The sequence below is a fragment of the Aeromicrobium piscarium genome (genome assembly GCF_007421815.1).
Classification (GTDB): Bacteria; Actinomycetota; Actinomycetes; order Propionibacteriales; family Nocardioidaceae; genus Aeromicrobium; species Aeromicrobium piscarium.
Map to the genome: position 1 here is coordinate 1 of NZ_VLNT01000011.1, position 56,238 is coordinate 56,238.

Annotated in this window: 59 protein-coding genes and 1 riboswitch (1 of these 60 only partly in view); of the genes, 3 read left to right on the plus strand and 56 right to left on the minus strand. The window is 69.2% G+C overall.

The window, feature by feature from the left end; translation table 11 throughout:
* Nucleotides 1–414 precede the first annotated feature (414 nt).
* Both tyrS and FNM00_RS13040 read right to left on the minus strand, forming a co-directional pair.
* Entirely contained in the window at nucleotides 415–1,671 is a 1,257-nt protein-coding gene (gene tyrS, locus FNM00_RS13030; protein ID WP_185973144.1) for a tyrosine--tRNA ligase, read from the minus strand.
* Between the two features lie 286 nt (nucleotides 1,672–1,957).
* A complete protein-coding gene (locus tag FNM00_RS13040) occupies nucleotides 1,958–2,338 on the minus strand; it encodes a universal stress protein (RefSeq protein ID WP_143913987.1) in 381 nt (126 codons plus the stop codon).
* Between the two features lie 62 nt (nucleotides 2,339–2,400).
* Between FNM00_RS13040 and FNM00_RS13045 the strand changes: the two genes are divergently transcribed.
* The gene (locus FNM00_RS13045; protein WP_143913988.1) at nucleotides 2,401–3,042 is read left to right on the plus strand and encodes a DsbA family oxidoreductase; all 642 of its coding nucleotides are present in this window, start codon (nucleotides 2,401–2,403) and stop codon (nucleotides 3,040–3,042) included.
* Between the two features lie 73 nt (nucleotides 3,043–3,115).
* On the opposite strand, the gene FNM00_RS13050 is transcribed toward FNM00_RS13045, so the two are convergent.
* The 9 genes from FNM00_RS13050 to argG form a co-directional block, all read right to left on the minus strand.
* Nucleotides 3,116–3,685, minus strand: coding sequence for a DNA-3-methyladenine glycosylase (locus tag FNM00_RS13050; protein WP_143913989.1), 570 nt, complete (start codon nucleotides 3,683–3,685; stop codon nucleotides 3,116–3,118).
* A gap of 128 nt (nucleotides 3,686–3,813) precedes the next feature.
* Entirely contained in the window at nucleotides 3,814–5,223 is a 1,410-nt protein-coding gene (gene argH, locus FNM00_RS13055) for an argininosuccinate lyase (RefSeq protein WP_143913990.1), read from the minus strand.
* A gap of 25 nt (nucleotides 5,224–5,248) precedes the next feature.
* Nucleotides 5,249–5,752 carry an arginine repressor gene (locus FNM00_RS13060; protein ID WP_143913991.1) on the minus strand — a complete coding sequence of 168 codons (504 nt, stop codon included), beginning with the start codon at nucleotides 5,750–5,752 and terminating at the stop codon, nucleotides 5,249–5,251.
* Nucleotides 5,753–5,754: 2 nt separating this feature from the next.
* Entirely contained in the window at nucleotides 5,755–6,702 is a 948-nt protein-coding gene (gene argF, locus FNM00_RS13065; protein WP_143913992.1) for an ornithine carbamoyltransferase, read from the minus strand.
* A 79-nt stretch (nucleotides 6,703–6,781) separates the two neighbouring features.
* Nucleotides 6,782–7,993 carry an acetylornithine transaminase gene (locus FNM00_RS13070; RefSeq protein WP_143913993.1) on the minus strand — a complete coding sequence of 404 codons (1,212 nt, stop codon included), beginning with the start codon at nucleotides 7,991–7,993 and terminating at the stop codon, nucleotides 6,782–6,784.
* Nucleotides 7,990–8,982: an acetylglutamate kinase gene (gene argB, locus FNM00_RS13075; RefSeq protein WP_240191329.1), complete on the minus strand. Its 993-nt coding sequence runs from the start codon at nucleotides 8,980–8,982 to the stop codon at nucleotides 7,990–7,992. The genes FNM00_RS13070 and argB overlap by 4 nt, the downstream gene beginning before the upstream one ends.
* A 76-nt stretch (nucleotides 8,983–9,058) precedes the next feature.
* On the minus strand, nucleotides 9,059–10,210 hold the full coding sequence (gene argJ, locus FNM00_RS13080; protein WP_143913994.1) for a bifunctional glutamate N-acetyltransferase/amino-acid acetyltransferase ArgJ: 1,152 nt from the start codon (nucleotides 10,208–10,210) through the stop codon (nucleotides 9,059–9,061).
* 103 nt (nucleotides 10,211–10,313) lie between these two features.
* Nucleotides 10,314–11,360, minus strand: coding sequence for an N-acetyl-gamma-glutamyl-phosphate reductase (gene argC, locus FNM00_RS13085; protein ID WP_143913995.1), 1,047 nt, complete (start codon nucleotides 11,358–11,360; stop codon nucleotides 10,314–10,316).
* A complete protein-coding gene (argG, locus tag FNM00_RS13090) occupies nucleotides 11,360–12,790 on the minus strand; it encodes an argininosuccinate synthase (RefSeq protein WP_143913996.1) in 1,431 nt (476 codons plus the stop codon). Before argG ends, argC begins: the two co-directional genes overlap by 1 nt.
* 71 nt (nucleotides 12,791–12,861) lie before the next feature.
* Here argG and FNM00_RS13095 point away from each other — a divergent pair, with 71 nt between their 5' ends.
* Nucleotides 12,862–13,293, plus strand: a complete 432-nt coding sequence (locus tag FNM00_RS13095; protein WP_143913997.1) for a LemA family protein — start codon at nucleotides 12,862–12,864, stop codon at nucleotides 13,291–13,293.
* 354 nt (nucleotides 13,294–13,647) lie between these two features.
* Here the strand turns inward: FNM00_RS13095 and pheT are convergent, their stop codons facing one another.
* The 7 genes from pheT to infC all read right to left on the minus strand — a co-directional run bounded on the left by pheT (nucleotide 13,648) and on the right by infC (nucleotide 20,882).
* Complete coding sequence (gene pheT, locus FNM00_RS13100) at nucleotides 13,648–16,146, minus strand: phenylalanine--tRNA ligase subunit beta (protein WP_143913998.1); 2,499 nt, start codon at nucleotides 16,144–16,146, stop codon at nucleotides 13,648–13,650.
* A 23-nt stretch (nucleotides 16,147–16,169) separates the two neighbouring features.
* Nucleotides 16,170–17,273: a phenylalanine--tRNA ligase subunit alpha gene (gene pheS, locus FNM00_RS13105; protein WP_143913999.1), complete on the minus strand. Its 1,104-nt coding sequence runs from the start codon at nucleotides 17,271–17,273 to the stop codon at nucleotides 16,170–16,172.
* A gap of 130 nt (nucleotides 17,274–17,403) precedes the next feature.
* Nucleotides 17,404–18,426, minus strand: a complete 1,023-nt coding sequence (locus FNM00_RS13110) for a sensor histidine kinase (RefSeq protein WP_143914000.1) — start codon at nucleotides 18,424–18,426, stop codon at nucleotides 17,404–17,406.
* Between the two features lie 57 nt (nucleotides 18,427–18,483).
* The gene (locus FNM00_RS13115; RefSeq protein ID WP_246065178.1) at nucleotides 18,484–19,281 is read right to left on the minus strand and encodes a TrmH family RNA methyltransferase; all 798 of its coding nucleotides are present in this window, start codon (nucleotides 19,279–19,281) and stop codon (nucleotides 18,484–18,486) included.
* Nucleotides 19,282–19,300: 19 nt separating this feature from the next.
* Nucleotides 19,301–19,693, minus strand: coding sequence for a 50S ribosomal protein L20 (gene rplT, locus FNM00_RS13120; RefSeq protein ID WP_087623864.1), 393 nt, complete (start codon nucleotides 19,691–19,693; stop codon nucleotides 19,301–19,303).
* Nucleotides 19,694–19,894: 201 nt separating this feature from the next.
* On the minus strand, nucleotides 19,895–20,089 hold the full coding sequence (rpmI, locus tag FNM00_RS13125; protein WP_087623863.1) for a 50S ribosomal protein L35: 195 nt from the start codon (nucleotides 20,087–20,089) through the stop codon (nucleotides 19,895–19,897).
* Nucleotide 20,090: 1 nt separating this feature from the next.
* Entirely contained in the window at nucleotides 20,091–20,882 is a 792-nt protein-coding gene (gene infC / locus FNM00_RS13130) for a translation initiation factor IF-3 (protein ID WP_307837291.1), read from the minus strand.
* A gap of 150 nt (nucleotides 20,883–21,032) precedes the next feature.
* Here infC and FNM00_RS13135 point away from each other — a divergent pair, with 150 nt between their 5' ends.
* A complete protein-coding gene (locus tag FNM00_RS13135; RefSeq protein ID WP_143914002.1) occupies nucleotides 21,033–21,542 on the plus strand; it encodes a hypothetical protein in 510 nt (169 codons plus the stop codon).
* On the opposite strand, the gene FNM00_RS13140 is transcribed toward FNM00_RS13135, so the two are convergent.
* The 38 genes from FNM00_RS13140 to FNM00_RS13325 form a co-directional block, all read right to left on the minus strand.
* Nucleotides 21,543–22,034 carry an SseB family protein gene (locus FNM00_RS13140; protein ID WP_143914003.1) on the minus strand — a complete coding sequence of 164 codons (492 nt, stop codon included), beginning with the start codon at nucleotides 22,032–22,034 and terminating at the stop codon, nucleotides 21,543–21,545. It abuts the gene before it with no gap.
* A complete protein-coding gene (locus FNM00_RS13145) occupies nucleotides 22,031–22,435 on the minus strand; it encodes a PH domain-containing protein (protein ID WP_185973145.1) in 405 nt (134 codons plus the stop codon). Before FNM00_RS13145 ends, FNM00_RS13140 begins: the two co-directional genes overlap by 4 nt.
* Nucleotides 22,436–22,443: 8 nt before the next feature.
* The gene (gene hisG, locus FNM00_RS13150; protein ID WP_143914005.1) at nucleotides 22,444–23,289 is read right to left on the minus strand and encodes an ATP phosphoribosyltransferase; all 846 of its coding nucleotides are present in this window, start codon (nucleotides 23,287–23,289) and stop codon (nucleotides 22,444–22,446) included.
* Nucleotides 23,290–23,370: 81 nt separating this feature from the next.
* Nucleotides 23,371–23,634, minus strand: a complete 264-nt coding sequence (locus FNM00_RS13155) for a phosphoribosyl-ATP diphosphatase (RefSeq protein WP_143914006.1) — start codon at nucleotides 23,632–23,634, stop codon at nucleotides 23,371–23,373.
* 36 nt (nucleotides 23,635–23,670) lie between these two features.
* Complete coding sequence (gene ribH, locus FNM00_RS13160; RefSeq protein WP_143914007.1) at nucleotides 23,671–24,144, minus strand: 6,7-dimethyl-8-ribityllumazine synthase; 474 nt, start codon at nucleotides 24,142–24,144, stop codon at nucleotides 23,671–23,673.
* Entirely contained in the window at nucleotides 24,141–25,403 is a 1,263-nt protein-coding gene (locus FNM00_RS13165; RefSeq protein ID WP_143914008.1) for a bifunctional 3,4-dihydroxy-2-butanone-4-phosphate synthase/GTP cyclohydrolase II, read from the minus strand. Before FNM00_RS13165 ends, ribH begins: the two co-directional genes overlap by 4 nt.
* Nucleotides 25,396–26,007 carry a riboflavin synthase gene (locus FNM00_RS13170; RefSeq protein WP_143914009.1) on the minus strand — a complete coding sequence of 204 codons (612 nt, stop codon included), beginning with the start codon at nucleotides 26,005–26,007 and terminating at the stop codon, nucleotides 25,396–25,398. Before FNM00_RS13170 ends, FNM00_RS13165 begins: the two co-directional genes overlap by 8 nt.
* Nucleotides 26,007–27,035: a bifunctional diaminohydroxyphosphoribosylaminopyrimidine deaminase/5-amino-6-(5-phosphoribosylamino)uracil reductase RibD gene (ribD, locus tag FNM00_RS13175; protein ID WP_143914073.1), complete on the minus strand. Its 1,029-nt coding sequence runs from the start codon at nucleotides 27,033–27,035 to the stop codon at nucleotides 26,007–26,009. Before ribD ends, FNM00_RS13170 begins: the two co-directional genes overlap by 1 nt.
* 98 nt (nucleotides 27,036–27,133) lie before the next feature.
* A riboswitch (FMN riboswitch) is annotated at nucleotides 27,134–27,260 on the minus strand.
* 174 nt (nucleotides 27,261–27,434) lie between these two features.
* On the minus strand, nucleotides 27,435–28,100 hold the full coding sequence (gene rpe / locus FNM00_RS13180) for a ribulose-phosphate 3-epimerase (RefSeq protein WP_143914010.1): 666 nt from the start codon (nucleotides 28,098–28,100) through the stop codon (nucleotides 27,435–27,437).
* Between the two features lie 208 nt (nucleotides 28,101–28,308).
* Nucleotides 28,309–29,595, minus strand: coding sequence for an RsmB/NOP family class I SAM-dependent RNA methyltransferase (locus FNM00_RS13185; RefSeq protein WP_221933725.1), 1,287 nt, complete (start codon nucleotides 29,593–29,595; stop codon nucleotides 28,309–28,311).
* 94 nt (nucleotides 29,596–29,689) lie between these two features.
* Nucleotides 29,690–30,613 carry a methionyl-tRNA formyltransferase gene (fmt, locus tag FNM00_RS13190; RefSeq protein ID WP_143914011.1) on the minus strand — a complete coding sequence of 308 codons (924 nt, stop codon included), beginning with the start codon at nucleotides 30,611–30,613 and terminating at the stop codon, nucleotides 29,690–29,692.
* A 136-nt stretch (nucleotides 30,614–30,749) separates the two neighbouring features.
* Nucleotides 30,750–32,684: a primosomal protein N' family DNA-binding protein gene (locus FNM00_RS13195; RefSeq protein WP_246065180.1), complete on the minus strand. Its 1,935-nt coding sequence runs from the start codon at nucleotides 32,682–32,684 to the stop codon at nucleotides 30,750–30,752.
* 34 nt (nucleotides 32,685–32,718) lie between these two features.
* Nucleotides 32,719–33,297, minus strand: a complete 579-nt coding sequence (locus tag FNM00_RS13200; protein WP_143914012.1) for a hypothetical protein — start codon at nucleotides 33,295–33,297, stop codon at nucleotides 32,719–32,721.
* Between the two features lie 79 nt (nucleotides 33,298–33,376).
* Nucleotides 33,377–34,564, minus strand: coding sequence for a methionine adenosyltransferase (gene metK, locus FNM00_RS13205; RefSeq protein ID WP_143914013.1), 1,188 nt, complete (start codon nucleotides 34,562–34,564; stop codon nucleotides 33,377–33,379).
* 65 nt (nucleotides 34,565–34,629) lie between these two features.
* A complete protein-coding gene (gene coaBC / locus FNM00_RS13210) occupies nucleotides 34,630–35,838 on the minus strand; it encodes a bifunctional phosphopantothenoylcysteine decarboxylase/phosphopantothenate--cysteine ligase CoaBC (protein ID WP_143914014.1) in 1,209 nt (402 codons plus the stop codon).
* A gap of 259 nt (nucleotides 35,839–36,097) precedes the next feature.
* The gene (gene rpoZ / locus FNM00_RS13215) at nucleotides 36,098–36,412 is read right to left on the minus strand and encodes a DNA-directed RNA polymerase subunit omega (protein WP_143914015.1); all 315 of its coding nucleotides are present in this window, start codon (nucleotides 36,410–36,412) and stop codon (nucleotides 36,098–36,100) included.
* Nucleotides 36,413–36,491: 79 nt separating this feature from the next.
* Nucleotides 36,492–37,070, minus strand: a complete 579-nt coding sequence (gene gmk / locus FNM00_RS13220; protein ID WP_143914016.1) for a guanylate kinase — start codon at nucleotides 37,068–37,070, stop codon at nucleotides 36,492–36,494.
* Nucleotides 37,067–37,390 (minus strand): integration host factor, actinobacterial type, encoded by a 324-nt coding sequence (gene mihF, locus FNM00_RS13225; RefSeq protein ID WP_143914017.1) that lies wholly within the window; start codon nucleotides 37,388–37,390, stop codon nucleotides 37,067–37,069. Before mihF ends, gmk begins: the two co-directional genes overlap by 4 nt.
* 2 nt (nucleotides 37,391–37,392) lie before the next feature.
* Nucleotides 37,393–37,842, minus strand: coding sequence for a hypothetical protein (locus FNM00_RS13230; protein ID WP_143914018.1), 450 nt, complete (start codon nucleotides 37,840–37,842; stop codon nucleotides 37,393–37,395).
* A 53-nt stretch (nucleotides 37,843–37,895) separates the two neighbouring features.
* Nucleotides 37,896–38,246, minus strand: coding sequence for a HepT-like ribonuclease domain-containing protein (locus tag FNM00_RS13235; protein WP_143914019.1), 351 nt, complete (start codon nucleotides 38,244–38,246; stop codon nucleotides 37,896–37,898).
* Nucleotides 38,243–38,560, minus strand: a complete 318-nt coding sequence (locus FNM00_RS13240) for a nucleotidyltransferase family protein (protein WP_143914020.1) — start codon at nucleotides 38,558–38,560, stop codon at nucleotides 38,243–38,245. Before FNM00_RS13240 ends, FNM00_RS13235 begins: the two co-directional genes overlap by 4 nt.
* A gap of 73 nt (nucleotides 38,561–38,633) precedes the next feature.
* On the minus strand, nucleotides 38,634–39,455 hold the full coding sequence (pyrF, locus tag FNM00_RS13245) for an orotidine-5'-phosphate decarboxylase (RefSeq protein ID WP_143914021.1): 822 nt from the start codon (nucleotides 39,453–39,455) through the stop codon (nucleotides 38,634–38,636).
* Entirely contained in the window at nucleotides 39,452–42,853 is a 3,402-nt protein-coding gene (carB, locus tag FNM00_RS13250; protein WP_143914022.1) for a carbamoyl-phosphate synthase large subunit, read from the minus strand. The genes pyrF and carB overlap by 4 nt, the downstream gene beginning before the upstream one ends.
* A 1-nt stretch (nucleotide 42,854) precedes the next feature.
* Entirely contained in the window at nucleotides 42,855–43,991 is a 1,137-nt protein-coding gene (gene carA / locus FNM00_RS13255; protein WP_143914023.1) for a glutamine-hydrolyzing carbamoyl-phosphate synthase small subunit, read from the minus strand.
* Nucleotides 43,988–45,286, minus strand: coding sequence for a dihydroorotase (locus tag FNM00_RS13260; protein WP_143914024.1), 1,299 nt, complete (start codon nucleotides 45,284–45,286; stop codon nucleotides 43,988–43,990). Before FNM00_RS13260 ends, carA begins: the two co-directional genes overlap by 4 nt.
* Complete coding sequence (locus tag FNM00_RS13265) at nucleotides 45,283–46,218, minus strand: aspartate carbamoyltransferase catalytic subunit (protein ID WP_143914076.1); 936 nt, start codon at nucleotides 46,216–46,218, stop codon at nucleotides 45,283–45,285. Before FNM00_RS13265 ends, FNM00_RS13260 begins: the two co-directional genes overlap by 4 nt.
* 5 nt (nucleotides 46,219–46,223) lie before the next feature.
* The gene (gene pyrR / locus FNM00_RS13270) at nucleotides 46,224–46,799 is read right to left on the minus strand and encodes a bifunctional pyr operon transcriptional regulator/uracil phosphoribosyltransferase PyrR (protein ID WP_143914025.1); all 576 of its coding nucleotides are present in this window, start codon (nucleotides 46,797–46,799) and stop codon (nucleotides 46,224–46,226) included.
* Nucleotides 46,800–47,065: 266 nt separating this feature from the next.
* Complete coding sequence (locus FNM00_RS13275) at nucleotides 47,066–48,037, minus strand: glycine betaine ABC transporter substrate-binding protein (protein ID WP_221933727.1); 972 nt, start codon at nucleotides 48,035–48,037, stop codon at nucleotides 47,066–47,068.
* Between the two features lies 1 nt (nucleotide 48,038).
* Entirely contained in the window at nucleotides 48,039–48,815 is a 777-nt protein-coding gene (locus tag FNM00_RS13280; protein WP_143914027.1) for an ABC transporter permease, read from the minus strand.
* On the minus strand, nucleotides 48,812–49,972 hold the full coding sequence (locus tag FNM00_RS13285; RefSeq protein ID WP_143914028.1) for a betaine/proline/choline family ABC transporter ATP-binding protein: 1,161 nt from the start codon (nucleotides 49,970–49,972) through the stop codon (nucleotides 48,812–48,814). The genes FNM00_RS13280 and FNM00_RS13285 overlap by 4 nt, the downstream gene beginning before the upstream one ends.
* Nucleotides 49,965–50,627, minus strand: coding sequence for an ABC transporter permease (locus tag FNM00_RS13290; protein ID WP_143914029.1), 663 nt, complete (start codon nucleotides 50,625–50,627; stop codon nucleotides 49,965–49,967). The genes FNM00_RS13285 and FNM00_RS13290 overlap by 8 nt, the downstream gene beginning before the upstream one ends.
* Nucleotides 50,628–50,970: 343 nt before the next feature.
* Entirely contained in the window at nucleotides 50,971–51,381 is a 411-nt protein-coding gene (gene nusB, locus FNM00_RS13295) for a transcription antitermination factor NusB (RefSeq protein ID WP_143914030.1), read from the minus strand.
* Entirely contained in the window at nucleotides 51,381–51,947 is a 567-nt protein-coding gene (efp, locus tag FNM00_RS13300) for an elongation factor P (protein ID WP_143914031.1), read from the minus strand. Before efp ends, nusB begins: the two co-directional genes overlap by 1 nt.
* Nucleotides 51,944–52,990 (minus strand): M24 family metallopeptidase, encoded by a 1,047-nt coding sequence (locus FNM00_RS13305; RefSeq protein WP_143914032.1) that lies wholly within the window; start codon nucleotides 52,988–52,990, stop codon nucleotides 51,944–51,946. The genes efp and FNM00_RS13305 overlap by 4 nt, the downstream gene beginning before the upstream one ends.
* A 19-nt stretch (nucleotides 52,991–53,009) precedes the next feature.
* The gene (aroB, locus tag FNM00_RS13310; RefSeq protein WP_143914033.1) at nucleotides 53,010–54,089 is read right to left on the minus strand and encodes a 3-dehydroquinate synthase; all 1,080 of its coding nucleotides are present in this window, start codon (nucleotides 54,087–54,089) and stop codon (nucleotides 53,010–53,012) included.
* Nucleotides 54,086–54,592 (minus strand): shikimate kinase, encoded by a 507-nt coding sequence (locus FNM00_RS13315; RefSeq protein ID WP_143914034.1) that lies wholly within the window; start codon nucleotides 54,590–54,592, stop codon nucleotides 54,086–54,088. The genes aroB and FNM00_RS13315 overlap by 4 nt, the downstream gene beginning before the upstream one ends.
* Nucleotides 54,592–55,770, minus strand: coding sequence for a chorismate synthase (aroC, locus tag FNM00_RS13320; protein WP_143914035.1), 1,179 nt, complete (start codon nucleotides 55,768–55,770; stop codon nucleotides 54,592–54,594). The genes FNM00_RS13315 and aroC overlap by 1 nt, the downstream gene beginning before the upstream one ends.
* Nucleotides 55,771–55,815: 45 nt before the next feature.
* Nucleotides 55,816–56,238, minus strand: the 3' portion of a protein-coding gene (locus tag FNM00_RS13325) for a prepilin peptidase (protein WP_143914036.1). 243 nt of this gene lie beyond the right edge of the window; only the last 423 of its 666 coding nucleotides appear in the window; the start codon falls outside the window, past its right edge; it ends in the stop codon at nucleotides 55,816–55,818.

A 56,238-nucleotide genomic window follows, 5' to 3' on the forward strand; every position in this document is an offset into this window, starting at 1 on the left:
AACTGGCAGTAAACTGTCTCGGAATCGAGACACCCCACACGAATGCAGGATGCCTAATTAATTCAAAAAATCGTCGACTAAATGACACACTGTTGAGTTATCAAACATCAGACGCACACCAACGACCTCACCCTGAACGGGATCGTCTGCTGGAAGCTTGTCAAGGTTACACCCTGCGTTTTCACCGAGGCAAGCCCGGGTCGGTTCGGGTGTCGCCCGCCGTTGTCAGCGGCTAGTTTCCGGACCCCCACAGGGCTCCTGGCGTTAACCGTTTCGGTTCGGGCGGCTGCCTTCGGGCCTGATCTCTCAGCCCCTCTCGGCAACAAGAAGAACACTACACACCCCGTTCCAGAGGGGTCAAACCGGGGGTAGGGTGTTGGCCGTCACACCTGCGGTTCCAGTCCTTTTCGACTGTCACACCAGACGGACGCCCGACACCGAGCGCTTACCCTTGCGCAACACGATCCACTGGCCGTGCAGCGCCGCGTCGGTCTCGACGGTGGCCTCGGGATCGGCGACCCGATCGTTGTTGACATAGGCCCCGCCCTCGACCACCGCACGACGCGCGGCGGACTTCGAGTCGACCAACCCGGACGACACCAGCGCGTCCACCAGGGAGGTGCCTCGTGGCACCTCGACCGCGCCCGCCTCGGTGAGCGCCGCGGCGAGGGTCGGCTCGGGCAGCTCCGCGAGCTCGCCTCGTCCGAACAACGCCCCGGACGCGAGCTCGGCGGCCTCGGCCTCAGCCCGGCCGTGCACGAGGGAGGTCACCTCCCGGGCCAACAACCGCTGGGCGGTCCGCAGGCCTGGCCTCTCCTGGTGCTCGGCGTCGACCTCGTCGATCTCCTCGACATCGAGGAAGGTCAGCAGCTTGAGGTACTCCCCCACCTTCGCGTCCTCGGCATTGATCCAGAACTGGTAGAACGCGTAGGGACTCGTCAACTCGGGGTCCAGCCACACGGCTCCGCCCTCGGTCTTGCCGAACTTGGTGCCATCGGCCTTGGTGATGAGCGGGGTAACCAGGCCGTTCACCCGATCGCCGTCCGCGCGGCGCACCAGCTCCACGCCGGCGGAGACATTGCCCCACTGGTCTCCCCCACCCATCTGCAGACGGCAGTCGTAGCGGCGGGCGAGTTCGAGGTAGTCCATCGACTGCAGGAGCACGTAGCTGAACTCGGTGTAGCTGATCCCGGACTCCAGGCGGCTCGCCACCACATCGCGCGCCAGCATCCGGTTGACCGGGAAGTGCTTGCCCACATCGCGCAAGAAGTCGACCACGTTGAGCTCGCCGGTCCAGTCCAGATTGTTGACCAGCCGTGCGGCGTTCCGCCCCTCGAAGTCGAGGAAGGGCGCTGCCTGCGCGGCAATGGAGTCCACCCATCCCGAGACCACGTCCTTGGTGTTCATCTGGCGCTCACCGCTCTGCTTCGGATCGCCGATGAGTCCGGTCGCCCCTCCCACCAGCAGCAACGGCTGATGGCCCGCCAGCTGGAGGCGCCGCATCATCAACAGCTGCATGAGGTGGCCGATGTGCAGGCTGGGCGCCGTCGGGTCGAATCCCGTGTAGTACACCAGCGACCCCCGGTCCAGATCAGCGCGCAGGGCGTCCAGATCGGTGGACTGCGCGATGAGACCGCGCGCGAGAAGGTCGTCGAGAACGTGCTGAGTCACGGGGAAATCCTTTCGAATCGTCGTCCCGAGCCTAGATGGAGGTGCCTGCCGCGTGGACAAGGGTCCGGCGCATACCAGCCCCTGGGAGCGATACACCGCTACGCACCCCGGGGCGGTGAGTAGGCGTCCTTCCTCACGAAGGGGCGGTGACCTGGCGTCCTTCCGCAGCCATGAAAGGACGCCTACTCACCCGCCTGCATCCCAGAACGGACGCCTACTCACCGCCCGAGGGTGAGCGAGTCGGGCAAGCATGCCATCGCGCGGCGGCACCACGCTGCGGACCGACTCAGGGCTTCACGGCGATGACGGGCATGGGCGCGTCCAGCAGGATCATCTGCGTCACCCGGCCCATGAGCATCTTGCCGACGGGGGTGCGCTTGCGGATGCCGATCACCAGGCGCTCAGCCCCGGCCTCGGTGGCCTGCTCGATCACGACATCGGCGACATCGAGGGAGGCGGCACGACGGATCTCATAGTCGAGGTCCTCCAGGTCGAACCGCTCGGTGAACTCCGAGAGGTCGATCTCGTGCGGCTCCTCGAACTCCGGGTCGATCTCGTCGACCGTGATGATCACCAGATGCTGTCCCGTGGCCTGCGCCTCGGCGGCCGCCCAGCGCAGAGCGCCCTTGCCGAAGTCGTCAGGTCGGTAGGCCACTGCGATCGTCATGGGTCGAGGCTACCGCGTAGAGGCGAGGGAATACCGGGACACCACGGCGCGTTGCGGCAGCTGTGAGTGATCCGATCAAGATCGACGTCTGGTCCGATATCGCGTGCCCGTGGTGCTTCATCGGTAAGCGCAGGCTGGCGACGGCCGTCGCCGGCTTCGGCGGCGAGGTCGAGATCGAGTACCACAGCTTCGAGCTCGCCCCCGATACTCCGGTGGACTTCGAGGGCTCGGAGATCGACTTCCTCGCCGGGCACAAGCGGATGCCCGAGGAACAGGTGCGCTCGATGCTCGCCCAGATGACCGAGCTGGCCGCCTCCGAGGGCCTCTCCTACGACTTCGACGCTCTCCAGCACACCAACACCCGTCTCGCGCACGAGGCGCTCCACGCGGCCAAGGAACAGGGCCGGCAGGCGGACTTCAAGGAACGGCTGCTCACCGCGTACTTCGAGCAGGGCCGTCATGTCGGCCGGGTCGACGAGCTGGTCGAGCTGGGCGCGGAGATCGGTCTCGACGCCGCCTCGCTGCGTGCTGCGCTGGAGAACGGCACCTATCGCGAGGCCGTCCAGGCCGATATCGATCAGGCTCGCGAATACGGCATCGGCGGCGTCCCGTTCTACGTCATCGACGGCCGGTGGGCGGTCTCGGGTGCTCAGAGCCCCGAGGTCTTCGCCGGCGCCCTGGATCAGGCGAGGTCGGCGCGATGACCGGCCCGTTCGAGCTCGTCGAGGGCGACGAGAGCCTCGCCTGCGCCGACGGCGTCTGCGCGCTGCCCTCAGCTCAGCCGGCGGACTCCTCGGAGGACTCCGCCCGGGCGTGACGCCGGTACGCCGAGACCGTGGGGTCTCCGGTGGCCCAGAGGCGCCACGGACGGTCGGCGGCGCGGCGGACCCCCACGCGGGGGCCCTCGCTGACTGCGACATCGCTCTGCCGGTCTCCGAGGACGACCGCCGGGCCCATGCGCACATCGGTGTCGAGATCGGCCAGGGTGATGCCCAGCGCCCGGGCGAGATTGCCGGGGCCGCGTCCGAGAGCCTCGTGCGCCACCTCTCCGCGTCTCTCACGCGCCAGCTCGAGCCCGTCGATCACTTCGCCCGCGCGCAGCAGCACCGCCGCGGCCTGCTCGCTCGGCCCAGTGACGATATTGGCGCAGTGATGACCGTGGATGCGGTAGACGTACAGCCGCCACGGCGGCCCGTACATGATCTCCGAGCGCGCGGTCCGGGTGTAGGCGTGTGAGGCCGGATCGGTCACGCCGCCGTAGGCCTCGACCTCGGTGATCCGCACGGTCACTCCGTAGGCGGTGAGCTCCCGGCCGAGCAGGTCGCGGGCACGATCGAGGACCGACACCCCATCACGCTACCGACAGCGTCATCTCACACCCGCTAGCCCCACCTGCTGCGCCCGACTTTTGCCGGGTTGTGGCCCTCGAGACCGCTGCGAAAGGGCCACAACCCGGCAAAAGTCGAACAGGAAGGTCACGCCAGGCGCCCGCGGATCTCGGAGAGCTGATCGGTGACGCGCGAGGGCGCAGTGCCTCCGCGAGCGTCACGCGAGGCGAGTGAACCCTCGACCGACAGCACCCTCCGCACGCCGGGTCCGAGACGCGGGGAGATGTCGGCGAAGTCCTCGTCGGTGAGGTCCCACAGCTCGATCCCGCGCTGCTCGCACACCTGCACGCAGGCACCGGAGATCTCGTGGGCCTCACGGAAGGGCACCCCCTCACGCGCCAGCCACTCGGCGATATCGGTCGCGAGCGCGAACCCCTGCGGTGCCAGCTCGGCGAGCCGGGCCGTGTCGAACCGCAAGGTCGCGATCATGCCGGTGAACGCGGGCAACAGCACCTCGAGCGTGTCGATGGAGTCGAAGACCGGCTCCTTGTCCTCCTGCAGGTCCCGGTTGTACGCCAGCGGCAGCGCCTTGAGCGTCGCGAGCAGCCCGGTCAGGTTGCCGACGAGACGCCCGGACTTGCCCCGGGCCAGCTCGGCGATATCGGGATTCTTCTTCTGCGGCATGATGCTGGAGCCCGTGGAGTAGCCGTCATCGAGCGTGACGAAGCCGAACTCCTTGGTGTTCCAGATGATGATCTCCTCCGCCAGCCGGGACACGTCGATACCGATCTGCGCGGCGATGTACGCGAACTCCGCCACGAAGTCGCGCGCCGCGGTGCCGTCGATCGAGTTCGGTGCCGAACCGGTGAAGCCCAGATCACGGGCGATCGCCTCCGGGTCCAAGCCGAGGGACGATCCCGCCAGGGCCCCGCTGCCGTAGGGCGACTCTCCCGCGACCCGCTCGTCCCACTGCGCGAGGCGGTCCAGGTCCCGCACCAGCGGCCAGGCGTGGGCGAGCAGATGATGCGACAGCAGCACCGGCTGCGCGTGCTGCAGGTGCGTACGGCCCGGCATCGCGACACCGAGGTGGTTCTCCGCCTGGCTCGTGATCGCCAGCGCCAGCTCCCGGACCAGCTGGGCGATTTGACGGCCGTGATCGCGCAGGAAGGCACGGAACAGCGTCGCCACCTGATCGTTGCGCGACCGGCCGGCGCGCAGCCGACCGCCGAGCTCGGCCCCGGCACGCTCCATGAGCCCCCGCTCGAGCGCCGTGTGCACGTCCTCGTCATCGGGCTGCGGGGCGAAGGAGCCCGACCGCACATCCGCCTCGAGCCGGTCGAGCGCGGACAGCATGTCGTCGAGATCGTCCTCGTTGAGCAGCCCCGCGCCGTGCAGGACACGCGCATGCGCACGGGACCCCGCGAGGTCATAGGGCGCCAGCCGCCAGTCGAAATGCGTGGAGCGCGAGAGCTCGGTCAGCTCCGAGGACGGGCCCGAGGCGAACCGTCCGCCCCACAGACGGGTCGACTCCTCGGACTGCTGCTCGTGTTCGGGCACGTGGATCCTCTCGTACGGTGCTCGCTCAGGCCGGTTGACCGGCGAGCTGGGTGAAGTAGTCGGCGACCGCCGACCCGCCGTGCGGGTCGCGGCAGATCAGGAGCAAGGTGTCGTCGCCCGCGATGGTACCCATCGTGTCGACGCCGCCCGCGTGATCGATCGCGGACGCGAGATACTGAGCGGCCCCCGGGGGCGTCCGCAACACCACGAGATTGGCCGAGGCCTCGACCGTCACCATGAGCTCACGCACCAGGCGCTGCAGGCGCACGGTCGCGGCCGCGGTGTCCCCCACCCGCGGAGTCGGATCACCGCCCTCGGCCGGCACGGCATACACGAGGGCGCCATCGGCCTGACGGATCCGCACCGCGCCGAGTTCGACCAGGTCACGGGACACCGTGGAGACGGTCGCCGAGATGCCCGCCTCGGCGAGCAGACCGACCAGATCGGACTGCGATCGCACCTCCTCGCGCGTCAGCAGCTCGACGATGCGCTGCTGGCGCGCGGTCTTCGTCGCCGGGACCGTGGTCATGCTCACTCCCCCGCCCGTGCGAGCAGCCAGGTGAGCACCGCCTTCTGCGCATGCAACCGGTTCTCGGCCTCGTCCCACACGACACTCTGCGGGCCTTCCAGCACCTCGTCGGTGATCTCCAGGCCGCGATAGGCCGGCAGGCAGTGCAGCACGATCGCCTCCGGATCGGCGTGAGCGAGCAGTTCGCTGGTCAGCGAGTACTCACCGAAGATCGCGATCCGCTCGGCCTTCTCGTCCTCGTGCCCCATCGACACCCAGGTGTCGGTGATGACGACATCGGCTCCGTCGACCGCGGTGCGCGGATCATCGGTCACCAGCACCGATCCGCCGGTGGTCTCGGCGATCCGCCGGGCGTCCGCGACCACCGCGAGATCAGGCTGATACCCGAACGGCCCGCCCACGCGCACGTGCATCCCGGCCGTGGCGCCACCGAGCAGATAGGAGTGCGCCATGTTGCTCGCGCCATCGCCCACATAGGCCACCCGCAGCCCCGGCAGAGAGCCCTTGTGCTCGCGGACCGTCATCCAGTCCGCCAGGATCTGGCAGGGATGGAAGTCGTCGCTGAGCGCATTGACCACCGGCACCCCGGAGTGCTCGGCCATCAGCTCGAGTCCCGCCTGTGCGTAGGTACGCCAGACGATCGCACTGACCTGCCTCCCGAGCACCCGCGCGGTATCGGCCACCGACTCGCCGCGGCCGATCTGCGTCGTGTCCGCGTCCAGGATGAGGGGCTGACCACCCAGATCGGCGATGCCCACGGCGAAGGAGACCCGCGTGCGCGTCGACGACTTGTCGAACATCACCACGACCGTCTGCGGCCCTTCCAACGGACGGCGGCTGTAGGGCGCCGCCTTCAACTCGAGGGCGAGGTCGAGGATCTCGGTCTGCTCAGCCGGAGAGAGATCGTCATCGCGCAGGAAGTGCCGGAGTCCGGCACTCGCCTCGCTCATGCCGCCACCGCCTCAAAGAAAAGAACGATAGGCCGACGGCGGCATGAGATGAACCCCACCGTTCGCTCGCTCCGCTCGCTCATGGGAGCACCTCCGCGAGTACCGAGCGGATCGCCGCGACCGCATCGCGCGCCTGCTGGGAGGTGAGCACGAAAGGCGGCGCGATGCGCAGCCGGTCCGGGGTCGGGGCGTTGACGATGACGCCGGCGTCGAGCGCGGCCTTCATGACATCGGCGGCCACCGGACGTTCGAGCACCACGCCGAGCAGCAGCCCTCGTCCGGTCACCTCGACGACGCCCGGGATCGAGGAGAACTCCTCGACGAAGAGCCGATGAAGCTCGTCCACGGCCGTGAGCAGGTCATCGCGCTCAATCGTGTCGATGACCGCGAGCGCCGCGCGGGTGGCCACCGGGTTGCCGCCGAAGGTGGTGCCGTGATTGCCGGGACCGAAGAGGCTCCCCGCGTCCCCGACGCCGATGCAGGCGCCGATCGGCATACCGCCGCCGAGGCCCTTGGCCAGGGTCACCAGGTCAGGCGTCACTCCCGACGGGGTATGGGCGAACCAGTCACCCGTCCGTCCCACGCCGGTCTGGACCTCGTCGAACCACAGCAGGGCGCCGTGCTCGCGCGTGACATCGCGCGCCGCCCGCAGGTAGCCCTCCGGAGGGACGACGACTCCCGCCTCGCCCTGGATCGGCTCGAGGACCACCGCGGCGGTCTCGCCGTCGACCGCCGCCCGCAAGGCATCGGCATCGCCGTACGGCACCCACGTCACCTCACCGGGCAGCGGCTCGAACGGGGTCCGGTAGGCCTCCTTGGAGGTGAGCGCCAGCGCGCCCATCGTGCGCCCGTGGAAGCTGCCCTCGGCGACCACGAGCTTGGTCCGCCCGGTGCGCCGGGTGGCCTTCAGCGCGGCCTCGTTCGCCTCGGAACCGGAGTTCGCGAAGAACACCTTGCCCTCGGCCCCGAGCAGCGCCAACAGCTTCTCGGCCAGCTCGACCTGGGGCGGCGACGTGAAGAAATTGCTAATGTGACCGAGCGTGGCGATCTGCTCGCTCACGGCCTTCACGAGGGCCGGATGGGCGTGGCCGAGGGCGTTGACCGCGATACCGGCCAGCAGGTCGATATAGCGATTGCCGTCGGCATCCCACACCTGCGCGCCCTCACCGTGCACGAGCACTCGCTGCGGGTCCCCGAAGGTGTTCATCAGCGAGCCGCGATAGCGCTCGATCCACTCCGGGCCGCCGGGCCGGGGCTCCCGGCCGTGGATGGGCGTGGTGTCGCCTGTCATGGCCTCTCCTTGCTGCTGGTGGTGTACAGGGCGGTGCGCAGGCGGGTCTCCACCCCGGGCAGCACCTGGGTGCCGACACCCTCGTCGGTGAAGAGCTCCAGCAGCACCGCATGCGGCGTGCGGCCGTCGACGACCGTCGCCCGGTTCACGCCGCCGCGCACGGCATTCAGGCATGCGGTCATCTTCGGGATCATGCCGCTGGCCAGGCTCGGCAGCAGGCGCTCGAGGGACTCAGGACTGATCTCTCCGATGACATCGGTGCTGTTCGGCCAGTCGGCGTACAGTCCCTCGACATCGGTCAGCACGAGCATCTTCTCGGCCTTGAGCGCCGAGGCCAAGGCGCCCGCCGCGATATCGGCGTTGATGTTGTGCACCTGACCCGAGGCATCGGGCGCGACGGTGGACACGACCGGGATCCGTCCGGCCTCGATGAGATCGAGTACGGCCTCGGGACGCACACCGGTCACCTCGCCGACGAGACCGATATCGGTCGGCTCGCCGTCGACCACCGGCATCGTCTTCTGCGCGGTGAACAGTCCGCCGTCCTCACCGGACATCCCGACGGCGAAGTCGCCGTGGGCGTTCAGGAGGCCGACCAGCTCGCGACCGACCTGGCCGGTCAGCACCATCCGCACGATGTCCATCGCCTCGGGGGTGGTGACGCGGTAGCCGCCACGGAACTCCGACTCGATGCCGAGGCGGTCGAGCATCGCATTGATCTGCGGACCGCCGCCGTGCACCACGACGGGCTTGAACCCGGCGAGTCGCAGGAAGACGATGTCCTCGGCGAAGGCCCGCTTCAAGGTCTCGTCGGTCATCGCGTTGCCGCCGTACTTCACGACGATGACCTCGCCGTGGTACTTCTTCAGCCACGGGAGCGCGCCCGCGAGCGTGGCGGCCTTGTCGGTCGCCTCCCGCCAGGAATCGGGATTCCAGACGGTGTCGATGTCATTCGTGTCGTCGGTGTCGTTCATCTCTGACTCGCTCATGTCGTCGCCTGCCAGGAGAGCTCATGGTAGGCAGACGCCACCATGAGAATGCTGATTGTTCGCTCGCTCCGCTCGCTCACGTGGAATAGGCCGAGTTCTCGTGGACATAGGCGTGGGTGAGGTCATTGGTCCAGACGGTCGCCGAGGCGTCTCCGGACTTGAGATCGATCGTGACGGTCACGTGCCGCGGCTCCAGGTCGACGAGGTCGATCGACTCCCCCACGCCGCTGTCGCGACAGACCCAGACGCCGTTGACGGCGACATCGAGGTTCTGCGGATCGAAGCGGGCATCGCTGGTGCCCACCGACGCCAGGATGCGGCCCCAGTTCGGATCCTTGCCGAAGATCGCCGTCTTGAACAGATTGCTCCGGGCGACCTCGCGGCCGACCGACAGCGCATCGGCCTCGGTCGCGGCGTTCACCGTGGTGATCGCGATCTCGTGGTCGGCGCCCTCGGCATCGGCGAGCAGTTGCATCGCCAGATCCCCGCACACCTCGGTCAGCCGCGCCGTGAAGGCATCGGCATCGGGCGTCACACCCGATGCGCCGCTCGCCATCAGCAGCACGGTGTCGTTGGTGGACTGGCAGCCGTCGGAGTCGAGCCGGTCGAAGGTCCGGCTCGTCGCGGCGCGCAGCGCCTCGTCGAGCGTCTCAGCCGGCAGGTCCACGTCGGTGGTGATGACGACGAGCATGGTGGCCAGCGCCGGTGCGAGCATGCCCGCGCCCTTGGCCATGCCGCCGACCCTCCACCCGTCGCCCTCGCGGACGGACTGCTTGCTGACGTGATCGGTGGTCATGATGGCCGTGGCGGCGGCATCGCCACCGCCGGCGTCGAGAGCGTCGACCGCCGACCGTACACCGGCCATCAGCTTGTCCTCGTCCAGCAACCGGCCGATGAGCCCGGTGCTGCACACCTGGACGTCCACGGCCCCGCTGCCGATCAGCTCGGCGACCAGCTCGGCTGTGCGATGGGTCGTGGCGAAGCCCTCGGCCCCCGTGTAGCAGTTGGCGCCGCCGGAGTTGAGGATGACCGCGCGGGCGCTGCCGCCCTTGATCGCCTCCTTGCTCCAGAGCACCGGGTTCGCCTGGCAGCGGTTGGAGGTGAACACCGCCGCGGCGGCCGCGGACGGCCCTTCGTTGACCACGAGGGCGATATCGGGATTGCCACTGTCCTTGAGGCCCGCGGTCACACCCGCGGCCGTGAATCCCTGCGCTGCCGTGACACTCATGCCGCTCCTCCCTGGACCGAGATGTGCTGAGTATTCGTCGACCGGAAGCAGCTCCCGTTGACGACGGGGGAGCACGTCTCGGTACTCGGCCCGCTTCGCTCGCTCATGGGGCCACTCCGATCGTGGTCAGTCCGGTGGTCTCGGGCAGGCCGAGAGCGAGGTTCATCGACTGGATGGCCCCGCCTGCCGTTCCCTTGACCAGGTTGTCGATCGCGGTGACCGTGACCAGCCGTCCGGCCCTGTCGTCGACGGTGACACCGATGAGCGCCGTGTTGGCGCCGATCGCCGCTGCCGTGGTGGGCCACTGTCCCTCGGGCAGCACATGCACGAAGGGCTCGTCGGCGTAGACCGCATCGTACGCGTCGCGCACGACCTCGGAGGTCGCGTGCGAGGCGAGCCGAGCGGTGGCCGTGGCCAGGATGCCCCGGGCCATCGGCACGAGCGTGGGCGTGAACGAGATGGTCGCCTCGTCGGCCCCCGCATGGCGCAGGTTCTGCAGGATCTCCGGAATGTGCCGGTGGACCCCGCCCACGCCATAGGGCGATGCGGCGCCGAGCCCTTCGGCAGCGAGCAGGTGGGGTTTGAGCGCCTTGCCCGCACCGGAGAAGCCGTTCGCGAGCACCGCGACCAGGTCGGCGGACTCGACGATGCCGGCGGCGACGGCCGGTTGCAGGCCGAGGGTGACCGCGGTGACATTGCAGCCAGGCACGGCGATCCGCCGGACGCCCGGGAGCACCTCGCGCTGGCGTGACTCCTCCCCCACGATCAGCTCCGGCAGGCCGTACGGCCAGGTACCCGCGTGCTCACTGCCGTAGTACGTGGTCCAGTCCGCCGCCGACTCGAGCCGGTGATCGGCCCCGCAGTCGATGACGAGGACATCGTCGGGAAGCTGCGCGGCGACGGCACCCGAGGCACCGTGCGGCAACGCGAGGAAGACGACATCGTGTCCGGCCAGGTTCTCCGGGGTGGTCTCGGCGACGATCCGGTCGGCGAGCGGCAGCAGGTGCGGCTGGTGCTGTCCGAAGCGCGTGCCGGCAGTGGACGCACCGGTCAGCGCGCCGATCTCGACCTCCGGATGGGCGAGCAGCAGCCGCAACACCTCCCCGCCCGCGTAGCCGGTAGCTCCGGTGACGGCGACTTTGATACTCATCAGTCGGCTCCGAACTCCATCGCGGCGGCGTCGACGGCGACCTCTTCATCGCCCTCGACCGCCGGATTGGCCTCGATCTGCTCGGCGCCGCCGGCCGGCAGCGCGCCGAACAGGGTGCCGTTCTCGACGAGCACCTGCCCCTGATCGAGCGGCTGCTCGGCGTACATCTCGAGCTTGGCCCGGGAGTCGGCGATGTCGAAATTGCGCATGGTGAGCTGGCCGATGCGATCGGTCGGGCCGAAGACCGCGTTGTCGGTGCGCTCCATCGAGAGCTTCTCGGGGTGGTAGGAGAAGGCCGGCCCCTGGGTGTCGAGGATCGAGTAGTCCTCGCCCCGCCGCAGCCGCAACGTGACGTCGCCGGTGACCACGGAGGCGATCCACCGCTGGATCGACTCGCGCAGCATCATCGCCTGCGGGTCGAGCCACCGGCCCTCGTACATGAGTCGGCCGAGGCGGCGGCCGTGCTGGTGGTAGTTGGCGATCGTGTCCTCATTGTGGATCGCGTTGACCAACCGCTCGTAGGCGATCCACAGCAGCGCCATGCCCGGCGCCTCGTAGATACCGCGGCTCTTGGCCTCGATGATGCGGTTCTCGATCTGATCGGACATGCCGAGACCGTGCCGGCCGCCGATCGTGTTGGCCTCGTGGACCAGGGTGACCGGGTCGTCATACCGCACGCCGTTGATGGCGACGGGGAGCCCGGCCTCGAAGGAGATGGTGACGTCCTCGGTGTCGATGTCGACCGACGGGTCCCAGAACTTGACGCCCATGATCGGCTCGACGGTCTCGAGGGAGACGTCGAGGTGCTCGAGGGTCTTGGCCTCGTGGGTAGCGCCCCAGATATTGGCGTCGGTGGAATAGGCCTTTTCCGCGCTGTCGCGGTAGGGCAGGCCGTGGGCGACGAGCCACTCGCTCATCTCCTGGCGGCCGCCGAGCTCGCCGACGAAGGCGGCGTCGAGCCAGGGCTTGTAGATCCGCAGGTGCGGATTGGCGAGCAGCCCGTAGCGGTAGAAGCGCTCGATGTCATTGCCCTTGAAGGTCGAGCCGTCACCCCAGATGTTGACATCGTCCTCGTGCATCGCCCGCACGAGCAGCGTGCCGGTGACGGCACGGCCGAGCGGCGTGGTGTTGAAGTAGGTCCTGCCGGCGCTCGTGATGTGGAAGGCTCCGCAGGCGAGCGCGGCCAGGCCCTCGTCGACCAGCGGGCGCTTGCAGTCGAGGAGCCGCGCGATCTCGGCACCGTACTCGGTGGCGCGGCCGGGCACCGAGGCGATATCGGGCTCGTCGTACTGGCCGATGTCCGCGGTGTAGGTGCACGGGACAGCGCCCTTGTCGCGCATCCACGCCACCGCCACCGAGGTGTCGAGGCCGCCGGAGAACGCGATGCCGACGCGCTCGTTGATCGGGAGATCCGTCAAGACTTTGGACATGGATGCAATTGTTGCACACCTCTGCAACTACTTGCACTCGGGGGTCGGCGTGACAGTGGCAGACTCGGGTCATGGAGTTCGTGATCGTCGCCGTGATCGCCCTCGTCGGGCTGTTCTCTCTGGCATGGATCGCGGAACGACGGCGCCGGAGACGAGAGGCAGTTCGGGCCGAGGCGGCTCAGCTGACCGGCTCGCTGCGCCGTGCGGTGGCTCCCGTTCCCGAGCTCCTCGACCGCGTTGGCGACTACGCCGCCTATGAGCGGGCGGTATTCGCCGAGGTCCGCGCGGCGGCGGAGGACATACGGCGGATCTCCTCCGCCGACGAGGCGCTCGCTGCGCACGATCGGCTGTACACGGCACTCGGCGATCTGTTCGCGATCATCGAGGTGTATCCCGATCTCGTCGCCGATGACGCCACGGCGACCCGCATCCGCATCGTGGAGAACGCGCTGGAGGATGCCGCCCGCCGGCGCGCTGAGCTGACCTCGCTCGTGCGGCCCTGATGCGAGTCCCGCGGCGGGCGCTGTCCGTGGGCGGCGAGCTGTCAACCACCGCACGCCCCGCAAGCAGCCGGGCAGCTGAACCCAGTCGTTGACCACTCACCGCCATCTGGACCCGAGCCATCACGGTGAGCCACCAACCACCCAAGCGGCGGGATGGTTGACCACTCACCGACCTCGGGCTGTACCTCATCGCGGTGAGTCATCAACGACTCGATCGACCGCTCACACTCTGGCAGACCCGCCGCACCTGTCCGGCGGTCAATCAGCGTCCATCCCGCTGAAGGAACGGGCGCTCATCCACCGGCGAGGACCGAAGATGGACGCCTACTCACCGCCTGGGAGCGGCTGGAGTGGTCAGCGCAGGGTGGCACCGAAGCGGTCCGCCGCCACCTGCACGGCGGCCGCGCGCGCACCGGCGATCTCGTCCTCGCTGAGGGTGTGGTCCTCGGCGCGGAGCCGCACATTGAAGGCCAGCGACACATGCCCGGCCGGCACCGGTTCACCGGTGTAGAGGTCGAACAGCCGCACCGACTCGATCAGCGGACTCGCCTCGGCCAGCGCCTCCTGCAGAGCACCCGCCGGCACCCTCGACTCGACGATGAAGGCCAGATCCTCCTTGGCCACCGGGAAGGCCGAGAAGTCCGGTCGCGGACCGATCTCAGGCGCCGCGGCCAGCAGAGCGTCCAGGTCGACCTCGCCGGCCACGGCCCGAGGCGGAAGACCGTAGGCCTCCAGCACCTTCGGGTGCAGCTCCCCCGCATGTCCGACGACGCGTCCGTCCAGCACCAGCGCGGCGCAACGACCGGGGTGGAAGGGCGCGAGGGACGCTGCCTCCACGGAGACCTCCACATGGAGCACATCGGCGAGACGCCGAGCCACCGCGATGGCATCCGACCACGCGACGGGACGGCCGGGGCCGTCCCAGCCGCCACGCTCACGGTCGCCCAGCAACACCCAAGCCGCCGTCAGCGGCTGATCGGGCAGTGCGGCGTCGAGCACGGCGAGCTCATCGGGCGTCGGCCGGCGATCGACCCCGTAGATCGGGGCGGCGGGCGCGCCAGATCGCGGCCGGAACACGCGACCCACCTCGCTGATCGCGACATCGTCGTGGCCTCGGCCCACGTTGAGGCCGGCGCTGCGCAGCAGTCCCGTGAGCAGGGTGGTCGTGAGGCCGGGCTCCTCGGCGGACAGCGGATTCTCCAGCAGCACCTGTCGGCGTCGCGCGTCGTCCGCCCCGAGGCCCAGCCGGTCGAAGTCCGCCGGTCCCGCGAACGGGAAGGTCTTGACCTCGACGAGACCATCGCCGGCGAGTGCGTACCCGACCCGGCGCCGCAGCTCCTGCGCCCGTGTGAGCCCGCGACCGCCGGAGGCCTGCGGCAGCACCGAGGGCACCTGGTCGTAGCCCACGACGCGCAGCACCTCCTCGACGACGTCGTACGGATCGTTGATGTCGAAGCGCCACGGCGGCGGGACCACGACGAGTGACTCGCCGTCGATCCGCACCTCGCACGCATTGCCTTCGAGCGCTCGGACGGCGGCATCGGTGTCGATCGACTCGACGCCCGCGATCCGGCGTGGCAGGTCGACGGGCAGCGTCACCTCGTGTCTCGTGTCGACCTCACCGACCACGGTGAGACCCGGCTCGATATGCCCGCCACCATGCTCGACGAGGAGTTCGGCGACCCGCTGCGCGGCACGTGCCTGCAAGGTCGGGTCCACCCCGCGCTCGAAACGACGCGCCGCCTCCGAGGACAGCCGGTGCCGTCGCGACGCACGCGCGATGGTGGCGCGGTCGAAGTAGGCCGCCTCGATGACGATGTCGGTCGTGGCGGCATCGATCTCCACCCGCGCGGCACCCATGACACCCGCCAGTCCCACCGGCCCGTCGTCGTCGCAGATCAACAGGTCCTGCGGATCGAGCGCGCGATCCACATCGTCGAGGGTCGTGAGCCGCTCGCCCGCGACCGCCCGGCGCACCCGGATCGGACCGTTCAGCTTGGCGGCGTCATAAGCGTGGTTCGGCTGGCCCAGCTCCAGCATCACGTAGTTGCTGACGTCCACGGCGAGGGAGATCGAGCGCATCCCCGCCTGCACCAGCCGCCGCGCGATCATCGGAGGCGTCGGACGCGTCGGATCGAAGCCGCTCACCCGCAGCGTGGTGAACACCGGGCACGCGGTGGGATCCTCCACCACGACCGGGTACGCCTCGGCACCCGTCTCCGGGACGGCGATATCGGCCGGATCGCGGAACGGAAGACCGAAGGCCAGCGCGGTGTCCCGGGCGACCCCGCGCAGCGACCAGGCGTAACCGCGATCGGGGTTGACCTCGAGGTCGAGGGTCTCCTGGTTGAGCCCGAGCAGCTCGACCGCGCCAGTGCCGGGATCGGCCAGCCCCGGCTCCAGGACGAGGATGCCGTCCGCGTCGCCGGGCAGGCCGAGCTCCGCCGTCGAGCAGATCATGCCGTCGGAGACGTGACCATAGGTCTTGCGCGAGCCGATCTCGAAGCCCATCGCCGGCAGGAAGGTCCCCGGCAACGACACGACCACGAGGTCCCCGGGGCCGAAATTGTGCGCACCGCACACGATCCCGCGTCCGGCGGGCACATCCTCGGTGGCGGGCTCGTTGTGCTCGGGGCCGACGTCGACCCGGCACCAGTTGATGGTCTTGCCGTTCTTCTGCGGCTCGGGCTCCGCGGTCAGGACGCGACCGACCACCAGCGGGCCGGTGATCTGCCCGCCGATGATCTCCTCGAGCTTGAGGTCGAAGGCGGTGAGCCGAGCGGCCAGGTCCTCGGTGGAGACCGAGGAGGGCAACGAGGTGAGCTCACGCAGCCAGGAGACAGGGACCTTCATGGGGTGGGGTTACCTCTCGACTGTCACAGACCGATGCCGAAGGGCTCGGTGAAGCGGATGTCGCCGTCCCAGAGATCGCGCAGGTCGGCGATGTCGTAACGGCTGGTGATGGTGCGGTCCAGGCCCATGCCGAAGGCGAAGCCCGAGTACCGCTCGGGGTCGACCCCGCAGGCGATCAGCACGCGCGGGTTGACGACGCCGCAGCCGCCCCACTCGACCCATCCCTCGCCGCGGCAAGTCGGGCAGTCGGCCACATGCGCGGGGTCGTTGTGGCACACATAGCAGAGCAGGTCGACCTCGGCGCTCGGCTCGGTGAACGGGAAGTACGACGGACGGAAACGCGTGGTGATGTCCGCTCCGTAGATCGCCCGGGCGAGGTGGTCCAGCGTGCCCTTGAGGTGGGCCATCGACAGGCCCTCGTCGATGGCGAGTCCCTCGACCTGGTGGAACACGGGGGCGTGGGTCGCGTCCGGCTCGTCGGTGCGGAAGACCCGGCCCGGGCAGGCGATGTAGATGGGTGGGGTGCGGGTCAGCATCGTGCGCGCCTGGACCGGCGAGGTGTGGGTGCGCAGCACCATCGCGGCAGACTCCGGGGTCACCCAGAAGGTGTCCATCATGGTGCGAGCCGGATGATCGGGGCCGAGGTTGAGGGCATCGAAGTTGAGCCACTCGGCCTCGACCTCGGGGCCCTCGCCGATCTCCCAGCCCATCGCGACGAAGATATCGCTGACGTGATCCTGGATCGTCGTCAGCGGATGGCGAGCGCCGACCGGCTCCCGGTCGGTCGGCAGGGTGACGTCGACCGCCTCGGCGGCCAGCCTGCGCTCGAACTCCTGCGCCTCGACCTCGTCGGTGCGGCGAGCGAGGGCCTGGCTGACGGCACCGCGCGCCTGGCCGACTCGCTGCCCGGCCTCCTTGCGCGCCTGCGGGGGCAGTGCCCCGATCTCGCGGTTGGCCAGCGCGAGGGGCGAGCGGTCGCCGACGTGCTCGATCTTGACCTGCTTGAGCGCCTCGATCGAGTCGGCCGCGGCGATCGCCGCGAGCGCCTCGTCGCGCATGCGCTCGACCTCGTCGGCACGCAGGGGGGTGACCTCGACGGGGTCGTAGTCGGAGTTGGGCGCGGACATGAGAACGAGTCTATCGACGGGGCGTCCACCCGGTGGACAGGGCCGCAGGGCGTGCGACTTTTGCCGGGTTGTGGCCCGTTCCCGATGTCTCACAGGGCCACAACCCGGCAAAAGTCGGGCCCGGAGGGCGCTAGTCGGTCAGACCGGCGGGCTCGTTGATCGGCAGCCTCACGGTGATGCGTGCGCCGCCGACCTCGGTCGAGCCGATGTCGATCGTGCCGTGATGCTGTTCCACGACGCCGCGCACGATGAACATGCCCAGGCCGCTCCCGGCACCGGGGCCGGACTTCCAGAACCGGCTGAACACGCGCTGCCGCAGCTCGGCGGGGATGCCGCTGCCGTGGTCGCTGACCTCCAGCTCGATCCCGTCCCCGACCGCGCGCACCACGACATCGCGCAGGCCCTCGCCGTGCCGTATCGCGTTCTCCACGAGATTGGTGAGCACCTGCGTCAACCGGTCTTCATCGCCCCACACGACGGGGATCTCCCCCTCGATCACCGGCTCAGGTCGCTCCTCGGAGGCGGCGAAGACGCTGGCCAGCACGCGGCCCGCCAGCGCATCGACGGTGACCGGCCCGGTGCGCAAGGTGAGCCGCCCCGAATCGATCCGCGCGGCATCGAGCAGCTCGGCGATGAGCCGGCTCAGCCGGTCGGCGTCCGCGTCGACCGTCGTGAGCATGAACTTGCGCTGGTCCTCGCTGAACTGGTCCCAGCGACTCAGCAGCGTGGCGGTGAACCCCTTGATACCGGTCAGCGGCGATCGCAGCTCGTGCGCCACGGTCGCCACCATGTCGGAGCGCTCACGGTCACGCTGGTTGCGGATCCGGGCGTTGCGGATCGACACCACCACCCGTACAACCCGTCCGGCCGGACGCTCACGCTCCAGGGAAGCGGTGATGAGGTACTCACTGCCGCGCGGCGACCACCAGGAATGCTCCGAGATCCGGGTGCGCAGCTCGAAGCCGTCGTAGGGACGCACCACGTCGTACCAGGAGTGACCGCTGAGATCGTCGAAGGGGATGGCGTCCTTGATGTGCATGCCGAGCATCTCGTCGCCGACGGCCCTCGCCATCTCGCGCGTCCGCGCGTTGACGAAGGTGACGCGGCCCTCGGCATCGGCGATCACGATCCCGTCGGGAAAGTTCTCGAGCACACCATCGAGGATAGTCCGAGCGGACGGTACCGTCCCACTCGGGAGGGCTATCGCGGATCAGCCCCGCAGCGCGTGGGCCGAGGCATACGCGCAGACCGCGGCGGCCGTGGCCAGGTTGAGGCTCTCAGCCCGCCCGTAGATCGGAACACCCACGACCTGGTCGCAGCGCTCACGGACCGCCATGGGCAGGCCGTGAGCCTCATTGCCCATCAGCCAGGCGGTGGGACGGGCGAGATCGACCGCGTCATCGAAGAGCTGCGCCTCTCCCCCGCCGTCGGCAGCGAGCAGTTGAACATCACGCCGTCCGATGAGGGTCAATGCCCGATCGGCATCGCGCTCGACGACGATCGGCAGATGGAACAGCGAACCGGCCGTCGAACGGACGACTTTCGGATTGAGGGGATCGACGCTGTCGCCGATCACGAGAACCGCGTCGGCACCCGCCGCATCGGCCACCCGGATGACCGCACCGAGGTTGCCGGGATCGCGGATCTCGAAGCACACGATCACCAGGCGCCAGGCGATCGCCTCGATCGAGGCGATCGTGCGGGTGAGGTCACGACACCGGGCCACGATCCCCTGCGGCTGGACCGAGTCGGCGATCTCGACGAGCACGTCGTCGTCGACGACGTGCCACGTCAGGCCGTCCGCCTGCCAGGCCTTGTGTCGCCGCGAGGCCTCGGCGGTCGCGAAGACCTCGATGACGGTGCCGGCGAGGGTCAGCGCCTCACGGACCGCCTGCGGTCCCTCGGCGAGGAACTCGCCGGTCTTGACCCGGAACGACCGCGTGGCGAGCCGCCGAGCGTGCTTGACGCGTGCGGAACGCACACTCAGCACACCGGGCGAGCTCGCCACGTGAGTCGTCGGGTCCGGCTCAGGCCGCGGAATCGGCCTTGGGCGCGTTGACATCCTCGGGCAGGTTGGCCTTGGCCACCTCGACGAGGGCGTTGAACGCGTCGATGTCGTTGACGGCCAGATCGGCGAGGATCTTGCGGTCGACCTCGACCTCGGCGGCCTTGAGGCCCTGGATGAAGCGGTTGTACGTCAGACCCTGCGCACGCGCGGCGGCGTTGATGCGCTGGATCCAGAGCCGACGGAAGTCGCCCTTCTTGGCGCGGCGGTCGTTGTAGGAGTAGACCAGCGAGTGGGTGACCTGCTCCTTGGCCTTGCGGTACAGGCGCGAACGCTGACCACGGTAGCCCGATGCGCGATCGAGGACCTCGCGGCGCTTCTTCTGGGCGTTCACGGAACGCTTGACGCGTGCCATAGGTGTCTCCTTAGAAAGTTCTGGTGTCGCGGACGGGGCTTAGAGGTTCCGCTGGTGGGGGTGGCGTTGCGAGCGTCGCAGCCGTGGGATGCTCCGCAAGGCGCAGGCTCGCTGGCAGACTCGGACGCCTTTCGAGAGGCTGCAACGTAGCGGAGCGCCCACGGGGCGGCGCACAGTAGCCTCCCCTGCCGGCGGAACCCCTTAGAGCCCGAGCAGCTTCTTGACCTGCTTGGTGTCGGCCTTGGACACGCCGGTGGTGCCGTCGAGGCGACGCATCCGCGACGAGGGCTTGTGCTCCGCCAGGTGGTAGCGGTTGGCCTGCTGGCGACGCAGCTTGCCCTTGCCCGTGGTCTTGACGCGCTTCTTCATGCCCGAGTGGGGCTTGAACTTCGGCATGTTATGCCTCCATGTCTGGGTCGAGGTTCTCCGAGCGACGCCGGGGCTTCTTCGGCGTCGCGTTCTGCTGGTGGGCTTCGCGGTGGGCCTTCTCGGCCTCCGCCTCCGCCTCGGCATCCGCGGCTCGCTGCGCGGTGGTCTGTTCCTTCTCGGCCCGGACCTCCGCCTGCGCTTCGGACTTCTTCTTGTGAGGGCCGAGCACCATCGTCATATTGCGACCGTCCTGGCGGGCGTTCGACTCGATGAAGCCGAGATCCTGCACATCCTCGGCGAGCTTCTGCAACAGGCGGAAGCCGAGCTCGGGGCGGTGCTGCTCACGGCCACGGAACATGATCGTGATCTTGACCTTGTCTCCGGCCTTGAGGAACCGCACGACGTGACCCTTCTTGGTGTCGTAGTCGTGCTGATCGATCTTCGGTCGGAGCTTCATCTCCTTGATGATCGTGTTCGTCTGGTTGCGCCGGGACTCGCGGGCCTTCTGCGCCGCCTCGTACTTGAACTTGCCGTAGTCCATGAGACGGGCGACCGGCGGGCGTGCCTGGGGGGCCACCTCGACGAGGTCGAGGTCGGCCTCGGCGGCCAGGCGCAGGGCATCCTCGATACGGACGATGCCGACTTGCTCACCACTCGGTCCGACGAGGCGTACTTCGGGAACGCGAATCCGCTCGTTGACGCGCAGCTCGTTGCTGATGGGTCCTCCTGTGGGTCGTGGAGGGAGGACATGAAAAATGGCCTCCGCGAAACGAAGGCCACCAGCGGAGCGTGCGTTACCGCTCCGGACGCATGACGACACGTGTACGCCATGCGCAGAACCTCAAGGTCCGGGGACCAGGCAGGTGGGAGGTGACCTCCACTTCGATCAACCATCGTAGCAGCTCTCTTGTTCCCGAGGAAATCGGGGCCGCCGGGACGTAACGCTCGCCTCCGCCGCCATCATGGTGCCATGAGCTCTCAGCCTCGACGGGACCATCCATCGCCTCTGCTGACCGCCGATCGCGTGCGCGAGATCCTCATCGACAGCAATGGCGAGGCCGGGGCCGCCGGGGGTGCCGTCGGCGGCGCGATCGGCGGCTCAGCCGTCGGCGGTGCGCTCGGCGGCGCGGCCGGTGCACGCGGCGGATCGAGCGGTGGGCGGACCGGCGGGCGGCTCGGAGCACGGATGTTCACCCGCGTGCTCGGCCAGACCAGGACGGTGCCGGTTCCTCGCTCACCCGAGGCGCTGGAGGCCGTGCGGCGGCTCCTGCGGCAGGAGCTCCCCTCGGCGGAGGATGCCGCGGTGATCGGCCTGATGGGAACCGGCTGGCTGAACATGAACACCGCGGTGGTCCAGCTGGTCTGGCTGCGGGATCGGGTCGAGGTGACGGCGCACGCCCTGGAAGGGCTCGTCAACCAGCGTTCGGTGCCGAAGGCGCTCGACGCCGTCGAGCGTGCCCTGCGGGCCGTCGACCGGTGATCACTGACCTGGGCTGACCCAGGCCGTCCCGGTCGCGGTGCGGACCAGGACGTGCTCGGCGGCGATGTGCTCCAGGTCTTCGGTCTCGATGACGCGGAACCCCGGTGATCCGAGGTCGACCAGGAGCGCGGCGGCGCCCTCGGAGCGTGCCGAGCGGGCGGCATCGCGTCCGTAGACCGGGACAGGCCTGGCCTGCGGGTTCCAGCGCTGCATCGCCGCGACGCTGGTGAATGTGAGCAGCGCCTGGCGACCGTCGGCCCCGGTCATCAGCACCGCGGCCATGTCGGCGCCCTTGTCGCCCTCGGTGAGCGCGGTCTGCGGATCGGAGGTGAGCACCGCCACCACCGGCACGAAGACCCGCGCGGCGCCGTAGCGGCTCAACACATCGACGAGCTCACCATCGGCCACCTCGGCCAGCAAGGGGTCGATCTGCCCGTCGTCGCCGGGGAAGGCCGGCTCGGCCAGGGAGCGCTCATGTTCCCGCTCGCTCATGAGATCTGCCCCTGCAGCCAGCGGACCGCCTCGCGGGCAGAATCGCCGTCACTGCCCTGAATCGCGAAGAGGATGACGCGTCGGTCCTCCTGGGTGACGAGTGTCGGCCAGGGCGCACCATCGCGCATCGAGATCGCAGCGATCTGCGACCACGCGAAGCGGTGCCGCCGGAACCCGTTGACGACGGTCAGTCCCTCGGCATCGGCCCGCACATTGCTCCACGTGACGGCGAAGGCCAAGAGAGCGATGACGCCGATGAAACCCCACAGGGTCAGTGCCTGCAGCACGCTGAAGCGGTAGTCCTCGGGAATGGCGTTGCCGACCACGACCATCATCACCACGAGGACGGCGGTCGACATCCACATGACGATCGCCACCGCCACCGGGCGGAACCTGCGCACCTCGGACATCAGATCCGGCACGCCAGGATGTCGGTGACGAGGATGCCGCGAGCACCGATCGCGAACAGATCGTCCATCACCCGCTGAGCGGTCTCACGTGGCACCATCGACCGCACGGCGGCCCAGCCCTCGCGATGGAGCGGTGACACCGTCGGCGACTCGATGCCGGGGGTCAGACGCACAGCGTCCTCGACCCGGTCCGTGCTGATGTCGTAGTCCATCATCACGTAGGTCCGCGCCACGATCACGCTCTCCAGCCGGCGGCGGAACACCTCCAACCCGTCGGGATCGGTGCCATTGCCCCGCGTGACGACGACGGCCTCCGAGCGAAGGATCGGCTCTCCGAACACCTCGAGTCCTGCCTGGCGCAAGGTGGTGCCGGTCTCGACGACATCGGCGATCGCATCCGCGACGCCGAGTCGGATCGAGGTCTCCACCGCGCCGTCGAGCCGTACGACATCGGACTCGATGCCCAGCCGCTCGAGATGCGGGCGGACGATGCCCGGATAGGACGTCGCGATGCGCCGGCCCGCGAGCTCGCTCTCCGCCGCCAGCGTCCCGGCCGGCGCCGCGAAGCGGAAGGTCGAGGCCCCGAAGCCGAGGGTCATGATCTCCTCGGCCTGCGCGCCCGAGTCCAGCAGGAGGTCACGCCCGGTGATACCGACATCGAGCGTCCCCTCGCCGACGTAGATGGCGATATCGCGAGGACGCAGATAGAAGAACTCCACCTGGTTGTCGTGATCGACGGTGACGAGGTCCTTGGCATTGCGACGCTGGCGATAGCCGGCCTCGGTGAGCATGAGGGAGGCGGCCTCAGACAAGGCCCCCTTGTTGGGAACGGCGACCTTCAACATGGTCTGACTCTTTCGTCCGATCGGGCTCGGTTCACGGCAGCGGCGGAACCCGGGGCATTCGGTGGTCGAGGCCCGCTGCCGTCACAGATGCGCGTAGACGTCGTCGAGCGAGATGCCGGCGGCGATCATCATCACCTGCGCGTGGTACAGCAGCTGGCTGAGCTCCTCGGCCGCGCGCTCGGGGCCTTCGTGCTCGACCGCCATCCACGACTCGGCGGCCTCCTCGACCAGCTTCTTGCCGATGAAGTGGACCCCGGCATCGATCTCGGCGACCGTGCCCGAGCCCTCAGGGCGCGCAGCGGCCTTCTGCTGCAGCTCGGCGAACAGGCCCTCGAACGTCTTCATCGCGCGTCAGTCTATCCGGGTGCTCTGGCCGGCCGGTCAACCGCGTAGCCAGCCGAGGGTCGCCCAGCTCGCGAGCGCGGCCTCGGCGGCCTCGCGGCCCTTGTCCTCACGGCTGTCGGCCAGGCCCGCACGGTCGAGGGCCTGCTCCTCGGTGTCACAGGTGAGCAGGCCGAAACCGATCGGGACTCCGGTGTCCAGGGACGCGCGCGACAGGCCGTCGGTGGCCGCTGAGGAGACGTACTCGAAGTGCGGCGTACCGCCCCGGATGATGACGCCGAGGGCGATGACGACGTCGTACTCGGCCTCCGCCGCCGCCTTGGCGACGAGCGGCAGCTCGAAGGACCCGGCGGTGCGGATGAGGGTCACATCGCTGGCGTGCGCATCGGCGAGAGCCAGCTGGGCGCCCGCCACGAGACCGTCCATGACGGCGGTGTGCCAGCTGGAGGCGACGATCGCCACCTTGGCCCCCGAGGCGTCGGTGCTCAGCGAGGGCGCTCCATGCCCGCTCATAGTGAAACTCCTTGATCGAGGTCGACGTCGTCGTAGGCGGTCAGGTCGGGCAGGTCGTGTCCCATCCGGGCCGCCTTGGTCTGCAGGTAGCGCAGATTGTCACGGGTCGGGCGCACCGCGATCGGCAGCCGTTCCGCCACCGTGACACCGTACCGTCCCAGTTGAACGGCCTTGTCGGGGTTATTGGTCAGCAGCCGTACGGAGGCGATACCGAGCTCACGCAGCATCTGTGCGCCGGCCGCGTAATCGCGATCGTCCTCTCCGAAGCCGAGCTCGAGATTGGCCTCGACCGTGTCGCGTCCCCGGTCCTGCAGCTCATAGGCCTGCAGCTTGTGCAGTAGGCCGATCCCCCGGCCCTCGTGTCCGCGCAGATAGACCACCACGCCCGCCCCTGCCGCGGTGATCGCGGCCATCGATGCCTGCAGCTGCGGACCGCAGTCACAGCGCCGGGAGCCGAGGACATCGCCGGTGAGGCACTCGGAGTGCAGCCGGGTCAGGACGTCATCGGCTCCCGGCTCGCCGTAGACCAGCGCGATGTGCTCCGAGCCGTCGATGGTGTCGCGGAAGCCGTACGCGGTGAACTCGCCGAACTCGGTGGGCAGCCGCGTCGTGGCGCGCCGCTCGATCTGCGACTCGTGCAGTCGCCGGTAGATCTGCAGGTCCTCGATGGAGACCAGAGCGAGATCGTGCTCGTCGGCGAAGGCACGCAGGTCGGGCAGACGCTTGAGCGTGCCGTCGTCGTTCATCACCTCGCCGATGACCCCGGCCTCGGTGAGCCCTGCGAGCCGCGCGAAATCGACCGCGGCCTCCGTGTGTCCCGGGCGCTCCAGCACGCCGCCGGGCTTCGCCCGCAGCGGGACGATGTGACCGGGCTGAACGAGTTCGAAGGGCTCGGTCGCCGAGTCCGCCAGCACCCGGCAGGTCCGGGCACGATCGGCCGCGGAGATGCCGGTGGTGACACCGTCGCGCGCGTCGATCGACACCGTGTACGCGGTCCGCAGCCGATCGCGGTTGTGCGGCGTCATCAGCGGGATCGCCAGCCGGTCGAGGATCTCGCCCACGACCGGAGCACAGATCAGACCGCTGGAATACCGGACGAGGAAGGCCATCAGCTCCGGTGTGGCCTTCGAGGCGGCGAAGATGATGTCGCCCTCGTTCTCACGATTCTCGTCGTCGACGACGACGATGGCCTTGCCGGCGGCGATGTCGGCGACCGCCCGCTCGATCGAGTCGAGGCGGATACGGGTGGACTCAGCCATGGACGGCTCCTTTCACGAGCAGTCGCTCGACGTACTTGGCCAGCACGTCGACTTCGAGATTCACACGGGCGCCGGGAGCCAAGGCCCCCAGCGTCGTGTCGGCGAGGGTGGTGGGGATCAGCGAGACGGAGAACCAGGGCTCGGGACCGTCGGCGACCTCCACCACGGTCAGGGACGTGCCGTCCACCGTGATGGAGCCCTTCTCGACCAGATAGCGCGCGAGCGACTCGGGCAGCGTGAACCGCAGGAACTCCCAATGCTCGCTGGGCGTCCGGTCGAGCAGCCGCGCCGTCCCGTCGACGTGCCCCTGCACGACATGCCCGCCGAAACGCGTCGTCGGCAGCATGGCGCGTTCCAGGTTGACCCGCGAGCCACCGGTCAGATCACCGAGTGACGACCGCTCCAGCGACTCACGCATCACGTCGGCGGTGAAGGTGTCCGCCGTGGGATCGGTCACCGTGAGACAGACCCCGTTGACGGCGATGGAGTCGCCGTGCCGGGCGCCGTCGGTGACGACCGGACCGCGGACGGTGAGCCGGACGGCATCGCCCTGGTCCTGGACGCCGACGACCTCGCCGACCTCTTCGATCAGACCGGTGAACATCACTCGTACCCCTCTCCCTTGCCCATGGCCTCGCGCGGGGGCGGACCAGGTGTGCCGACGATGCGGATATCCGGCCCGACTGTGCGCAGATCGTCGATCTCGATCGGCCGTAGATCCGCGAGGGTGGTGGCCTCGCCTTCCAGGGCCGCGCGCCCCGAACCGAGCATCGCCGGGGCGATGTAGCCGATGACGCGATCGATGACGCCTTCGTTCCAGAAGGCTCCGGCCAGGCGTGGACCACCTTCCAGCCACACGTGGTGGATGTCGTTCTCCATCAGCTTGGCGAGCACGTCTCGCGGCTCGCGGGACTGGATCAGCAGCGTCGGAGCGACCCGGTCGAACACCCGGTAGTAGTTGGGGATCGTGGTCTCGCCGACGACGATCCGCATGGGCTGTCGCTCATAGGGCAAGGGCAGGTCGTTCTCGTCGCGGACGGAGAGCCGGGGATCGTCGGCGAGCACGGCACCGGTGCCGGCCATGATCGCATCGCACTCGGCACGGAAGCGCTGTACGTCGCGTCGCGCCTCGGGGCTCGTGATCCACTTGCTGGTGCCGTCCGGTGCCGCGCTGAGCCCATCGAGCGTGGCCGCGTACTTCCAGGTGACGTACGGCCGGCCGTGCCAGTAGCGGTAGGCCCACGGAGCGAGCTGCTCGCGCACCTCGTCGGCGAGCAGGCCGGACTCGACGTGGACGCCCGCGTCGCGGAGCATCGCCGCTCCCCCGCCGGCGGCCGGGTGCGGATCGTCGATCGCGTACACGACGCGGGCGACACCGGCGTCGATCAGCGCCTGGGCACACGGACCGGTACGGCCGGTGTGCCCACAGGGCTCGAGGGTGACGACGGCCGTCGCGCCCTGGGCGATGCCGCCGAGCTGCGCGAGGGCGTCGGCCTCAGCGTGCGGGCCGCCGGGCCGGGCCGTGCGGCCGAGGGCGAGCTCCTGTCCGGAATCGTCGAGGATCACACATCCGACGCTCGGATTGGGCAGGACGTTGACATTGTCGCGGGCGGCCTCGAGGGCGCGACGCATGGCGGCGATCTCGTGCTCGGTGGTCGGCACTGGTCCCCTTCCGCGGTCGATGCCCGCACGTCCGGGGTCCGACGACGGAGCACGTGGCTCACCGTCGTCGCGTGCACCTCCCATCCGGACTTTCACCGTCGGTCCTGGAGTTCCACCAGGTCAACCGGCCCCGGAGGGCGCGGGTCGCGGACTGTCACCGCCGGCTCGGACTTTCACCGACCCCGGGCACGCGAGCACATGGCTCTGATGGGGATCAGTCTACCCGGCTCGTGACACGACCGGTCACCCACTCGTCGGTTGAGCCGGCGGTGGGTCATCCCGCACCCGGCTCCACGGGCGGCGCGTCACCCCGCACCGACACCGGAGAGGTGGGGGATAGCTCACCTGCCCAGGGGGAGGTCGCCCGGCTCAGTGGCGGCAGGCGGCGGCCTGTGCGCGCAGCGTCTCGACCATCGCACCGGGGTCGTCGGCACCGAAGACCGCCGAACCGGCGACGAAGGTGTCCGCGCCGGCCTCGGCGCAGCGCTCGATCGTCTCGACGGAGACTCCCCCATCGACCTGGAGCCAGATGTCGCCGCCGACCTTGTCCAACAGCTCGCGGGTGCGCCGGATCTTGGGCAGACATAGATCGAGGAACTTCTGGCCGCCGAAGCCGGGCTCCACGGTCATGACGAGCACCATATCCAGCTCGGGCAGCAGATCGGCGTAGGGCTCGATCGGCGTCGTGGGCTTGAGCGCCATCGACGCCCGGGCCCCCTTCGCCCGCAGCTCTCGCGCGAGGCGGACGGGCGCGTGAGCCGCCTCGACGTGGAAGGTCACACTCGATGCCCCGGCCTCGACGAAGGCCGGTCCCCAGCGATCGGGATCCTCGATCATCAGATGAGCGTCGATCGGCTGCGCGGCGCTGCGGGCGAGCGACTCGATCACTGGCGCCCCCAGGGTCAGATTGGGCACGAAGTGGTTGTCCATGACGTCCATGTGCAGGAAATCGGCACTCGGGATCCGGGCCGCCTCCTCGGCGATCCGGGCGAAGTCGGCGTTGAGCAGGCTGGGGGTGATGCGCACGTCGGCCATAGCGCTCAGCCTAGTGACCTGTCGTGGCAGGACTCGAGGCGGCGGGCTCATCACAGCCCGCCCCACCAGCTCGGGCGGTGACCTACGCACCCCTCAACCGTTCGGGCGGTGACCTACGCACCCCTCAAGTGCCGCGAGAGGTGCGTCACTCACCGCTCAAGGGGACGAGAGGTGCGTAACTCACCGCTCACGGACGGACGGGGATCGGTCAGGCCGGACGCCGCAGGAGGGCGAGGAACATGGCATCCGTACCGTCGCGATGCGGCCACCATTGGCGGGTCGACTCCAGCACCACATCGGGACGATCCCGGGCCACCGCATCGACCACGCCTCGCGTCTCCGCGACGACCGGCGAGCAGGTGGCGTACGCGACCACGCCGCCGGGACGGACGAGCTCAAGAGCGCGGTCGAGCAGATCGCGCTGCAACCGGGTCAGATCGGCGAGGTCGTCCGGCGTCCGCCGCCATCGGGACTCCGGGCGACGGCGCAAAGCGCCGAGGCCCGTGCACGGCGCGTCGACCAGCACTCGGTCGAAGCTGCCCGGCTCCCACGGTCCGTGCCGGCCGTCGTGGACCGTGACCTCGACATTGTCGAGAGCGCGAACCCCCTGACGGACCAGGTCCGCGCGATGTCGCTGTACCTCGTTCGCCACCACCACGGCACCGCGCTGTCTGGCCAGAGCGCCCCAGAGCGCCGCCTTGCCGCCGGGACCGGCGCACAGGTCCAACCACCGCTCGTCACGGCCGTCGACCGGGGCCTCGGCCGCCCCGAGGGCCACGAGCTGAGAGCCCTCGTCCTGCACACCGGCTCGCCCGTCACGAACCGCCGCGATGTCCCCCGGCACGCCTCCCGCGTCGAGGATGCGGGCGTACGGGGAGAGCGCGCCGGGAGTTCCGGGCAGCTCATCGGGATCGATGAGGCCGGGCCGGGCGACGAGCGTGACCTTGGGCGGGGCGTTGTCGGCCGTGAGAAGTGCGGGCAGCTCGGCGGGGTCGGGTAGGGCCGCCCGCAGCTCCCGCACGATCCAGACCGGATGGGAGTAGGCGACGGCCAGTGCCTCATCGCCCTCCAGCCCGCGGGTCACCTCACCGATCCAGGATTCGAGATCGCGCGAGGCGATCTTGCGCAGGACGGCGTTGGTGAAGCCCACCGGCTTGTGACCCACGTGCCGACGCACGAGCTCCACCGTGGTCGAGACGGCGGCATGATCGGGCACCCGCATGCTGAGCAGCTGATGGGCGCCGAGCCGCAGGGCGTCCAGGACGGGCGCGTCGACCCGGTCCAGTCCCTGCCGTGCGAGGGTCGCGATGACGGCATCGTAGGTGCCGCGCAGCCGGATCGTGCCACTGACCAGCTCGGTCGCGAAGGCCGCGTCGCGCCCGGTCACGCCGCGGTCGCGGAGCAGCCGCGGCACGACCAGGTTGACGTAGGCGTCCTTGTCGTCGACCTCACGCATCGCCTCGTAGGCGACCGCACGAACGGGGTCGATACTCATCGCTCCCCCACCCGTACCACGATGTGCTCCCATGTCGTCGACCAAGAGCCGCTCCGGTCGACGCATGGGGAGCGAATCCCGGTTCTCGGCGCGCTCATCGCAGACTCACCGTCGTCGCGCCGCCGAGGCCGCGGCCCCAGTCCGCGGCGTCCATCTCCTTCTTGCCGTGGGGCCGCACCCGGCCGAGCCGGATGTCCTCGGTCGCGGTGCCGACGAGCACCTCTCGCTTGGTGATACGCGCCTCGCCGGGGGCGAGATCGCTGGACTCGGCGATCTCGACCGGGCCGACCTTGAGCCGGGCGTCGTCGTAGGTCGTCCAGGCACCGGGCGCCGGGGTGCATCCGCGGATCTGACGGTCGACCGCGAAGGCCGGACGATCCCAGAGGATGCGGGCATCCTCGGTGCTCAGCTTGGCCGCGTACGAGACCCCGTCCTCGGGCTGGGCGATGGCACCGATATCACCGTCCTCGATGTGATCCACGGCATCGACCAGCAGCCGGGACCCGAGGTCGGCAAGCCGTTCGAGCAGCGTGCCCGACGTGTCCTCGGGCCGGATGCGCTCGGTGATCGTGCCCAGCACCGGGCCGGCGTCGAGCTCCTCGACGAGGCTGAACACCGTCGCGCCCGTGACCTCGTCCCCGGCCATGATCGACCGCTGAACCGGCGCGGCGCCACGCCAGGCGGGCAGCACGGAGAAGTGCAGGTTGATCCAGCCGAACTCGGGCAGGTCGAGCAGGTCACGGCGCAGGAGCGCGCCGTAGGCGACGATCGCCCCGACATCGGGCTTCAACGACCTCAGCTCGTCGAGGAACTCCGAATCCGAGGCCGAGACCGGCTTGAGCACCGGCAGACCCGCCTCCTCGGCGGCCACCGCGACAGCGGACGGTTCGAGCCGTCGTCCGCGCCCGACGCGAGCATCCGGCCGAGTCACCACGGCGATCACCTCGTGCCGGCTCGCGAGCAGGGCGCGCAGTGTCGGGACGGCGGTCTCGGGGGTTCCGGCGAAGACGACTCTCACGTCGATCGAGTCTAGGCCGTCGCCTCTCCCCCAGCCCCTGGCGGTAGCTGGTCCACCCATCACCCACCGGAAACGCTGACGACCTACCGCCACCACGCCGGAAAGGTTGATGGCCTACCGCCACCACGTGAGGGACTCAGAAATCGATCGGATCGACCTGGACCCGCCAGGCGGGGAGCTTGGCGGCGCTGCGCTCCGCGGACGCCTGCTTGACGAGACGGGCGAGCGCGAGACCCTCGCGGCGAGGGGCGCGCAGGATCAGCCGATCGCGGTCGGCGTCCACCGGCACCGGACCGAGGAGCTCGGTGTGCGGGGTCCACGACCGATGCGCCAACTCGGCGAGGGCATCGGCGGGAGCATCGATCGTGGCCAGACGCCCGATCGGTGGCAGATGGGTCTCGGCGCGCTCGGCCAGCTGCCGGACCGCCAGCCCGATCGGATCGGCACGCACGAGCGCCTGGAGAGACGCCGGGTCCCCGACGGCGACCGCCTCACCGTGGTGGGCGGCGAGCGCCAGGGCGTTGAACCACCGGCGGTGGGCCTCCTCGACCACCCGGACCTCGTCACGGCCGAGCATCAGCCAGGTGTCCAGCAACACCACCAGCGAGTAGCCTCCGGGAACCCTGGGTTCGGCTCCAGGTGTCGCCAGGACCAGCGTCCGTTCGTCGGGAGCGGGATCCACGGTGTCGAGCACCGACGAGCCTCCTGAGGTCACGACCCGATGACTCGTGAAGGCCTGCGCGAACTCCTCCGCCGTGCGCAGCTGGCCTACGACGGGCGCGCGGAGCCGATCGCTGCCGCATTCGTGGCACCGCCAGTGCGGGTCCTGGGTCCCGCACCAGCGGCAGACGACGGGTGCCCGGGCGGACGTCTGCGCCAGCGGTCCCTCGCACTGCCGACAGCGCGCAGGTGTCCGGCAGCGCTGACAGGCCAGTGAGCTGCGGTAGCCGCGCCGAGGAACCTGTACGAGAACGTGCCCTCCGCTGCCGCGGATCGCCGTGAAGACCTGCCGGGGCAGGCGCACCGGCGCCGCCCCCGTCTCGGTGCCGTCGGTGACCGTCAGCTGCGGCCATTCGCGACGACGTGCCGCCTGATCGCCACCGAGGTCGGCGCACCAGCGCGACTCCACCACCGACTGCGCCTCGACCGAACGCGCATAGGAGGCCAGCAGGACACCGGCACCCTGCTGCGCCGCGCGCGTCAGCAGGACCTCGCGAGCGTGCGGATACGGGGCGCGAGGCTCGGCGAAGAGATCGTCGCCGTCGTCCCACATCGCCACCAGACCGAGGTCGCGCACCGGGGCATAGGCTGCGGCACGGGTACCCAGCACGATCGAGACCTCACCGCGTGCGACACGGACGAAGGAGCGATAGCGAGCGGCCGGCTTCTGTGCCGCGGTCAGCACGACATGGCGGTCCTGACCGAGCACCTCGGTGACGATGGCGTCCCAGCGCTCCACGTCTCGGGCATCGGGCACGCAGATGATCGCGCCTCGCCCCGAGCGGGCCGTCGCGGCGACCGCCTCCGCGACGGCTCGCTCCGGCTCGTGACGTGGCAGGACCGCGAGCACCGTGCGCGGCGAGCGTCCCGCGGCCAACTCCTCGACGAAGGCCGGCCCGTCGACATAGGGATACCACGCGGCGCAGCCCGGATCGTCCGGCGGCGAGACCGGATCGCCGACCGGATGCGCCTCGGCGCGAGCGTGCCGTGGGGGGATGGCGAGCCGAAGGACATCGGTGACGGTCCCGGCATAGCGCTCGGCGACCGCGCGCGCCAGGCGCAACACCTCCGGTCGCAGCACCGGCTCGGGCGACACGATCTTGTGCAAGGCCGCGAGTGTGCCCCGGTGCTCGGTGGAGTCGGAGAGCTCGACCAGGAAGCCGTCGGTCAGCTTGCCGGCGAATCTCACCTTGACGCGGCATCCCTGCCGCGCGTCCGCGGCCAGCTCATCGGGCACCCGATAGTCGAACAGCCGGTCCAGATGCGGCAGCGGGGAGTCGATCAGGACGCGGGCGACCGAGGCAGGAGGGCGTGCCGCCTCCACCTGGAGCATCGCGAGCTGTTCGTCCACGTCGCGATTCTCCCAGCCGCCACCCACAGTCGGCTCAGCGCAGGTGACGGCGACGCGCCACGAGCACGGCGCACAGCAACGTGCATAGTCCCAGGATGTAGCCGGCGAAGGCCCACGCGGCCGGCTCCCAGGACGTGATGGTCAGCAGGGTGATCACCGCGCCGACGCCGACGAGAGCGTAGAAGGTCGCCTGTTCGGACCAGGGATCGCGCCATGCCTTGACGATCGTCGGCAGGGCCGCCACACCGTCGGCGACCACGGCGATGATGACGGCCGCGGGCGCCTGCCCGAGACCGATCCACACGCCGAGCGCCACCGCGGCGGTGACCCCGCAGGCCAGATCGAAGGGACCGAGGCTGGCGCGGTGTCGCCGCGCCGCGAGGCTCGCCACGACCACCACCAGCGGCCCGAGCCCCGCGGACAGCGTCGGCACGGCGGGCAGGCCGACCCCGGCGTCGAGCTGGGCGAGGAAGGCGATGAGCGGCGCGGCCGCCCACAGCGACCACGTCACCAGATTGGGCCGGACCCGTCCCGCAACGGTCGCGGCCGCGTAGCGCAGGCTCCCGAACAGTCCGAGCGCCGCACTGAGGAACACCCAGTTCGGATCCAGCACGAGGGCCTCCTACGACGCCGACGGCGGGAGAGACCAAGTCTCTCCCGCCGTCGATACGAGCTGTGTCAGAGGACGCCGATCAGCGGCCGGCGGCCGCACGCAGAGCGTCGGCGCGGTCCGTCGACTCCCACGGCAGGCCGGGGCGGCCGAAGTGGCCGTAGGCCGCGGTCTGCGCGTAGATCGGACGCAGGAGGTCCAGATCGCGCACGATCGCCGCGGGGCGCAGATCGAAGACCTCGAGCACGGCCTCACGGATCGTATCGACCGGAACGGTCTCGGTGCCGTAGGTGTCGACATAGAAGCCGACCGGGTGGGCGACGCCGATCGCGTACGCGACCTGCACCTCGGCCTTGGTGGCCAGACCCGCGGCGACGATGTTCTTGGCGACCCAGCGCATCGCGTAGGCGGCGGAGCGGTCGACCTTGCTCGGGTCCTTGCCCGAGAACGCGCCGCCGCCGTGACGCGCATAACCGCCGTAGGTGTCGACGATGATCTTGCGACCGGTCAGACCGGCATCGCCCATCGGACCACCGATGACGAACTTGCCGGTGGGGTTGATGTGCAGCTTGGCGTCGCTGCCGTCGATGTCGTAGTCAGCGAGGACCACGTCGATGACATGCTTCTTCAGGTCCTGCGGCAGCTGGTTCTCGAGGTCGATGCCGTCCTCGTGCTGGGTGGAGATGACGATCGCCTCGACCCGCTTGGGCTTGTCGTCGTCGCCGTACTCGATGGTGACCTGGGTCTTGCCGTCGGGGCGCAGGTACGGCAGCGTGCCGTCCTTGCGCACGCGGGTCAGCTGCTCGGAGAGCCGGTGAGCGATGGTGATCGGCAGCGGCATGAGCTCGGGCGTCTCGTCGATCGCGAAGCCGAACATGAGACCCTGGTCGCCCGCGCCCTGGCGGTCCAGCGGATCCTCCGAGACACCGGTGCGCCCTTCGAAGGCGGTGTCGACGCCCTGCGCGATATCGGGCGACTGCGCGTCGAGGGTGACCTGCACGGCGCAGGACTCTCCGTCGAAGCCCTTGGTGGACGAGTCGTAGCCGATCTCCAGCACCCGGTCGCGCGCGATCCGCGCGATGTCGACATAGGCCTCGGTGGTGACCTCGCCGCCGACCAGGACGAGGCCGGTGGTCACGAAGGTCTCAGCCGCGACGCGGCTCTTGGGATCGACCGCGAGCAGCGCGTCGAGAATGCTGTCGCTGATCTGATCGGCGATCTTGTCCGGGTGACCCTCGGTCACGGACTCGGAGGTGAACAAACGGCTCACGGTGAAGAACTCTCCTGATGATGGACGACGTCAGTACTGTACTAGGCCGTGGCGAGGCCGGCGGGTCATCCCAGTCGTTGGACGATCGTGTCCCAGATCGCGTTCGCGACCTCGGACTTGGCCGCGCGCGCGAGAGGCCGCGCCTCGCCGTCGGCGGTCAGCAGGATGACCTCGTTGTCGTCGGCTCCGAAGACCGCGCCGGCGCTGACATCGTTGACGACCAGCAGATCGCAGCCCTTGCGGGCCAACTTGGCACGCGCGTGCTCGACGACGGTGGCGTTCTCATCCCCGGTCTCCGCCGCGAATCCGGCGATGAACGGCTCGCCGGAGCCGCTCGGGCGCGAGCGCACCAGCTCGGCGAGGATGTCAGGGTTCTCGACCAGCTCGATGGTCGGCGCGTCGCCTCCGGGGACCTTCTTGATCTTGGCGTCGGCGTAGTTGGCAGGCCGGAAGTCGGCCGGTGCCGCGGCCATGACCACCGCGTCGGCAGTCGCCGCGGCCTTGACGACCGCGTCACGCAGCTCGGCCGTGGTGACGACGTCGATGCGCTCGACACCTGCCGGGGCCGGAAGGGAGACATTCGCGGCCACCAAGGTCACCTCGGCTCCGCGGGCGGCCGCTGCCTGCGCGAGCGCCAGTCCCTGGCGGCCCGAGGAGCGGTTGCCCAGGAAGCGCACCGGGTCGAGGAACTCGCGGGTGCCACCGGCGCTGACGACGACCCTCCGGCCGGTCAGGTCCTGGGGACGGCCGTCGAGGAAGCGCAGACACGCGGCGAAGATGTCCTCGGGCTCGGGCAGCCGCCCGGCTCCGGAGTCAGCCCCCGTCAGGCGTCCGACCGCCGGTTCGATGACGGTCGAGCCCCGCCCGCGCAACGTCGCGACATTGGCCCGGGTGGCGGCATTCTCCCACATCTCGGTGTGCATCGCCGGGGCGAAGACGACCGGGCAGCGCGCGGTGAGCAGCGTATTGGTGAGCAGGTCGTCCGCGAGACCGTGCGCGGCCTTGGCCAGCGTGTTGGCTGTCGCGGGAGCCACCACGACGAGATCGGCGTGCTGCCCGATCGCGACGTGCGGTACCTGCGGCACGTTCTCGAAGGTGCCGGTCTGCACCGACTTGCCCGACAACGCCTCCCAGGTCGCCGCGCCCACGAACTCGAGCGCGGCCTCGGTGGGGACGACTCGCACGTCGTGACCGGCCTCGGTGAACAACCGCAGGAGCAGCGCCGCCTTGTAGGCCGCCACTCCCCCGCTGACACCGAGCACGATCGAGCTCATGCCAGCACCGTCTCAAGGAAAAGCAGCGTAGACCGGCACCGGCATGAGGACATCTCGATCGGTCGCTCGCTGCGCTCGCTCATGCCGACACCGTCTCAAGGAAAAGCAGCGTAGACCGGCACCGGCATGAGGACATCTCGATCGGTCGCTCGCTGCGCTCGCTCATGCCGGCACCGTCTCAAGGAAAAGCAGCGTAGACCGGCACCGGCATGAGGATGCCTTGACTGGTCGTTCGCTGCGCTCGCTCATGGGTGCAGGATCAGCTCTCGCCGGCCGCGTCGCGTGCGGCCTGTGCGGCAGCCGCCTCGGCCTCGGGATCGATGTCCTCGACGGTCAGGAGGTTCTCGTTGATCTCGCGGAGGGCGATCGAGAGGGGCTTCTCCTGCACCTCGGTCTCCAGCAGCGGACCGACGTACTCGAGCAGGCCCTCGCCGAGCTGCGAGTAGTAGGCATTGATCTGGCGAGCCCGCTTGGCGCTGTAGAGCACCAGCTTGTATTTGGACTCGGACTTCTCCAGCAGGTCGTCGATAGGAGGATTGGTGATGCCTTCGGCGGCGGAACGGGTGGTGGACACGAAGATCCGCACCTCTCGTGGTCGGTGTGTAGGGCGAGCGCGGCGACGGTCGTGCGCGACGGCGGGCAGGGCCGCGTGGCTATTCGGCGGTCGAGGAGCTCATGTTCGAGAACAACTCTACCAACTCCGCGCACGCTTCATCGACATCGGTGTTGACGATCGTGACGTCGAACTCGGCTTGCGCGGCCAGTTCCTCGCGTGCCGTCCGCAACCGGCGTTCACGCTCGGCCTCCGTCTCGGTGCCGCGGCCGACCAGTCGTCGCACGAGCTCGTCCCAGCTGGGCGGCGCGAGGAACACCATGAGCGCCTCGGGCATCCGTTCGCGCACCTGGCGCGCTCCCTGCAGATCGATCTCGAGAAGCGCCGAATCGCCGGCGGCCAGCCGCTCCTCGACGGCGGCGCGCGGCGTGCCGTACCGGTGCCGCCCGTGCACGACCGCCCACTCGAGCAGTCCGTCCTCGGCGATCAGCCGATCGAACTCCTCCTCGGTGATGAACCAGTAGTGCCGGCCGTCGACCTCACCGGGACGCGGCGCCCGGGTGGTGACCGATACCGAGATCCAGATATCCGGCTGGGTCTCGCGGACGCGCGCGGCGACCGTGCCCTTGCCGACTGCGGTGGGCCCAGCAAGAACCACCAGGCGCGAAGGAGCGGTCATCGGCCGCGGCGAGCGAACTCGGCGACGAGGTCGCGCTGCTGGTGAGGCCCGAGGCCCCTCAACCGGCGCGACTCGGCGATGCCGAGCCGCTGCATGATCTCCTTCGCGGTGATCTTGCCGACGCCGGGCATCGACTGCAGCAGGTCGAGGACCTTGATCTTGGCGATCGCCTCATCGGAGCCGGCAAGCTTCAGCACATCGGCGATCGAGGCGCCCGAGTGCTTGAGCCTATTCTTGACCTCGGCGCGCACCGCCCGTGCGCGGGCGGCCTTGGCCAGCGCCTCACGTCGTTGCTCATCGGTCAAGGGTGGCAGGGCCATCGTTACTCCTTCGCCTCCGGCTGCTCAAGGGTGACGCCGCACTGGTCGTCGATATCGGCGACCACGGCCCTGCGCTGCTCGACGGTGTCGTTGAATGCCTGATACGACGCGTTGAGCGCGTCGCGCTGTTCCTGGGACAACTGCGCCACCGTGTCAGAGTCGCCCATGTTCTCCAACGGTACGCCTGCCTCGGACTGCGCGGCGATGACGCCGTCGGTGACCTCGGCGATGGTCTCCCAGTCGGGGGCGATGGACTCCGGTGCCGCCTCGGCGATCTCCTTGGCCGCCGTGGCGTAATCGGCATAGGCGGCGTCGGTGCGCTCGGCGCCGAAGGAGTTCAACGTCTCCTCGTGCTCCTTGACCGCGTCGCAGTACGGATCGCTGCCGAAGCAGCCCGACAACGTCGTCGTCGCCAGCAGCACCACGGCTGCGCCAACCCACCGGTTCCTCACTCCCACGACCCTACTAAGTAGCTCCGCGGACAGGCGACACGGCGTGGCGTGTCTCAGGAATCGTCGGACACACCCCTGACCAGCCGCGCATGTTCATCGCGCAGCGCAGCCTCCAGCACAGGAAGATCCCGTTCCACCGTCAGCTCGATCGTCGCTCGATCGATGTGGCGGTAGCCGTGGGCGATCCGGTTGCGCGTAGCCCACATCAGTGGCCACTCATCGCCGAACAACCGCTCCGGCAGCGCAGTGCCGCCCGCTTGAAGCGCCTCGATCGCGGCGGACAAGCGCCTATTCACGGCGTCGAAGACCGTCTCGCCAGGAACTCCCTCGTGGGAAAGGTGCCGCCGAAGAATCTCCAGGTGCTCGAGTACATCCTCCACACGCTCCCGCTCGCTGACGCTCACAACGGCACTGTCTCAGCCAACGCGCGGGCCCGGACCGTATGGCGCAGACCAGAATCCGGCACCACGTCGACTCCGACCTCGAGGATCATCGACAGGTCACGCTCCAGCCGCGCCAACTCGAACAGGCTGAGCGGCTCACTAAGCTCCACGAGTAGATCGAGATCGCTGGTGGTCGTCGCCTCACCACGCACCACGGAGCCGAAGACCCGCGCGTTCGAGGCCCTGTACCGTCGCAGCACCGCTTCCAGCTCGTCGCGGTGCTCCTCGATCAGGGCGCGCGCCTCCACCGAACGTCGAGGGGCGAGCGCGGGCATCCTCCCAGGATGCGCCCGGACGGGTCGCAGCCATCGTCGGCACCGAACCCATCACTCGTTGCGCGTGAGGGGGCTAGCTGCGTCGGAGCTGCTCGTTGAGGTCGAGGGCGGCGGCACGCAGCGCACCCGCGTCAGGACCTGCGGAGAGCACACTGCGAGAGGTCGAGACGAGCAGCCGCTCCGGTGGCAGGTGCCCGAACAGCCGGTCGAGGTCGCCTGTTCCCCCGCCCTGCGCACCGAAGCCGGGGATGAGCAGCGGACCGCCGATATCGAGATCCTCATCGGTCTCGCCGATCGTCGCTCCCACGACAGCGCCCAGCGGGCCCATGGGCTCCAAGCCCTCGTTGGCCGCCTTGAGCTGCGCGAGCACCGAGCCCGCCACGGTGCGGCCCGACTCGGTCACGGCGTGCTGGACCTGGGGCGCCTCCGGATTCGAGGTCAGCGCGAGCACGAAGACTCCCGCATCGTTGAGCTCGGCGGTCGCGAAGAACGGCGTCAGGGTGCCGAAGCCCAGATACGGGCTCACCGTGACCGCGTCGACCGCCATCGGCGAGTCCTCGTCCAGATAGGCCGTCGCATAGGCCGCGGCCGTCGAGCCGATATCGCCGCGCTTGATGTCGAGGACCACCAGCGAGCCGGTGTGGCGCAGGTCGGCGATCGTACGCTCCAGCACGGCCACCCCCCGAGAACCGAAGCGCTCGAAGAAGGCCGACTGGGGCTTGACGAAGGCGACCTGTCCGGCGAACGCCTCGACGCAGGTGGCGGCGAACCGTTCGAGACCCTCGATGGAGTCCTCCAGTCCCCACTGCTCCAGCAGTCCGGGATGCGGGTCGATGCCCACGCAGACCGGACCGTAGGCCAGGGACGCGGCCTGGACCCGCGATCCGAAGCTCATTCGACCGACCCCACGACCGACGTGGTCTCGATACGCCGCTCGTCCCTCGCGGCTACTCGACCACCGGAGGAGAGACTCGACCGTCCTTCGCCGATCGAGGTCGCCCAGGACTGCAGCGAGCGCACGCCGATCGACTCGGCGATCTGGGTCTCGATGCCCTGCACGGCAGCCGCCAGCCCCTGGACCGTCGTGATGCACGGGATCCCCTCGGCCACCGCCGCAGTGCGGATCTCATAGCCGTCCACACGTGGGCTGCCGCCGCTGGTGATGCCGTGCGGCGTGTTGATGATCAGCTGCACATCACGGGCGTGGATCTTGTCGACCACGGTGCTGCGTGCGCTGCCGTCCGTGTCACCTTCGTGGAGCTTGCGCAGGACGGTCGCCTGGACGCCGTTACGACGCAGCACCTCGGCCGTGCCCGTCGTGGCGAGGATCTCGAAGCCGAGATCGGCCAACCGCTTGACCGGGAAGATCATGTGCCGCTTGTCGCGATTGGCGACCGACACGAAGACCTTGCCCGAGGTCGGCAGGCCGTTCTGCGCACCGGCCTGGCTCTTGGCATAGGCCGCCCCGTAGTACGCGTCGATGCCCATGACCTCGCCTGTGGACCGCATCTCCGGGCCCAGCACCGTGTCGACATAGGTGCCCTCGTACGTACGGAACCGGTTGAACGGCATCACGGCCTCCTTGACCGCGATCGGCGCCTCGATCGGCAGGGCGCCGCCGTCGGTGCCTTCGGGCAGGACCCCCGCCGCGCGAAGCTCGGCGATCGACTCGCCCAGCATGAGCCGGGCAGCGGCCTTGGCCAACGGCGTGGCCGTCGCCTTGGAGACGAACGGAACCGTCCGCGATGCGCGCGGATTGGCCTCCAGCACGAACAGGGTGTCCGAGCTCAGGGCGAACTGGATGTTGATGAGCCCGCGGACCCCGACCCCGTCGGCGATCGCCTCGGTGGAGGCGCGGATCTTGTCGATCTCCAGCTGCCCGAGGGTGATCGGGGGCAAGACACAGGCCGAGTCGCCCGAGTGCACGCCGGCCTCCTCGATGTGCTCCATGATCCCGCCGAGGAACAGCTCAGTTCCGTCGTAGAGCGCGTCGACGTCGATCTCGACCGCGTCATCGAGGAAGCGGTCGACGAGGACGGGGCGCTCCGGCGAGATCTCGGTGGCCGTGCGGATGTAGCTCTTGAGCGCGTCCTCGTCGTACACGATCTCCATGCCGCGTCCGCCGAGCACATAGGATGGGCGGACGAGCACCGGATAGCCGATCTCGTCGGCGACCCGCTTGGCGCCCTCGAAGGTCGTGGCAGTGCCGTGCTTGGGCGCCGGCAGGCCGGCCTCCTCCAGCACGCGGCCGAACGCGCCGCGCTCCTCGGCGAGGTCGATGGCCGACGGCGGCGTGCCGACGATGGGCACCTCCGCGGCCTCGAGGCCGGCGGCGAGCCCGAGCGGCGTCTGGCCGCCCAACTGCACGATGACGCCCGCGACGGGGCCGGCCTGCTGCTCGGCGTGGACGACCTCCAGGACGTCCTCGAGGGTCAGCGGCTCGAAGTAGAGGCGATCGCTCGTGTCGTAGTCGGTCGAGACGGTCTCGGGATTGCAGTTGACCATGACCGTCTCGTAGCCAGCCTCGCTCAGCGCGAGCGCCGCGTGCACACACGAGTAGTCGAACTCGATGCCCTGGCCGATGCGGTTGGGCCCACTGCCGAGGATCAGCACCGCAGGACGCTCACGGGGCTCGACCTCGGTCTCCTCGTCATAGGACGAGTAGTGGTACGGCGTCTGCGCGGCGAACTCCGCCGCACAGGTGTCAACCGTCTTGTAGACCGGCCGCACGCCGAGAGCATGACGCACCCCCCGCACCACGTCGGCCGACATCGCGCGAATGCGGCCGAGCTGGCTGTCGCTGAAGCCGTGCCGCTTGGCCCGGCGCAGCAGGCCCGGCGACAGTTCCTCGGCCTCGATGAGCTCCTGCGCGACCTCGTTGATCAGCATGAGCTGGTCGACAAACCACGGGTCGATGCCCGTGGCCTCGAAGACGTCATCGGGGGTCGCGCCGGCACGGATGGCGTCCATGACCTTCTTGAGCCGTGCGTCGTGAGGAACGGCGATCTCGGCGAGGAGCGTCTCCTTGTCGAGATCGACCCACTCCTTGGTCCAGTCGAACTCGGCCCCCGAGCGCTCCAGCGAACGCAGCGCCTTCTGCAGTGCCTCGGTGAAGTTGCGGCCGATCGCCATCGCCTCGCCGACGGACTTCATATGCGTCGTCAGCGTCGCGTCGGCCGCCGGGAACTTCTCGAAGGCGAACCGCGGCACCTTGACGACGACATAGTCGAGGGTCGGCTCGAAGGAGGCCGGGGTCTCGGCGGTGATGTCGTTGGGGATCTCGTCGAGGGTGTAGCCGATGGCCACCTTGGCGGCGATCTTGGCGATCGGGAAGCCCGTGGCCTTCGAGGCCAGCGCACTCGACCGGGACACGCGCGGGTTCATCTCGATGACGACGATGCGCCCGTTCTCCGGATCGACCGCGAACTGGATATTGCAGCCGCCGGTGTCGACGCCGACCTCACGGATGACCCCGATCGAGATATCGCGCAGCCGCTGGTACTCCACATCGGTGAGGGTCATGGCGGGAGCGACGGTGATCGAGTCGCCGGTGTGCACACCGACCGGGTCGACATTCTCGATCGAGCAGACGATCACGACATTGTCGGCCTTGTCGCGCATGACCTCCAGCTCGTACTCCTTCCAGCCGAGGATCGACTCCTCCAGGAGTACCTCGGTGGTGGGGCTGAGCGCGAGGCCGTTGCCGGCGATGCGGTGCAGGTCCGCCTCGTCGTAGGCGAGTCCGGACCCCGAGCCGCCCATCGTGAACGACGGCCGCACGACCACGGGGTAGCCGAGCTCGCCGACGGCGTCGAGGCACTCCTCCATCGAATGGCAGATGGCGCTCTGGGCGACCTCGGCGCCCCACTCGGCCGGGAGCCCCTCGACGATCTCCTTGAAGATCTCGCGGTTCTCGCCCTTCTCGATGGCCTCGACCGAGGCTCCGATGAGCTCGACCCCGTATTTGTCCAGCACACCGTTGTCGTGCAGGGCGATCGCCGCGTTGAGGGCGGTCTGGCCGCCGAGAGTCGGCAGCAGCGCGTCGGGGCGCTCCGTGGCGATGACCTTCTCGACGAACTCGGGCGTGATCGGCTCGACGTAGGTGGCGTCGGCGAACTCCGGATCGGTCATGATCGTGGCCGGATTGGAGTTCACCAGGATGACCCGGATGCCCTCCTCGCGCAGTACCCGGCAGGCCTGTGTCCCGGAGTAGTCGAACTCGCAGGCCTGGCCGATGACGATCGGGCCGGAGCCGATGACGAGGACGGACTCGATGTCGTTCCGCTTGGGCATGTCAGACCGTCCCCTCGGGCGTGGTGGTGGACCGGCTCATGGTCTCGACGAACCGGTCGAACAGATAGGCGGCATCGTGCGGGCCCGCCGCGGCCTCGGGGTGGTACTGGACGCTGAAGCCGGGCTGCTCGCGCAGCGCGAGCCCCTCGACCACGTCGTCGTTGAGGCCGACGTGCGTGACGTGCGCGGGCCCGAACGGCGTCTCGAAGTCCGTGTCGAGCGGAGCATCGACCGCGAAGCCGTGGTTGTGCGCGGTGACCTCCACCTTGCCGGTGGTCCGGTCCTGCACCGGCTGGTTGATGCCACGGTGGCCGTAGGCGAGCTTGTAGGTGCCTCGCCCGAGCGCGCGACCGAGGATCTGGTTGCCGAGGCAGATCCCGAAGAAGGGGATTTTGCGTTCCAGCACTCCTCGCACGACCTCGACGGGGCCGTCCGCGGTCGCCGGGTCGCCAGGACCGTTGGAGACGAAGACGCCATCGGGATCGACGGCGAGGACATCGTCGATGGTGGAGGTGGCCGGCAGGACATGGACCTCGATGCCGCGCTCGGCCATCCGCCGGGGCGTCATGCCCTTGATGCCCAGGTCCAGTGCGGCGACGGTGTACCGCTTCTCCCCCACCGCCGGGACGACATAGGCCTCGGAGGTGGTCACATCGGCGAGGAAGTTCGATCCGGTCATCTGCGGGGCCTCGTTGACCTGCTTGACGAGCGCGTCGGTGTCGAGGGTCTCGCTGCTGATCGCGGCACGCATCGAGCCCCGCTCCCGGAGGTGCCGGGTCAGAGCCCGTGTGTCGACGCCGCTGATGCCCACGACTCCCTCGTCGCGCAGCAGCTCGTCGAGGGTGCGGTCGGCCCGCCAGTTCGAGGAGCGACGCGCGGGGTCGCGCACGACATATCCCTCGACCCACACCCGCCGGGACTCGAAGTCCTCGGCATTGGCGCCCGTGTTGCCGATATGCGGGGCTGTCATGACCACGATCTGGCCGCGATAGGAGGGATCGGTCAGCGTCTCCTGGTAGCCGGTCATGCCGGTGTTGAAGACGATCTCGGCGATGGTGGTGCCCTGCGCGCCGTAGGACTCGCCGTGGAAGACACGGCCGTCCTCGAGCACGATCACGGCAGGGATGCTCCCGGTCATGCGGAGGCCTCCTGTTCGATGAGGGCGCCATCGAGGACGGTCGGGCGGCCGCGCAGCAGCGTGGCGACGACCCGTCCGGGCAGCTCGATGCCGGCATAGGGGGTGTTGCGGGACAGCGAGGCGGTATCGGCGGGCTCTACCACGCGGGTCGCCGCGGGATCGTAGACGACGATATTGGCCGGCTCACCGACCGCCAACGGGCGTCCGTGCCGTTCCACGCGCCCGATACGCGCGGGCGCCGCGGACATCGACTCGGCCACGCGCTCCCAGCCGATCGCCCCGGTGTCGACCATCGTCTGCTGCACGATCGACAACGCGGTCTCCAAGCCGAGCATGCCGAAGGCGGCGACGTCCCACTCGCATTCCTTGTCCTCCATCGGATGCGGCGCGTGGTCGGTGGCGACGATGTCGATGGTGCCGTCGGCCAGGCCCTCGCGGACGGCGGCGACATCGTCGGCGCTGCGCAGGGGCGGGTTGACCTTGTAGATCGGGTCGTAGCTGCGCACCAGCTCGTCGGTCAACAGCAGGTGATGCGGCGTGACCTCGGCCGTGACGTCGATGCCCCGGCTCTTGGCCCAGCGCACAATCTCGACCGAGCCGCGCGTCGACAGATGGCACACGTGCAGCCGCGAGCCCACGTGCTCGGCGAGCAACACGTCACGAGCGATGATCGCCTCCTCAGCGACGGCGGGCCAGCCCGCGAGTCCCAGCTCACCGGACAGCGCGCCCTCGTTCATCTGCGCACCCTCGGTGAGCCGCGGCTCCTGGGCGTGCTGGGCGACGACGCCGTCGAAGGCCTTGACGTACTCCAGCGCGCGGCGCATGAGCACCGCATCGGAGACACACTTGCCGTCATCGGAGAACACGCGCACCCCGGCCGCCGAGGTGGCCATCGCGCCCAGCTCCGCGAGCCGCTCCCCCATCAGGCCCACCGTCACGGCGCCGATCGGCTGCACATCGCAGAAGCCGTGCTCGACTCCGAGCCGGTAGACCTGCTCGACGACACCGGCGGTGTCGGCGACCGGATCGGTATTGGCCATCGCGTGCACACAGGTGAAGCCGCCGCGGGCCGCGGCCTGCGAGCCGGTGCGAACGGTCTCGGCGTCCTCGCGTCCGGGCTCGCGCAGGTGGGTGTGGAGGTCGACGAGACCGGGCAGGGCGATATGTCCGCCGCCCTCGATGACCTCGTCGCCCTCGAGTCCGGTGCCGATAGCGGTGATGACACCGTCCTCGATGGCGATGTCGACGGGCTCCCCGCCGAGGGGACGCACCTGGCGCAGGATCGTGGTAGTCATGCAGTCTCCTCGTTCTCGGCGCCGCCGAGCAGTAGATACAGGGCGGCCATCCGCACGGCGACGCCGTTGGTGACCTGTTCGACGATGACCGAGCGCGGTGAGTCCGCCACATCGGCCGTGATCTCCATACCCCGGTTCATCGGGCCGGGGTGCATGACGATGGCGTGGTCGGGCAGCCGGTTCATGCGGGCGGTGTCGAGCCCGTAGCGGCGGCTGTACTCCCGGGCGCTGGGGAAGAACGAGGCGTTCATCCGCTCGCGCTGCACCCGCAGCATCATGACGGCATCGGCCTTCTCCAGGCTGTCGTCGAGATCATAGGAGCAGGTGACCGGCCAGCTCTCAACACCGACGGGCAGCAGGGTCGGGGGCGCCACGAGAGTGACCTCGGCACCGAGGGTGTGCAGCAGCAGGGCGTTGGACCGCGCAACCCGGCTGTGCAGGACGTCGCCGACGATCGTGACGCTCTTGCCGGCCAGATCGCCGAGATGACGGCGCATCGTGAAGGCATCGAGCAACGCCTGCGTGGGGTGCTCGTGCATGCCATCACCCGCGTTGACCACCGCACCGCTCATCCAGCGGTTGGTGGCGAGCCGATGCGGAGCGCCCGAGGCAGGGTGCCGGATCACGACGGCATCGGCGCCCATGGCCTGCAGGGTGAGAGCGGTGTCCTTGAGGCTCTCGCCCTTGCTGACGCTCGAGCCCTTGGCCGAGAAGTTGATGACATCGGCGGACAGTCGCTTGGCCGCGGCCTCGAAGGAGATGCGCGTGCGCGTCGAGTCCTCGAAGAAGAGGTTCACGACGGTGCGGCCACGCAGCGTGGGCAGCTTCTTGATCGGTCGTTGGGCGACGCCGAGCAGCTCCTCGGCGGTGTCGAGCACCCGGGTGGCGGCCTCGTGGTCCAGATCGGCGGCGGAGAGAAGGTGGCGGGGCATCGCCATCAGGACGCACCCCCCACGATCGTGACCGAATCGGGTTCGTCGTCGTGGTCGGCGAGGCGGACCTGAACCTTCTCGGCGAGCGAGGTGGGGAGGTTCTTGCCGACGAAGTCGGCGCGGATCGGCAGCTCGCGGTGGCCGCGGTCGACGAGGACCGCCAGCTGGACGGCCTGCGGGCGGCCGAGGTCGTTGAGCGCGTCGAGAGCGGCACGGATGGTGCGGCCGCTGAAGAGCACGTCGTCGACGAGCACCACGATCTTGCCGTCGATGTCCTCGGGGATCGAGGTGTGCTCGAGGGCGCGTGCGGGGCGCATGCGCAGGTCATCGCGGTACATCGTGACGTCGAGCGATCCGGGGGTGATCGTGCGTCCCTCCACCTCGCTCATCCGCTCGGCGATGCGCCGGGCGAGATGGACTCCGCGGGTGGGGATGCCCAGCAGCACCACATCGCGGGAGTCGCGATTGCGCTCGAGGATCTCGTGGGTGATGCGGGTGAGAGCGCGGGAGATGTCCTGGTCGTCGAGGACAGTGCGCGCGGGTACGTCGTCAGGCGTGGGCGTGTCGGCAGACACCACCATGCTGACCTCCTTCTCCGCCTCACGGGACGGTGGTTAAAGGATGTCGATCGGTCGCCTCAGCCTAACAGTCAGGCACTCGCGGGGACGCCACGACCCGGGCTTCGCCCAGGAGGCCCGAGCCGGGGCGGTGAGCGACGCACCCCTCGCCACGAGGAGCGGTGACCTACGCACGTCTCGTCACGCCGGAGAGGTGCCTGAGCCACCGCTCGAGGATCGGAGACGTGCGTAGGTCACCGCCCACCACGAGACCGGCGAGGCGGCCCGGGTCAGGGCAGCTCGACGAGACCTTCCTCGACCAACCAGTCGCGGGCGACGATCGCCGGGTCCTCGCCGTCGCTGTCGACCCGCGCGTTCAGCTCGAGCATGACCTCGTTGGTGATGAGCGGCGAGACCTGGTCGAGGACCTCCTGGATCTCCGGATGCTCGTCGAGCAGGTCGGCACTGACCACCATCGAGAGGTTGTAGAGCGGGAAGAACTGCCGATCGTCCTCCAGCACGCGCAGATCGAGCCCCGGGATGCGTCCGTCGGTGGTGAACACCTCGCCGAAGTTGCAGCGGCCCTCGGCTGTCGCGGTGTAGACGACGCCCGTGTCGAGGGTGAGCACGTCGGCGAGATCACCCGGGGTGAGGTCGTAGGCGGCGAGCATGGGCTCGAAACCGTCGTTGCGGGTCGCGAACTCCGACTCGACGCAGAAGGTGAGCTCCTCGGGCGGCAGCTCCAGCAGATCGGAGAACTTCTCGACGCCGAGCTCCTCGGCCTTGTCCTCGCGGATCGCGAAGGCGTAGGTGTTGTTCATCGGCGACGGTGGGAGCCAGACGAGGCCATTGGGCTCGTCGGCCTCCAGTACCGCCTGCCACTGCTCCTCCTCGCCCTTGACCGGCTCGTCGTTGCCGAGGTAGTTGATCCAGCCGGTGCCGGTGTACTCCGGGGAGATGTCCGCGTCACCGTCGAGCATGGCCTGGCGCGCCCCGAAGGAACCCGGCGTGTTCGACATATTGGTGACATCGGCGCCGGCGACGTCGAGGATGGTCGAGACCATGTTGCCGAGCACCAGCTGCTCGGTGAAGTCCTTCGCCACGATCGTCACCGGCACGCCCTCCAGCGAGTCGTAGTGCTCGATGTCGGCCGGCTCGGCCGAGAGCACGGCTCCGGAGGAGGACTGCAGGCCGCATCCGGCGGCCAGCAGAGCGGTGGCGGCCCCGGCGAGGGTCAGGGCACGAAGTCGGCGGATGGACACGTCAGACTCCCTTCGGCGACGCCACGAGCTCCACGACGCGGGCGATCCAGTCGATGAACAGCGCGAGCGCGGCGATGAGCAAGGCACCGATGACGAGGACCACATCCTGCTGCAGCTTGATCCCCGAGGTGATGAGCTGGCCCAGCCCGCCGCCACCGGTGAAGGACACCAGGGCCGCGGTGCCGACGATGAGCACGAGCGCCGTGCGCACGCCGGCGATGATGATCGGCAGGGCGAGCGGGAGTTCGACCCGCAGGAGGGTCGCCAGTCCGGACATGCCCATACCGCGGCCGGCCTCGACGAGCTTCGCGTCGACGGAGTCGATACCGGCCACCGTGTTGGCGATGATCGGCAGCAGACCGTAGACGACCAGCGCCACGGTGGCTCCGAGGGTACCGATCCCGAAGATCGCTGCGCCCAGGGCGATCAGGCCGATTGCCGGCGCGGCCTGCCCGAATCCGGCGACCGTGATGATCGGCTTGGAGAAGCGGCGCATCGGCCCGCGGGTCAGCAGCACGCCCACCGGCACAGCGACCGCGACAGTGACCAAGGTGGCGATGAAGCTGACACTCAGGTGTTGGCCGAAGAGCGGCAGAAGATTGCCGACGGCGAGGGAGCGCGCCTCGCTGTCGGAGACATCGGCGACCTGCACGAAGACCAGGCAGCCGACGACGACCAGCACGCAGACCAGCGGCTGGGTCACGTAGCGGGCGATGCCCGGCTTGTCCGGGCCGGCCGAGGTCGCGGTGTCGAGGGTCGAGGTCTCAGCGGTGCTCATGTCACCGCTTCCGTCGGCGGCTGCTGCAGCTGCTGCATCGCCTCCATGACGGTCTCGACCCGCACGACGCCCTGATAGGAGTTGCGGCGTCCGGTGACGACGACCACCCCGTGCGAGGACGTCAACATCTCATCGAGGGCGTCGTTGAGGGTCGAGGCGAGGGAGACGGTCTCCAGGTCCGTGTCCCGGCGCACGTTCTCCAGATTCGTCATGCGGCGCAGCTCGCGCAGGGAGACCCAGCGCTGCGGCCGCTCGAATCGGTCGAGGACCACCACGTGCTCGCGGCCGATGGCCTCGGCCGCGGCGATGGCCTCGGCCGGGTCGTCACCGACATGGGCGACGGCCGCCTCGTGCAGCTCGATATCGCGCACCCGGGTGAGTGAGAGCTGCTTGAGCGCCGCGCCGGCACCGACGAAGCCCTCGACGAACTCGTCGGCCGGGTTCGCGAGGATCTGCTCGGGTGTGTCGTACTGCACGATCTGCGAGCCGGTCTGCAGGATCGCGATGCGATCGCCGAGCTTGAGCGCCTCGTCGAAGTCGTGCGTGACGAAGACGATGGTCTTGTGCAGCTCCTCCTGCAGGCGGAGCAGCTCGTCCTGGAGGCGCTGACGGGTGATCGGGTCGACGGCGCCGAAGGGCTCGTCCATCAGCAGGACCGGCGGGTCGGCGGCGAGCGCCCGGGCGACGCCGATGCGCTGCTGCTGTCCGCCGGAGAGCTCGCGCGGATAGCGGTCGCGGTATTCAGCCGGGTCCAGGCCGACCAGGTCGAGCAGCTCGTCGACGCGATCGCTCACCCTCTTCTTGTCCCACTTGAGCATCCGCGGCACCAGGGCGATGTTGTCGCCGACGGTGAAGTGCGGGAAGAGCCCGGCTCCCTGGATGACGTAGCCGATGCGACGGCGGAGCTCATCGGGATCGGTGTCGGTGACATCCTCCTCGCCGATGAGGATGCGGCCCGAGGTCGGCTCGATAAGCCGGTTGATCATCTTCATCGTGGTCGTCTTGCCGCAGCCCGAGGGACCGACGAGCATGACGATCTCGCCTGCGGGGAACTCGATCGTGATGTCGTCGACCGCTGGGTCGCTCTGTCCGGGGTACTTCTTGGTGATGCCGTCGAGGAGGATGCGCTCGCCGGCGGTACTGGTGGTCTCAGACACGTGCGATGCCCTTCGAGGTCGTGAGTCGCGTCAACAGGTTGAGGACGACGTCGAGGATGATGGCCAGGAGGATGATGCCGAGCGTGCCCGCCACCACGGAGTTGGTGGCATTGGCGCCGCCCATACGGGAGATGCCCGAGAAGATGTAGCCGCCGAGGCCGGGTCCGAGGGCGAAGGCCGCGATGGCGGCGACCCCCATGAGCATCTGCGCCGACACACGGACCCCCGTCATGATGACGGGCCACGCCAGCGGGATCTCCAGGCGCACGAGGGTGGCCATCCGGCCCATGCCCATTCCCCGGGCGGACTCGATCAGCGCCGGGTCCACCCCGCGCAGTCCGACGACGACATTGCGCAGGATCGGCAGGAAGCCGAAGAACACCAGGACGATGACCGACGGCAGGACGCCGATGCTGACGATGCCGACGAGCAGACCCAGCAGGGCATAGGACGGGATCGTCAGGCCGACGGCGGAGAAGGTCTGGGCGACGGTGACACCCCAGTTGGTCTGCGTGGCGAGAACCCCGAGCACCAGCGCGAGCAGCGTCGCGAGCAGCAGACTCTGGACGACCAGGCTCATGTGTTGGTAGGCGAGGAACGACAGCACCGACCATCGTTCCCCGATGAACGTGAAGAAATCGGAGATGGCCGTCATGCACCGTCCTCGTCCGTGAGCGGCCACGGCTTTCGCGGCCAGCACATGACGGTAACGGGCTTCTGCCGCGCTCGCAGCCCGGCGCGGGCGAGATCAGGGCTGCTGAATCCCCCATTCGCCCCGCATTAAGTGGAACTTTCGACCGAGGAAAAAAGATCGGATCTGCTCCACTCGCGCCGGTCGCATGGTGAGACGTCGGCGCTCGGCGACTTACGGAATCGGCCCGGGACGGTCCACCATGGTCGACCAGCTCGCCGGCTCCCCGCTCGCAGAGGGCGGTGAGCAGTCAACCAGCGCTCTGGGACGAGGGTCGTTGACAGCTCACCACCCACGCGTGGGGGGGTTACTCCGTCAGGGAGGGCTTCAGCTCGACCACCCGGCTGAGCAGACCGCTGACGAAACGCGGGGACTCGTCGGTGGACAGGTCCGTCGCGAGGTCGACGGCCTCGCTCACGGCGACGGCGTCAGGGACGTCGTCGTTGTAGAGGATCTCGTAGGCGCCGATCCGCAGCAGATTGCGGTCGACCGCCGGCATCCTCTCGAGGGTCCAGCCGCGCGCGTTCTCCGCGAGCAGACCGTCGATCCGGGCTTGATGGGCGGTGACGCCCTCGACGAGCGCCACCGTGTAGGCGTTGATGGGTGGCTCGTTCACCGCGACCCGGTCGGCGAGGGTCGCCGAGAGGTCACCGCCGCGGGCCTCGGACTCGAAGAGGATGTCCAAGGCCCGCTTGCGGTAGCGCGTACGTGCTCCCATCAGGCCGAGACGCGCCCGAGGTAGCTGCCGTCGCGGGTGTCGACCTTGACCCGCTCGCCGTTGTCGATGAACAGCGGCACCTGGATCTCCTTGCCGGTCTCCAGGCGGGCCGGCTTGGTGCCGCCGCTGGAGCGGTCGCCCTGCAGGCCCGGCTCGGTGTACTCGACGGTCAGCTCGACCGAGGCCGGCAGCTCGATGTAGAGCGGGTTGCCCTCATTGACCGCGACCACGGCGTTCTGGTTCTCCAGCATGTAGTCCTTGGCGTCACCGACCACGGCGTCGTTCAGCTCGAGCTGGTCGTAGGTCGAGTTGTCCATGAACACATAGGAGGTGCCGTCGTGGTACAGGAACTGCATATCGCGCTTGTCGACATTGGCGACGTCGACCTTGACATCGGCATTGAAGGTGCGATCCACCGTCTTGCCGCTCGTGACGTTCTTCAGCTTGGTGCGCACGACCGCGCCGCCCTTGCCGGGCTTGTGGTGCTGGAACCAGATGACGGACCAGAGCTGTCCGTCGATATTGAGCACCATGCCGTTCTTCAAGTCGTTCGTGGTGGCCATCAGGCGATCTCCATGAGGTCTTTGGCCGTCGTGGTCAGCACCTCGGGTGCGGCGTCCGTCACGACGACGGTGTCTTCGATGCGCACTCCCCCGCGCCCGGGCAGGTAGATGCCGGGCTCCATCGTCAAGACAGTGCGCCGAGTGAGTCTACCGGGGTGCGCCGCGCCGATGAACGGGTCCTCGTGAATCTGCAGGCCGACCCCGTGCCCGAGGCCCGTGGTGAAGGCCGCCAACCATCCCGCGGCGTCGAGCGAGGTGGTGGCGGCCGTGTAGGACTCGGCGACCGGCACACCGGCGCGGAGTCGCTCCAGTCCGGCCGCCTGCGCCTCCCGCACGGCGGTGTAGATCTCGCGCTGCCAGTCGGCGGCCTTCCCGAGGACGACGGTGCGCGTGCAGTCCGCGTGATAGCCGTCGACCAGCGCGCCGAAGTCGATCTTCAGCAGGTCGCCGCGCTCGACGATGCGGTCGGTCGGGTGATGGTGCGGGATGGCCGAGTTCTCACCGGCGGCGAGGATCGTGTCGAAGGCCTTGTCCTGGGCCCCGAGCCGGAACATGCGGTCCTCGAGCTCGCGGGCGAGCTCGCGCTCGGTGCGCCCGACGAGCCGGCCGTCGAGCAACTGCTCGAGGGCTTCCGCCGAGACAGCGCAGGCTCGGCGGAGGGACTCGATCTCGCCGTCGTCCTTGACCTCGCGTAACCGCTCCACCAGCCTCCCGGACGAGACGGGCTCGCCGAGCCGGCGCCAGGCGTCGACGCTCAGCACGTGGGTCTCGGCCAGCAGGAGGCCACGAGCGCGACCGCGCGCCTCGTCCAACAGGTGCCGGGTGATGACGTGCTCGACATCGGGCAGTTCCTGGGCGGCCTGGTCGCGGTAGCGTCCGTCGGTGAAGAACACCGCCGATCCGTCGGCGAAGACCAGCACCGCGCCATTGGACCCGGTGAATCCCGTGAGGTACCGGACATTGACCAGATCGCCCACGTAGAGCGCGTCGGCCCCTTGCTCGGCGATCAGCCGGCCGAGCCTCTCGCGGCGGTCAGCCGTGCTCATCGCGCCACGGCGGACATGATCATTCGAGGATCGCCTCGTAGCTGGAGCGCAGGAGGGTCTCGTCGGGGGCGGCGAGGATGGACGGACGGGCCAATGCGTCGAGCACGACGAAGCGCAGGGTGGAGCCCCGCGACTTCTTGTCCAGACGCATCCCGGCCATCAGCTGATCGAACTGGTCGTCGCGGTAGGTGGTGGGCAGCCCGACCGAGGACAGCAGGCGACGGTGCCGCGCCAGCAGTCGCGAGTCGATACGCCCGGCCCGGTGCGCCAGCTCCGCGACGAAGACCATGCCGATCGCGATCGCCTCGCCGTGCCGGATGCCATACCGCTCGTGCCGCTCGATCGCATGACCCAGCGTGTGGCCGTAGTTGAGCGCCTCGCGGCCGATGGCTCCCCCGGGGCCGCGCTCGGTGAGATCCCCCGCCACTGTCGCAGCCTTGACCGCGATGCCGCGCTCGATCAGGCCGGCGAGTACCGGATCGTACGGGTCGGCGGCCGCGGCCGGGTCCCGCTCGACGATGTCGAGGATGTCCGGATCGGCGATGAAACCACACTTGACGATCTCCGCCAGGCCGCTGCGGATCTCCGCCGCCGGGAGCGTCGCGAGCGCGTCGAGGTCGCACAGCACACCGATCGGCTCGTGGAAAGCGCCGACGAGGTTCTTGCCCTCGCGCAGGTTGATGCCGGTCTTGCCGCCGACGGCCGCGTCGACCATGCCCAGCACCGTAGTGGGCACCGTCACGAATCGCACGCCACGCAACCAGCTCGCGGCGAGGAAGCCGGCCAGATCGGTAGTCGCTCCCCCGCCGACCCCGAGGACGAGATCCGACCGCGTGTAGCCGTGCTGGGCGAGCAGGCTCCAGCAATGCGCGAGGAACTCGGGAGTCTTGGCCTGTTCGCCGTCCGGAGTCTCGATGAGCAGTACCTGCAGGTGCGCCAGCTCCGCCGCCAGAGCCTCCGCCCGGTCGGTCACCGCAGGCGCGTGCACGATCGCCACCCGCTCGGTATCGGTGGGCACCAGTCCGGAAAGCTCACCTGCGGCACCCGCGCCGACCACCACCTCATAGGGCTGGGCCGTCGCGACCGCCAGCCGCCTCATCGGGCCTCCTCCACGAAGGCGATGACAGCATCGGCCACCTCATCGGGCGACAGGGCGTCGGTGTCGATGACCGTGGTCGCCACCTCGAGATAGACCGGCCGCCGCTCGTCCATCAGCCTCTTGAGCTGCCCGCGGACATTGCCGAGCAGCAGGGGGCGCCCGGAGTTCATGCCCACGCGAGCCGCCGCCTGTGCGAGACCGACGTCGAGGAACACCACGCGGTGCTCGCGCAGAAGCTTGCGGGTGTCCTCGTGGACGGGAGCGCCACCACCGAGCGAGACGATCCCGTCGTGCTCGGCGAGTGCCCGCGCCACCGCCGCATGCTCCAGCTCGCGGAATCTCGCCTCGCCGGCCTCGACGAAGATGTCCTGGACGCTGACGCCCTGCTCGGCCTCGACATCGGCATCGGTATCGCGGACGGCCAGGCCGATGCGTTCGGCGACCAGCTGCGCGATCGTCGACTTGCCCGCTCCTGGCGGGCCGACGATCACGATCGGTGCCATCAGCGGAACCTCAGATTGGCCAGATAGGACTCCACGTTACGGCGGGTCTCGCCCACCGAGTCGCCGCCGAACTTCTCGAGCACGGCATCAGCCAGTGTCAGGGCGACCATCGCCTCGGCGACGATCCCCGCCGCGGGCACGGCGCAGACATCGGAGCGCTGGTGGTGGGCAGCGGCCCCCTCGCCGGTGGCGACATCGACGGTGCGCAACGCCCGCGGGACGGTGGCGATCGGCTTCATCGCGGCGCGCACCCGCAGGAGCTCGCCGGTGGTCATGCCGCCCTCGGTGCCGCCGGATCGATCGCTCACGCGGCGGATGCCGTCGTCGGTGGGCACGATCTCGTCATGGGCGGCGGAGCCGCGCGTACGCGCGAGCTCGAAACCGTCGCCGAACTCGACCCCCTTGATCGCCTGGATCCCCATCAGCGCTCCGGCCAATCGGCTGTCCAGGCGCCGATCCCACTGCGTGTGGGAGCCGAGTCCGGGAGGCAGTCCCCAGACCGCCACCTCGACGATGCCGCCGAGCGTGTCACCGTCCTTGTGCGCAGCGTCGACCTCGGCGACCATCCGCTCGGACGTGGCCGGATCGGCACACCGCAGCGGATCGGCGTCGAGCCGCTCGACGTCCTCGGCGGTGGGCACGATCCCGGCCGGAGCCACGACGGTGCCCAGCTCCACCACGTGACTGACGATCGTGGCACCCGTGGCCTGACGCAGGAACCGGGCAGCGATCTCGCCGAGCGCGACGCGCGCCGCGGTCTCGCGGGCGCTCGCTCGTTCGAGGATCGGACGAGCTTCGTCGAAGTCGTACTTCTGCATGCCGGCCAGGTCGGCGTGTCCAGGCCGCGGACGGGTCAGCGGAGCACCGCGCTTGAGCCCGGCGAGCTCCTCGGGGTCGATCGGATCGGCCGCCATGACCCGCTCCCACTTGGGCCATTCGGAATTGCCGATCCGCAGCGCCACCGGACTGCCGAGGGTGAGTCCGTGGCGGATGCCGCCGATGATCTCCAAGGCATCCGCCTCGAAGTTCATCCGTGCACCGCGACCGTAACCGAGACGACGACGCGCGAGAGCCGCACCGATCTCCGCACTCCCGACCTCGACACCTGCCGGCAGGCCGTCGAGGGTTGCTACCAGCGCTGGGCCGTGCGATTCTCCGGCCGTCAACCAACGAAGCATGGGGCGATTCTTTCACGGGGCGCGCCGACGCCCGCGATGCGCCCGTCAGACGAACACGGCGACGAAGGCACCCACGACCATGGCCGGACCGAAGGCCACCGGCGGACCACCTCGGACCCGTCCCCGGTTACGTATCACGCCGGCGATGGCGGCGATGACGAATCCGGCGTAGATCCCCACGAAGGTCGCCGAAGCGCCCAAGGGACCGAGCAGCACTCCGAGGACCGCCGAGAGCCGCACGTCGCCGTAGCCGAAACCCCCCGCGAGGAACCGGCCGGCGATGACGTACAGGATCCAGAACACAGCGAAGACCACGACATTGCCGATCAGCGCGGCGAGGGCCAGGCCCGCGTCGCGGGTGCCGATCCCGACGCCGAGGGTCAACGCCCACACCGCCAGGTAGGTCGGGGCCACGATGAGATAGGGCAACAGGTGCGTCCGCAGGTCGACATAGGCCAGGACCGGTGC

Bases quoted from the DNA above. Each gene is read 5' to 3' on its own strand.
- FNM00_RS13040 (WP_143913987.1), bottom strand. From the start codon at position 2,338: ATGACGATCGCAGTGGCCTACCGACCTGACGACTTCGGCAAGGGCGCT.
- FNM00_RS13060 (WP_143913991.1), bottom strand. From the start codon at position 5,752: ATGACCACGGTCCCGGCGACGAAGACCGCGCGCCAGCAGCGCATCGTC.
- argF (WP_143913992.1), bottom strand. From the start codon at position 6,702: ATGAGCGAGGCGAGTGCCGGACTCCGGCACTTCCTGCGCGATGACGAT.
- FNM00_RS13070 (WP_143913993.1), bottom strand. From the start codon at position 7,993: ATGACAGGCGACACCACGCCCATCCACGGCCGGGAGCCCCGGCCCGGC.
- argB (WP_240191329.1), bottom strand. From the start codon at position 8,982: ATGAGCGAGTCAGAGATGAACGACACCGACGACACGAATGACATCGAC.
- argJ (WP_143913994.1), bottom strand. From the start codon at position 10,210: ATGAGTGTCACGGCAGCGCAGGGATTCACGGCCGCGGGTGTGACCGCG.
- argC (WP_143913995.1), bottom strand. From the start codon at position 11,360: ATGAGTATCAAAGTCGCCGTCACCGGAGCTACCGGCTACGCGGGCGGG.
- argG (WP_143913996.1), bottom strand. From the start codon at position 12,790: ATGTCCAAAGTCTTGACGGATCTCCCGATCAACGAGCGCGTCGGCATC.
- FNM00_RS13095 (WP_143913997.1), top strand. From the start codon at position 12,862: ATGGAGTTCGTGATCGTCGCCGTGATCGCCCTCGTCGGGCTGTTCTCT.
- pheT (WP_143913998.1), bottom strand. From the start codon at position 16,146: ATGAAGGTCCCTGTCTCCTGGCTGCGTGAGCTCACCTCGTTGCCCTCC.
- pheS (WP_143913999.1), bottom strand. From the start codon at position 17,273: ATGTCCGCGCCCAACTCCGACTACGACCCCGTCGAGGTCACCCCCCTG.
- rplT (WP_087623864.1), bottom strand. From the start codon at position 19,693: ATGGCACGCGTCAAGCGTTCCGTGAACGCCCAGAAGAAGCGCCGCGAG.
- rpmI (WP_087623863.1), bottom strand. From the start codon at position 20,089: ATGCCGAAGTTCAAGCCCCACTCGGGCATGAAGAAGCGCGTCAAGACC.
- FNM00_RS13135 (WP_143914002.1), top strand. From the start codon at position 21,033: ATGAGCTCTCAGCCTCGACGGGACCATCCATCGCCTCTGCTGACCGCC.
- FNM00_RS13140 (WP_143914003.1), bottom strand. From the start codon at position 22,034: ATGAGCGAGCGGGAACATGAGCGCTCCCTGGCCGAGCCGGCCTTCCCC.
- hisG (WP_143914005.1), bottom strand. From the start codon at position 23,289: ATGTTGAAGGTCGCCGTTCCCAACAAGGGGGCCTTGTCTGAGGCCGCC.
- FNM00_RS13155 (WP_143914006.1), bottom strand. From the start codon at position 23,634: ATGAAGACGTTCGAGGGCCTGTTCGCCGAGCTGCAGCAGAAGGCCGCT.
- ribH (WP_143914007.1), bottom strand. From the start codon at position 24,144: ATGAGCGGGCATGGAGCGCCCTCGCTGAGCACCGACGCCTCGGGGGCC.
- FNM00_RS13165 (WP_143914008.1), bottom strand. From the start codon at position 25,403: ATGGCTGAGTCCACCCGTATCCGCCTCGACTCGATCGAGCGGGCGGTC.
- FNM00_RS13170 (WP_143914009.1), bottom strand. From the start codon at position 26,007: ATGTTCACCGGTCTGATCGAAGAGGTCGGCGAGGTCGTCGGCGTCCAG.
- ribD (WP_143914073.1), bottom strand. From the start codon at position 27,035: ATGCGTCGCGCCCTCGAGGCCGCCCGCGACAATGTCAACGTCCTGCCC.
- rpe (WP_143914010.1), bottom strand. From the start codon at position 28,100: ATGGCCGACGTGCGCATCACCCCCAGCCTGCTCAACGCCGACTTCGCC.
- FNM00_RS13185 (WP_221933725.1), bottom strand. From the start codon at position 29,595: ATGAGTATCGACCCCGTTCGTGCGGTCGCCTACGAGGCGATGCGTGAG.
- coaBC (WP_143914014.1), bottom strand. From the start codon at position 35,838: ATGAGCTCGATCGTGCTCGGTGTCAGCGGGGGAGTGGCGGCCTACAAG.
- gmk (WP_143914016.1), bottom strand. From the start codon at position 37,070: ATGACCGCTCCTTCGCGCCTGGTGGTTCTTGCTGGGCCCACCGCAGTC.
- mihF (WP_143914017.1), bottom strand. From the start codon at position 37,390: ATGGCCCTGCCACCCTTGACCGATGAGCAACGACGTGAGGCGCTGGCC.
- FNM00_RS13240 (WP_143914020.1), bottom strand. From the start codon at position 38,560: ATGCCCGCGCTCGCCCCTCGACGTTCGGTGGAGGCGCGCGCCCTGATC.
- pyrF (WP_143914021.1), bottom strand. From the start codon at position 39,455: ATGAGCTTCGGATCGCGGGTCCAGGCCGCGTCCCTGGCCTACGGTCCG.
- carB (WP_143914022.1), bottom strand. From the start codon at position 42,853: ATGCCCAAGCGGAACGACATCGAGTCCGTCCTCGTCATCGGCTCCGGC.
- carA (WP_143914023.1), bottom strand. From the start codon at position 43,991: ATGACCGGGAGCATCCCTGCCGTGATCGTGCTCGAGGACGGCCGTGTC.
- FNM00_RS13260 (WP_143914024.1), bottom strand. From the start codon at position 45,286: ATGACTACCACGATCCTGCGCCAGGTGCGTCCCCTCGGCGGGGAGCCC.
- FNM00_RS13265 (WP_143914076.1), bottom strand. From the start codon at position 46,218: ATGCCCCGCCACCTTCTCTCCGCCGCCGATCTGGACCACGAGGCCGCC.
- pyrR (WP_143914025.1), bottom strand. From the start codon at position 46,799: ATGGTGGTGTCTGCCGACACGCCCACGCCTGACGACGTACCCGCGCGC.
- FNM00_RS13280 (WP_143914027.1), bottom strand. From the start codon at position 48,815: ATGAGCACCGCTGAGACCTCGACCCTCGACACCGCGACCTCGGCCGGC.
- FNM00_RS13290 (WP_143914029.1), bottom strand. From the start codon at position 50,627: ATGACGGCCATCTCCGATTTCTTCACGTTCATCGGGGAACGATGGTCG.
- nusB (WP_143914030.1), bottom strand. From the start codon at position 51,381: ATGGGAGCACGTACGCGCTACCGCAAGCGGGCCTTGGACATCCTCTTC.
- FNM00_RS13305 (WP_143914032.1), bottom strand. From the start codon at position 52,990: ATGAGCACGGCTGACCGCCGCGAGAGGCTCGGCCGGCTGATCGCCGAG.
- aroB (WP_143914033.1), bottom strand. From the start codon at position 54,089: ATGAGGCGGCTGGCGGTCGCGACGGCCCAGCCCTATGAGGTGGTGGTC.
- FNM00_RS13315 (WP_143914034.1), bottom strand. From the start codon at position 54,592: ATGGCACCGATCGTGATCGTCGGCCCGCCAGGAGCGGGCAAGTCGACG.
- aroC (WP_143914035.1), bottom strand. From the start codon at position 55,770: ATGCTTCGTTGGTTGACGGCCGGAGAATCGCACGGCCCAGCGCTGGTA.